The sequence below is a fragment of the Roseibium sp. genome, assembly GCF_039982295.1.
Classification (GTDB): domain Bacteria; phylum Pseudomonadota; class Alphaproteobacteria; order Rhizobiales; family Stappiaceae; genus Roseibium.
Genome location: NZ_JBDWYP010000011.1, coordinates 1 through 51,312, shown reverse-complemented (window position 1 = coordinate 51,312; position 51,312 = coordinate 1). Strand labels below are relative to the sequence as shown.

Here is a 51,312-nt window from a genome sequence, read left to right as displayed (position 1 = left end):
CAATGGCTGGATGGCAGCCAAGCGCCCCATTGCTTGAACGTGAAACCGGTCCCCACAGCCGCGCAATCATCGCGGATCTGCCGTGCCCATTGCGGATGCATGGGCCGCGCGCCAGGCCCGCTTTCGCCGCCGACGATCACCCAGTCGATACCGCCCAGACAGGACACAGCGCCCGGAATGCAGGTTAGATGCGGCGACATGGTGATCGCGGCGAAATCCACCGGCCCCAGCAGCGGCTCGGCTGAAACAAACCGTCGAGCCGCTGGTGTCTCCAGCAGATAGGGAATGCGCGTTTCCGCCGTCGCATGATCCTCGATCGAGACGCCAAGCCAGACATTTTGAGGCACGACATTGGGAGACACCGTCCACCGCTCAAACCGGGAGCGGATGACATCTTCCCAGCGCCTGCGCGCCAGTGGCTGTTTCGCAAGATAACGCCGCATGCGTTCCGGCCGCTTGGTCAGTATCTGAAACGTGTGCTGCGGACACAGGGCCATGACCGCAAACACCTGGTCGATCAGCGCATCCGGCAGCTTTTCATGAAACAGGTCGGACGTGGAATTGACGAAAATCCGCCGCGGCTTTTTCCAACGTAGCGGCGCATCCAGAACAGCATCAGGCGCCGCCTCGACCCTGCCGGTCCAGCGATGATCCGTTGCGCCATCGGCGGTTTTGACCATCCGCGCCAGACCCTCGCCCCATTGATCCGGTCCGGAAAACCGCGCCGCCATGACCTCCGCGTAACAATTGCGGCACCCTTCGGACACACGCGAACAGCCCCGGATAGGATTCCATGTGGCATCAGTCCATTCGATCTTGGATGAAGAAGCCATCACGCAGCCCTCCGCAGATACACCCGCTCGATACCATCCGGCATGTCGGCAGCTTTGGCGGCGATGAGTTCAATCAGGGTTTCGGCGGCGCTGACACCGGGGTGACTGCCCACCTCGGGCGCTTCTGAAAGCTCGGACAGAACCGCGCTCAGCCCATAGGCCAGATTGCGCAGGTCAAAAGCCTTGGCCTGCAGCCGCAGCATCGCTTCATAGGAATGTGGATGGTTTTCGGGCGCAGTGTGCCCGTTGCATGTCGAGGACATGGCTGGTTTCCTTCGGCTCGAATGAACCCGGAAACCACCTGCTAAAATGGTGACCGGGCAACAACGGGTTAGCAGACCGATCCGAAGGTATCGGCGCACCCGAAGGTGCCCCATTGCGCCCAGCCATAAGTGCGCGTGTCCCTGATATGGGTGCGCGCAATAAAAAACGCACCTATGCAGGAGCACGGCGCGTTGAGCGCCTTCGGACAGTGGAGCTGCTAAACCCCATCCAGACCCTTTTCGTCTGGACGCTGTCACCTTGCGCTGATTTGAAGAATTGGTCAAGGACTCGACTCCCGCGGGTGGAAGTGCGATATGCTCGTTAGGTTGAATTATGGGAGGTGGCGCCGAAGGGGGAGAGGCGCCTAACATCCCGCTGTTCACATCTCCATTTGGCACTGCGTCTAAGCATTGCGCATTTAAGTAATCCCCCCCCAAGAAGAACGCGTATATAATGGAAGACCCAAAAGGCTTTATTGAAGCCGTGGTAGGCGCCGCCAAGGACTTTGGGGTTGGGTTCTGGAGCGTAATTGTCGCGTGTGCTTTACTGATTTGCGCCTGGAAATTTAGCGAAAATCTTAAGGCAATTTCCACATGTTGGAATGAAACTAGACGAACTTCAGCGGAAATTGCGGACCGCCAACGTCGGACAGATCTTGATCTTGCCAAGAAAAGGCGCAAATTAGCAGCACGGGGACGACGGTCGGAATCGACCGCCCCCGTACAGAGGAAGGACAAGAAGCAATGACTACGATCGAATTCGTCGTTCTTGCATTGTGCTTGACGCTTTTGTTGCTTGGCGCATTTGCGCGTCGGAAAATTCGCCGCAATCGCGAGTACGACAAATACGCAAAGCATTTTTACAACAAGATCAGTCCGCTTATGGCTGACCCAGACACCCCGGATGAAGTGCTCGAGACCATTGCTTCGCTCAATAGATTGATCACAAGCAAATCGGCAGCCCGGAACGCTGTGCTTGCCATTGCGGACAGGATGAACGGCAAGGCCGTTATCTCTGACAAGGTTCAGACTAGATCTGCTCGGCTTCAGGAGTTCGCAGTCAAACGACCGGAGCTGGACAAAGCGCTTACCGAAGCGATGGTCGCGGCCCTTTTTGCGATAACCAGCAGAAGTTGGATCTGGGGCTGGATCGCCAAGCTGCAGTTTCGCCGAATGGTCGAAGATGATCACAGCGCTGCCAAACCTGTCGTTCGCCGGCTGGTCAAGCAGAACAGATCGAGGGCGGACAACGACGATAGCACCAAGCGACTTGTCGACAAGCGTTTGGCGACCTCGTAACTCTTCCCACAGAGAGTTCGACATTCCGCCGATGCAAGATACAAAACAGCGCTGCGAAAGTGGCGCTGTTTTCATTTGAAATCCCCTCATGTTCGACCTCACTGCGCCGCCCCCCGCTCTGAAATTCCAAGGGGCAAGATCCTGCCTGTGACCTGCGCATGCTTGCGAATGCCGTGGAGGACTGTGGTGTGGTCACGCCGCATGGTCCGCCCGATTTCCGGCAAGGACGCCCCGAGCCGCAACCGGATCTCGTAGTAGATCGCATTTCGCACACGCACGAGATCGGGGTCGCGGCAGTGCTCATGGAGCTGCGCGAGCGTCATCCGATGCGCAAGGGCGATCTCCTCGGCGATCTCCTGCCGATGATCGCCGCGCCCCTCGCGCCAGCCACGCAGCACGCGCCTTGCGAGCCAGTCCAACTCCATGCCGTGGCGCGACCGCGCGAGGTCCAGCGAGCTATCAGCGGGCGGGGCATCGGGAGAAACGATCACTGGCAACCCCAGACGCGCCACCTCCCCGGCCGCCACGTACCACCCACCGCTTGCGGGCCGCTCAGAGCTCGGGGCCGGTTGCCCCGTCGTCGTGGTCATTGACATGCCGCATATCCCATCGAGTTTTTCCCGCTAATGAGACGCACATACGGCCCCTGCCCCAACGGCCAGAACTTGGTCGCCTGGCGCGGGCTCTTCGCCCGGTCGAAGCGATACCAACCGCAATCGTCCTTGCTCGCCTGCGTCGTTCCGGGGATCCAGATCAGGCGCGGACACGGCACGAAATCCGTGCAATAGGCGCGCATTAGTTCGACCGCCTGCCCAGTGTGTTTCCACGCCGCATCGAACAACAGCCAGCAAACGCTAAGCGGCACCCAACGGGCGATCAGCGCGTGCAACAGATCCCGTGTCCAGGGCGGGTTTGTGATGATCGCGTCCGCGCCATTCAGATGCGCAGCGGTCAGTTCCCGGCCATCCAGCGGCACCACCGGGTCGATGACGCGGGTCGAGCGCGGGGCAACGTCATAGCGTCCGACGCAGTCCAGACCGGCACGCAGAAACGGACCGGGCAGGTCTCCATAGCCATAGCAGGGCTCGATGAAGCGCCGGATGCCCTCCGACAGCACGAACGGCAGCACAGGCGGACACGCGCGCGGGTCGATGGTGCGATAAAGATCCTTCGGAACCTTAATGAAGTTCGACCGCTTACCCATTCGCGCGCGCCCTCCCTTTTCGGGAACTCCGGCAACGCGCCTGTAATTCACGTGCTTTTTCAGATAGTTTCACGCCCTGTGTTCTGTGAAACACCCTGTATTCGCCGGTATCGCCACAGGATTGCTCGGTCGGATCAGGCATTTCAATCGCCTGCAAAAGCTCGAACGGGTTGAGATCAGCCCAAATGCACAGCAGCAACAGAGGTCCGGTTGAAATCTCAATACCCACCGTTGCCCGGCTGACTGACGCACGCGAAACACGGGTCTGCTGCTGGACTTCGGCCAGCGTGCAGCCACGCTCAGCAATGACCACCTTCAGCGCGAGCCCAAGGCGCTTAAAGTCGAGACATGCCCCGTTCAGCAGGTGCGCGTAATCCGGGTTCGCAGAGCCGGTCATGACGCACCTCCCTGCACTAGGGCATCAGCGCGCCCGAGCGGGCAAAGCTGCGTAGTCTTCTCTGCAACAGCAGCTCGCAGTGCGGCTTCGTATTCGCCCTCACGGACGCTCGCCGCCGCCATCGCCTCGTCTGCTAGTTGCGATCGAAAGGCACAAGCCTGAAAGGTGCCTTCCGTCACTCCGACAAACGTTAGAAGCCGCTGCACACAATCGCTTCCCGGGGAACGGTGGTCAAAGAGGGCTGATATCTGATCCGGACGGACCCCGGCGGCTCGCGCGATTTGCCGCGCCTCCCCCGCGCCATCCGGGCGGAGATAGCCACCAACGATTGCCTGGCCATAGACCAGCAGCTTGAGCAGATGCAGCTCTGGAGATCCGAGGCGTGTTATGGGCTCTTCACTCCGAACCGTTGCATCTGTGTCGAGCGGCGGCCCATCGGGGTATGCCGCCCACATGCAATCCAGCAAACCGTCATAAACGCGCGCAGCCTCATCCCTCGAGCACACCAAAACGGGATCTGGGCACGAGGCCGGTTCACACTCAACGCGCAAGCTACTCGTCGCGGTGGTCATCTTGACGCCTCCAACAACAGGGTTTCGATTTGCAAATGAATTCGGGAGTCAGCCAGAAGCGGCCCAACAAGAGCGCGCGCGCCCTGGCCGTCCCGCTCTGCCGCGGAGAGCGTCGCGAGCAGCTTTTCTTTGGCTTTGCCACGGGCAAAACAAGCCAGTGAGGCCGGGCTCTGCCGTGAGCCGCCTGCAATCCGCTCCAGCGCATCATCCAGTGCACCGTCGGTCGCGAAGACCTCGGCCAGGCTGGGGAGTTCGATTGGCGCTTCTGCCTTGCTTGATTTGGTGGGTGCGCTCATATTCCACCTACCTGCGATTGCGCGCGCAGACGCCGCGAAAAATCAGAATGAAGGGGATGGCGATGGAATGGATTTTGATCCTCGGGGGGGCTTATTTGCTCTGGCGCTTTGTGCGCCGGAAACGGAGAAATACAGCAAAGGTTGCCCAAAAGCTGACGGACAGAAACAGCCTCGCAGACCTGCCCGAGCCGCCAAGTCCGCACATTCAGCCTTCGCCGGGACGACAGACGGCCCCCATCGAAACAAAGGCGGAACTGGATGCGCTTATGCGTCCGCACAGAGAAGAACGAAAACAGCTCCGCAGAAAACTTAGGAAAGCCGAAAAGCTTGCCGAAAAGCTTAATCAATCCAATCGCATGACCAGAAACCAAGCGCAGCAGGTCATCGATACCATCGCCCAGACGACAGAAGCGTTGACGAACGCCGCGCAGATATTCGAGGAGGTTGGAGATCTCGCCACCCGAGCATTTTTGTCGGACAAGGCGGGAGATCGGCTTAGCGAAGAATGGGACGGCTTTTCCGATCTCGAGTGCGATCTGAGAGAAGCGCAAGACGGGCTGATATGCGCGGCCTTCGGCTCCCTTGAGGCTCAGGGGCGTATCGACGATGCTAGCCCGAACATTTCCTTGGACGAACAGGTTTATACCGCCCTGCGGGACATCGCCCCCCCCGCCAACGGGAAGTCTACAGTGTCCTCCGTGACGACCGACTCGAGAACAGCACAAGAGCAGAACGCGGTGGCTCGGAAACAGAAGGGGCGTGCTCCGAGGGACTGGAACGGCAAACGAGACATGCTCAAGCCGCACGCCATCATTCTTACAGCGCTGGCGCTTTCCGACAGTGAGGTCCATGAGCAGGAATTCGAGGTCATCACAGACCACTGCGAGGACCTGGCCCGCCGACGCGGGGCACCGATAGGTGAAGACCGGGACAAGCTTGCCCGCTACTTGCGAAGCCTCAGCCCCACTGTCGGGGACCTCACAAGCGCGATCGAACGACTCGCCAGTTACAGCGAACAGGAGCGCCGCATGGTCCTTGTTTCCTCGATACGCCTCATCAGAAGTGACGGCAAGGTGGACCCCGCCGAAACGGAATTCCTCGCCGACCTGAAAGGTCGCCTGCGTCTTGCCTGACCCAGCCATCACTCCGATCCCACGACTTGGCGGCAATGGCTGAGCATCACCGAATAGGCCTCGACCGCCTCATTCAGCTCGCGGATAATATCGCCGTCGCGGATCTCCTTTGGAGAGACCATGCCGTCATCAGCCAGAGCGCTGCATATCTTTGCGGCGGCCTCGCCCCCTTCCTTGACGGCGGTCGACAACTCCCCATGCCAATGCGCGGCGGAGCGCGGGGCCGTTGGGGTCGGAACAAAGGCACCGCCCGCCTGCCTGCAGATTTCCTGCAACAGCGGGGAGACCACGCCCTGATCCTTTGCGTCGACGATCAGGTCCAGTGCAACATCGAGCGCCACGAATGTCTGTTCATGGCGGGCATTTGAAACATTCCCGCAGTCGCTCAGGGTCTGCTGACCCACTCGTGTGAAGCTGGAAACAACGTCTTGACCACCAAGCTGCTTGACCGCCAACCGCGTGGCAGACTTCAGCTGCCGCCGGGCTTCATCCGACGTCGGCCTCGGGAGACTCATGACCCCACCCCGTAATTTTCAACTGATTTACGGGATGACGCTTCGTCGGGGGTTTGGGAAAGTTCCTTAACTGAACCGCCGCCAAGGAGATCAGATATTGAAACACAACCACCTGTAGCATCTACAATTCGGCACATCAGCCTCCGCCCAGGAAAGCGTTTTCCACTGCATATGCGCGAGATCGTTGACGCAGTAGTGCCAACCGAACTGGCGAATGTCACCTGCGGTATCCCATGCTTCGATAGGTATTTGTCGAGCTTAGTCATGGGCAATCATTGCCGCAATATTACCAAAGAGGCAATATGCAAAATGTAAAAAACTGGAGCTTAGATTGCCAAATAGGCGCTAGACCCTTGTTCTTGCGCAACAATAATAGGTGTATGAACAAAAGCCCGATAAAACTTGCCAAAGAGCTGACCGGCTTTACCGGCGAAAAGTTGGCGGAAGCGCTCGGCGTTTCACCGCCCCATCTTTCGCGGATGACAAGTAAGAAACGCCGAATTACCACCGATCACATCGAGAAACTTGCCGCAATTTCCGGCAAGACGACTGAGGAATTTTATCAACTGCTAGGCACCACGCCGGCAGAAATTGAAGATATGGCAGAGGCCCTCACTGGGCATCCTACGACAGCCCCATTGATGCTTGAGCCGGATATTTTTAAACGCGCATATGACCGCGCCCGCGCTATCGAAGAAACCATGCTTGGCGGACGCGGCTCCAACGCGGACTTCGCCGTTATTTTAGAAAAAGCATACGCTGATCTTACTGATCAGAAGGACGACTAGCCCCTATGCGTGCACCAAATTTCATCTCACTCTATAGGAATAAGACGCCATACAACCAGGACGACACACTACTTGATACACTCGCCTCCATAAGGCAGGAAAAGCTTGAGGGAATTGCCATGGTTATGTGCTTCCGTGTCGCCATGCACTATCAACCCGAAATGCTAAGCGGCGATCAAATATCATCGTTTGATAAGCTAATACGGCCCTTGATTATGGCCTCTCGGCTCCAGCGCCTCCGTATGATGGATGAAGGGCTGATTTGATGCCCGATCACGTCATTGAGCAGGACGCGGCCAAAATTCTGATTGGCGATGGAGACAGACCAGCTTTTGAGCTGCTGACGTTTTGGCACCGTAATTTTGGGATTATTGGAAGCTCAATTATTCCACACTTCGACAAACTGATTTTACTCGATGCATTTAACCCGAACACCTCATCTCCAAGAATTCTTTACCAAGGAGAAACCTCACTGGCTTCGCGAATTATGGGGAGTAAGTGGGCAATGAATACAGTGGACGCCGCCGACGCGTTCGACGCCGACTACAGGAAACTGGTTGGCACCCACTATTTAAAAGCAGAGACCACGCAAACACCGATTTTTGACCTGGTTGCAACACATGTATATGCAGGCAACGGGCTGAACCCTCGGCGGTACGAACGTCTCATTCTTCCGGTAAAGTCGCAATTGGGTGCGAAATTTCTGCTGTGCTACTCTTTTGAGACGGGCTCGGATCTTCGTGAATCAAGCTCTGGACCATCTGATGAATACCCAATCGATCAGCGCCAACAAAGTAGACATCTCTCAAATCCTGCTGTTTAGGCGGTATGCTCCAACTTATTCCACGCTCATACGTAATCGAATATCCCCACCGCGCCGCATATCCCTTCCGAACCTTGTCAGGCCTCATCCAGCCGTAGGTAAGCTCCGGCTTCCATTCGTCATAGGCTAGCAAAATGAGCAGCTTTTGGATTTGAGCCAATAGATCCGACCCTCTACTTGATGGCGCTATCCAGCCGTCTCCAATGTATGAAAATGGCCCTGTGACACCCTCCGCGTATTGGCAACTGTTTGGAGCGAACTCAGCAAATACGTTCGTCGTCTCGGATGGATACAAGCGGGACCAGTGTGCGGCAAGAAATTGCTTAAGGTCCCAGCCGGGCTTGTCGTCATACCGCGCTGCGACCATGCCAATAGGCTCATCTGAAGCATTATAAGCGGCGACCATCATGACATGCTCGGGCGGAATGTCATTCATTGACCGTGAAAAGTGTGGACCCAACACTCCTCTCCCGATTGCCTGCGAAACACGCTCCATGTCCCGCACGTCATTGTGAAGGCGCAACCGAAATACGTTCGGAACAGATAGCGCTTTCATTCTCACAATCTGGCTAGCCTCCAGCATTTCTAGCTTGTTGATCAATTGCCCATGCATCCTACGCCTCACATCAGTTCCACCACACCAGATAGGCCCATTTTTATTAGCTGAGCGACATTCAATTTTCGATCCTGAGTCCACAGCTCGGATATATTTCCAATATTGACTTGCCTATTTGGCAATTTTGAATAAATATTGCCGCAAGATAGAATGCTGGGTGGAACGATCATGATTAGAGATTTTATCAAACTGACGCGCGACATCACCCCTCCATTTTCGAGTTGCCTGGAAAGCGCGGCGGACAATACGCCGAAGGGGATTTCAAATGACCGGATCAACCGAGCTCGCTCAACCCTCGATCAGCGCGACGAGCCATCCTCCGCGAGAATTGCCGCGACAAGGCGGGTGATGGTTTCTTGTCCCGCAGGCAACGAAAGACGTTCGCAAACGCCAAAAGCCTCTTCTATCACCTGCGCCACCTTTAGGGGGGCGTTGGCACCATTTCGGGCAGTTACCTGTACGGCCGACATCGATCGCGACTCATGCACCATCCGGTTGACTTTGCCTGGCTCGTACCCGAGCCGCCTTGCCAGCTCGCTTTGGTTGACCCCGGCGTGCGCCATCGCACCCTCTAGCCAGCAGCTTACGAAAGCTCTGGCTTCCTTCATTGTTTCCGGTGCCTTGCCCCCCGCCTTATTGTTTTTCATTCCAAGCATCTCCGGTGCGCGCCACCCCTTTGCGCCGCGCAAGGCAAGCTTGCTAGTCTCTCACTACTCAACGCAAGAGAGAAACGCGCAAGAGGAAACCGGACATGTCCGCATCCCCCGAGAACGCCCGCCGCTCCTTGGCGCTTTTGAAGCGCGCCCTGGACGCGCTAGGCAAGCCACGTGTCTCCATGTTGGCCGACTCGGTCGAGAAATGCCTGAACAGTCTTGCAAGTCAGGTTTCATTTTACGAGGGCATCAAGAGCCCCTTGCGCAGGATGATCGTTCGGGGTCCGGACGGGTCCGATCGGGAAGTGTCTGCCATGGAGCTTGCGTCCCTGCCCCTGCCCGGCACGACGCACTTGGTCTACGGATCTCCAGAAGCCCTCGAAGCGCTTTCTGCGCTGCTGGCAAAGCGTGAGGGGGCAGATCCATGTTCGACGCCCTCACAACACCCGCAGGCTTCCACGAAACCTTAAGCCCTATCATCCCGTGGGTTCTAATCCTGTTCCCGGCCGGGACGCTGATGCTCTGCGTCTTCGTGATCGAGGCCCGCGCCACCGCGCGCCGGACTGAACACGCCGACTTTGGCGAACTCCCGAACCTCCCCCACCCATGCACGCAGCGTCAAATCCTCCCTGGCTCGGCAAAGATCAAGAATGTGGTCCTGGCCCTCCTGTGCATGGGCACCTTGGCTGCGGCCATCGGCATTGTCGTTGGTCGCGGCCTCTTTCTTTTGACGCAAGGCGCCTGATCGATGGCGCCCTTGACTTCCGATGCGCCGCGCGACCGATACGTGCGAGCGCGCTTGGAGATAGCCAGCCTGGTCGACGCCCTCGACAAGATCGCAGCCGATGCACACCAGGCCGGAAACCTGTCCGAATCCGCCGACTTCGAAAGTCTTGCAAGTGAAATCCGAAACGCGGCCCGGCAACGGCTGTTCAAGGAGGATTGAGATGGTACGGAACAAGTTTCGCGGATCGGTCACCGTTGATGTTGATGTCGATATTGACGAGGTGCTCGACCGGATAGAAACGGTTGATCTTTTGGAAGTCCTCGCCGCCCGAAAAGTCATTACGAAAGGCGAGGCAGAGGCGATCTCAGAACGCAAGACCGTTGGCCAGAATGAAGGGCCAGCCGCCCCCGTCTTGCGCGGCGACGCCCGATCTTATTTCACGATCGCTCATGACGAAGCGCGCCGCGGCCGAAACGAGGAATGCCGGATCTATCTGGCCCGCGCCCTCGGCCGCGACTTTGAAGCGGCGCTGCTGCAATGATTCAGCTGATCGAAACCCTGACAAAAACCGCCGCGGACCTGAAAGCCGCCTGCCTGCCCGATGACGCAGACACGGTCGCGGCCATCGCCCGGCGCATCCGCTTCACCGCGCATTATCCGGCCCCGCAGACCTTCACGGTCGAGGTCGCCAACGAAATGCACGGCTATCAGTCAGGCCCGGAAACCTTCCACGTGGTCGATTTCACCGAGGCGGGCGCCCATGAAACGGCGATCAATCTGTTTCGCGACCCGCTGGCAACCGCCACGACCACCGCCATCGAACCGGCCATCCATCCGGCGATTCAACCGACCACCTGAGACAGGCAAGCGCGATGCCCCGCAATATGTCCTTCGCCATGACCACAGACCAGATACGCAACCGCACGAAAACGGTCACGCGTCGTTTTGGCTGGTGGTTTCTAAAGCCCGGAGACACCGTCAACGCGGTCGAAAAGGCGATGGGCCTGAAGCCGGGCGAGAAGATCAAGAAGATCTCCCAGATCAGGATCATCAGCACCCGCACCGAACCCCTAAGCGCCATCACTTCCGACGACTGCGTTCGCGAAGGCTTTCCTGACTTCACCCCCGCACAGTTCATCGAGATGCTGACCACGCATTACAAATGCGACCCGGCCAAACCGGTCAATCGTATCGAGTTTGAATACATCTAACGCGCCGCCGCCGATCAAACGGCCAACGGCCGCCTACACCTGAGCCGAAAGGAAACCATCAAGTGCCGACAACAATCATGGGCGCCGAACCAAATGTACTCTGGTCGTTGAGCAACCGTTGATCGATTCCAGCGCGTCGGACGGCGCGCTGCGATGGATCAACAGTGCACAAGAAAGCGGCCCATCGGCCGGAAAGGACCCAATCATGTCGAATTCAGACAGTGTTGCCGGCGACCAGCTACGCACGTTTATCGAGCGCATTGAACGTCTCGAGGAAGAAAAAAAGGTCATCTCTGATGACATCAAAGACGTTTATGGCGAGGCAAAGGGCAACGGCTACGACGTCAAGATCCTGCGCAAAGTCGTGTCGCTGCGAAAGAAGCAACCCCATGAGCGGGAGGAAGAGGAAACCGTCCTCGATCTCTACCTTCACGCGCTTGGAATGGCTGGACCCGCTGACGGCGACTTGGAGGGCTAACTCATGCGCGGAGCCCCCCGACCAGACGTTCTCTGCAATATGGCGTCCGGGCGCTTGGTCAACATCACCCACCCGACGCCAGAGCAAATATTCTGGCCGGATTTGATTGAGTGCCTGGTCAAAATCCCGCGGTTCGGCGGTGCCACATTCGGTGTCATGTATACAGTCGCGCAGCATTGCTGTCTCATGCACGACCACGCCGACGACGACATCAAACCGGCAGCGCTGCTGAAGAACTTCCACAAGGCGATCCTTGGCGAAATGACATGGGCTGCAGAGGCAGCGCTTCTGGCCTATTCGACCAACCCGGACGCACTTTCAGATGCAGCAGCTTTTGCGCGGGATCAGATTAATGACGCGATCTTTCGCGCTGCTGGTTTGGGGGAGTTCATCGACAACCTCGAATCCTACGACCGAGCCCGCGACGCACTAGAACACTTGGCGCGGAAGCTACAGGCGACTGAAGCCCGTGACTTGATGCAACTCACCGTCGCTCCACCTGCATGGGCCAACGTCAAACCATTCCCCCGGCCCATCCGGCCCTGGGGCTCCGACAAGGCACGACAGGAACTAGAAACCCGCCTCTCTCAAATCGGCATCGACCCGAGGGCCTAACATGACACAGACCGCAGAAACACTAGTCTTTAACCCTTCGCCGCTGCGCTTGCTCAAGCTGGATGAAGTCAAGGCAAAGACCAGTCTTGGAAGCTCAACAATCTATCGTTATATTGATGATGGATTGTTCCCCCGCCCTAGAAAGGTCGGCGCAATGGCCGTGCGGTGGCTGGAAAGCGAAGTTGACGACTGGATCGTCAATCGACCGCCAACGGGTAGAAGCTCTTCTTGATTGTGAAAGCGGGTATAAATGCGGGTATAATGAATCCACCCAAAATAAATTCAACCATTATTTAAAGCACTTACCTCTACAGTGTGACCGTCACCCCCTCCGCCATATTTCATAAATGGTTGTGGTTTCGAGGTCCGGCTCACTTTGTGTTTAGTCGAGGGGCTGCACGCGTCAACGTGTAGCGCGCAACTTCGTTTGGCATTTCGCGCAACTTCGTTTGGCACCCAAATATTGCAAGATATCCGCTTCCGGCGCCACTCGAATTGCAGATTAATAGGGCAACCAGATCCACCGGAGAGATGTCGCTTTGGCGCTAATCTACTGAGCCCGCCAGATGATCGAGTGAGACTTCAGGACTGCGCTCTTTGTTCCCGAACCCAACACGTCATAAATAAAGCTGAGGGCGAGTGTGCTGTCAGAACTAGTGTCAACAGAGCCGGCATCCAACGTCCCGCTGAAAACCCCTGTGTAACCCTCTCCGTGGATCTGACTCGAAACACTGTTCCGGTTAGAGAACGCAATTTGATTTGAGAGCACTGCGGACCGCTGGGAGACCATGCTTGCACGATATGCAGGTGTAGCGTCATGCCTGAACGCAAACGTTTTGCCATCAGCATCACTAGCACTAAGCTGAAGCTCGGCACAGAACATGATTTGATCGTTTGGGCCAATCAACCCACCATCAAGTGTGTAAGAGAAGAAGTTCTGATAGCTTGTGGTGTCATCCACAACCGTGATGTCTGTATTTCCGCGGGCCAGAACCACGTCATGGAAAGGCTTCCAACGCGTCCCGTCTGAATACATTCGCACACGTTTCGGACCAAGATCCGTGATCGTGATTTCATAATTCGTGTAGTCGTCTGCGGCAGGCTTATTCGGGCCATCCCAGCCGAAATAGCCAAGGTGACGGCTGCGAGATCCGACAACCCGAAATGGCTGCTTAAAGTCCTCGCGCACAAAATGCAGAACCGCATTCTGATCCTCGCCAAACCCGAAATAATCGGCCTCAGTGCCGTTCTGAGCTGTGTAATAGTCCCCGGTTTCAATAATTACACCGCAGGAAGTGGAGGCGCTATCAATGCGAATGAAGAACTCGTGCGCATCCCCGATGCCATCGTCATCGCCCCAGCCGTCGAGAGTAAGCGTGGCAACGTCTGTTCCTGAGATCGTATAGCAATACCGGTCCATCGGCGTCAGCGTTTGAGCGCCATCTTGAAGCTCAGTACCGAAATCCTCACTAGAAGATCCGTCTTCCAGAGCCGTGTAATAACCATCGCGCTTGTTATCGACCCCAGCCCACGCGGCCCACACTGCGAACTTTCCGACGAGTTCAGCGGGGTTGTCAACAAGACGGCCAACGTTGTAGACGGAACCGTGGCGAAGGCGTCCTTCCTTTCCGACCGGCTTTGGGTCAGACCACGTTGTCAAATCATCCTGATCGGCGGTGCAATAGAGAATTGCCTCCTGTTCCCACTGATCGGCATAAACAATGATTTCGTCTGTGGTCGTGCCGTAGCAGATTTTTGGTGCTTCGCAGCGCTCAAACGGGAGGTTGGTGACATAGGTATACTCACCATCATAGCTTGGGGCGGTCCATAGCTCGATGGTCTTGTCGTATTCGCGCTTGACCACCTGAACATAGGTTCCGTCGTCCAGGCGTAGGAAGTCCGGATCGATCCTATTGTAGTCAGATGGGTCTTCTGCAAGTGCGCCAATGACCTCCGCACCCGTGTCGGAATAATTAACACGAACAGGGGCCGACCATGTATCGTTATCGATATCCGTGCATTCGGAGATGTACGGCCAGAAATATTTGATGCTTCGACCATCCGCATCGGTCTGGTTCGCCTGCGTTTGCAAAGACGCAGACATATAAAGCGCTCCATCATTGTCGTGAAAGAACTCGGGGGCAAAGATGGTGTCGCAAGACACAGCAGCGCCCGGTGCAGTGGTCCCCTTTACGGCAGAACTGCCGAACGTGATGTCAACTCGGTCGTAATTGAAAAAGTCAGTAGTCTTGAAGTACCGCGCATCATCGCTGGTGTAGAGGCTGCACGAAATGTAAGCCGTGTGACCGACATAAGCGAATGACGGCGAGGTTCCGCCGATGCCAACGCCATCCGACCAAATCTGGAAGCTCGTCTTCTTCTCGAAGTTCCTGCCGTCGTTGCTGGTAAGGAACTGGAAGTTCTGAAAGTCATTCTCGTTGCAGAAGATGCCAAGAAAAAGGTTGTCTGCCGGAACCGAGCCGATCGCCTTGTGTGGTGTGACAAGCTCATAGGTTTCACCATCGCTACCAACACTGAGGATATTACCAGCCAAGGCGACGCTCGTATCAGGCAGAGGATTAACCTGTTCAGCCAGACTCGCGATCGGCACCCGCACGACATCATTGATACCTTCGCTCGTCTTATTGCAAAGCACCTCGTCCACGCTCGTCGCAGAAGGCAGATTGATCGTTGCGACTTCAGCCATTTTAAAGCCCCTTTAAAGGATGGTTGCGCTGCCAAGCGAGAAACCGCTCGATGGCGTTCCTCCGGCGGTCAGTGTTTGGGCGAAGAAATACCAGGCGCCCGCCGGCACGGTTTCCGTCCGGCTGTAGTTGCTGTTTGCCACAGCGGCGAAAGTGATGATTTCGGTGGCCGATGACCCGTCAGAGCTGGCCGAGTAATACAGCTTGGTCTCGGCGATCGAGCCGTCATTCGGCGTCGACAGGTCAAAGCTCGCCTCGCCCGTTCCAGCCGTCACGGAACCGGTCGAGATCGGCAGCGGAGCTTCTTCAGGGTTTTCCTCGACATCCGCGGTGAAGCTGGCAGACCAGTCGCTGGCATAGCTCTCTGCGCTGGTCGCCTTGCGCTGCATCTCAACCGTGTCGCCATCCACATAGCCGGTGATGACAACAGCCCCGGATCCCGCATCCACTGTTTCGCTTGTCCAGGTCGAGCCCCCATCAATCCGGTGCCGCAGTGTAAATGTCTCGGCCGACGCGCCGCTGCCTGGCACCAGAAGCACCGTCAGACCATCAGCCGTGCTTCCATTGAAATGGGTGTCGATCGAGGACACTGTCGGAATACCCGGCACCGAAATGCTCGCTGCGGCATCGCCTCCGGCGCGGCCGTTCCACTTGGGCGGCACCTCCGCATCGGTCAGCGTGTCGATCTCCGGCGCCTGGGCCAGCATCGACAGAACATTGGTCATGTCCTCGCCGGCCTGAACCCCGGCAATGACCAGATCCAGGCTTTCCTCGCCGGACACGCCGAACTGAACCAGATCGCCTGACACCGGCACATCACCGCTGCCCGACAAGATCAGGCTGTCGGTTGTGCCTTCCACAGTCCTGACGCTCCGGATCACACTTTCGAAAGTCGCTTCATCGCCACTGCCGACCTGCTTCATGAAGCGGATCGCATAGGTTTCCGACGCCTCCATCTCGACCCAGCCATCCAGGGTGATGACCTGCCCGCGCACAGCGCTGACCCGCAGGGCCGCCATGGTGCTTTTCAGCACCTCATAGCTTCCCTTGACGAAATCGCCCCGCGTGGCCGTCCGCACGGCGCCGTCCTGAACCGCCGTGAAAGTATCCGGCCGATAGATCACCTCGTATTGACGCCGCCGCGCCTCGATCCAGATCTCGTCCGGGTCTGTCTTACCGGGCAGCGCCAGTTCCTCGGTGACATCGATGTCACCGGTATAGCCCGGCCAGCGCACCACCCGCTCGCGCTGCTGATAGTCGGCGGTCTCGTCCAGGAAACTCACACGGAAGGCATCCGGCGTTTCAATGTAATTGCGCGACCAGGCAAAGTCCCGGCTATTGCGCGAATTGACATGTGCGACCACAAGCTCCTGCGGCCGGTCGATGACCACGCTCCACTTGGTGCCGTCATAGCGTGGGCTCGCCCGCCCTGCCCCGGCGATCTCCGCCAGAGCGTCCCAGGTCGATGCCTCAAAGGACCGGTTCCGATCGTAGTTAAGGCCCTTTAAACGGCAGAAGTCATGCCACTCCTGCAGTGTCTCAAGATCCAGCGCGCTGTCCGGCTCCGGCCAGGTGTTTTCTGTTCCCTGGAGAATATGACGGAAGTGCGCGGCGGGGTTGCGTGTCGCGCGGGAGACCCATTCCTCTGCCTCATGATCCCAGTCGGGGATGATCCGCTCGGCGATCGCGTTGAATGTGTCCAGGCTGGAATTGAGCTGATAGGTCGCCTTGACCCGGATCGCGACCAGGCTGAGCGGCTGACCGAAGTTGAGCGGATACTCCGGCCGGAAGCTCTGAAGCGCCAGCCAGCTGATGCGGTCCGAGGTGTTCGCGTCCAGGTTCTCGTCTGTCGTGCGCGCAAGCTCGATCTCATATCGGCCACGGCTCGGCAGGGTCCAGCGGTATTGCCTGAAAAAGCCCTCGCGCTTCTTCGCCGAAAAAGTGAGCGTCGTTACATCATCCCAGTCCCCCTCGCCCTCAAGCCTCTGACGGACCCGCACAGTGACGCTGGCCGTTTTCGCATTGCCGCTGCCGTCATATTTGATCAAGCCGCCCGGAAACTGAAAAATCAGATTGGCCTCGGTGCTGTCAGCTGCCGTGAAACGCGCGACCGGGGTCAGGTCGCCGGTTCCGGTGACATTGCCCGCGTCATCACGATCCCTGTCCCGGCGTAGCTCCGCGCCAAGGCTGTCCTCGATCACCTGGGCCGGATAAAGCGTGACCGGATCATCGCTTTCCAGACCGTTGCGGATCTCCATCTCGATTTCATCGAAATTGTCGACCGTCGTGTCCTTGATCTTCATCTCCGACAGCTCGACCTCGCCGTAACCGAAGGTGAACAGCGCCCGGATATATTGGTCATCACCGACAATTTCCGTGTAGCTCGGCGCTGCAAAGACCGGAGCCACGCGCACCTTGCCGAGGATGGAAGGCACAACGCCATCGGGCGTCATCTGGTTCTGCCAGCCGGAAATCTGATAGAGCGGCGTTTCCGCCTGCAGCTCGGTTCCCGCCACCCGAGGCGTCGACGGCGGGATCAAACTGTTGACCAGCAAACTGCCCGCGACCGTCAACCCGGCCGCAGCAACCCCCGCGCCGATCTGACCCAGCAGAGCGGATCCGGTCAGTCCCGCAATGGCCGGCCCAACCCAGACCTGCCCGATCGCAAGAGCCGCCACGGACACCGCAATCAGAAGCACATTGCGCAGCGTGTCCTTGCCCGGCACCAGCCGGATCATCACCCGGACACCAGGCACCGGCCTGATCCGGCCCCACAGCGCAGGATCAGGCAGCAAGGTCTCGCCCTCATTGCTCACCAGCCACACCCGCGCCCGCTCTCGCGCGGTCACCGGCAGACCAGGCAAGGCAAGCGCAACAATCTCGCCGACAGTCAACCCGGCCGGCAGCTCCATGGCCTGCCGGCTCACGTCCGGACCAGGCGCCGGGATCACGGCAACCGATTGCATCATGGGGCTGGCCGTCATGACACGCCTCCGGCAAGATCCTGATGCCGCCAGAAGCCCGTCAGGCGACGTTCCCACTGGCAATCCAGATAGCTGACAAGGCAGGAGGGCTGGCCCTCGGTGACGTGGAGCATCACACCCGGCCGCACCACAAGGCCGATATGGCTTTCCAGACGCCCGCGCCGGAAGGTCACCACATCCAGCTCGCGCCCGGCGTCGACCTTCTGCCACTGCGGTTTCGCGCCGCTGATCAGCCCGGCGATTTCGGCCCGTTCCTCGGTCGATGCATAGCCGCCGGCGTAGGACGGCACATGGATGTCATGGGCGGACAGGGCGAGGCGCACCAGCCCCCAGCAATCAACGCCCTCATGCGTGCGGCCAAGGTCCGCATAGGGCAGCCCGATAAAATGAGCACTCCAATGGCCCTTGGTCTTGGTTCTTGCTGTCATGGATGCAACCCCGGAAAGCGTTCGCGGGTCATGCGGCCGGCCGGCCAAGGTTCCTCGGTCAGCGGATTGCGGGTGATCGAAAGCTGAATGCTCTCGCCCGATCCCTCTGCGCTCACCAGCTTGAAGTTGAGCCACTCCTGCTCGATCACGTCCGGGCTGGACGCCAGCACCACGGCGAGCGAAACATCGGCGCGCAGCAGCGTCGAGCGCAGCACCTCCGCCAGCTCATTGTCCACGCCCTCGATCGCCAGCCGCGCGGCCGGCGGCGCGGTCTCCTGATCGTCCGGCAGCAGCACGGACACCAGAACGAACTGAAACACCTCTTCATCGTCCGTAGGGTCTGCATCGAGCCAGCTGGAGCGGGTGCCATAGACCAGCGGCTCCAGGCTGATCCGCTCTGTCGGGTCCGTCGACAGGCGCACGATCTGGCTTGTCTCCGGATGGGTGAACTGCAACAGCACCACTTCCGTCTCATCGGAGCCAACAGCGTCATGGGCCAGCCGGGCGTTGAGGGAGATCCGCCTGCTCATCACTCGTCTCCCGTCATGGCAACACCGTGATGACAAAGGCCAGCTGCCAATGCGCGCCAATGGCGGCGTAGGACGGCAGCTGATCGGTCGAAAACAGACAGGGCACGATCACGCTCATGGTCAGCCGGTTGCCGCTCGCATCGGTCAGAACCGTGCCGTCGGCCATGGTCAGCAGATCGCCGTTGCGCGACCAGTCCGGCATCAGGAACGGCAGCGCCCCTTCCGAGGTCTCTTCCCGGTAAAACCGCTCGAAGCGAGCCCGCTCGTTGTGGGTCAGGAGCAGGGTCATCTGCATCTGGTCGACAGCCTTGGAGATCCCGCGCCGCATCCGTGGCGGTCCCTGGTCTCCCTGGGCGCGCCGCCGGCTTTCGCCGCGCAGCAGTTTCCAGCCTTGTCCATTTGGTTCCGGGAGATCTGTCGGCCAGCTTGGCAAGGTCATCGTCTTGTCAGCCTCCCTGCATTGCGCACGGCGGCCTGGGCCGGGCCGCGCTTGCCGATGGCGCTGCCGACCGCTTCCTCAAACCAGACCTCCTGGCGCTTTCCGCCGGGGCTGTCCTGTTCGCGTGTCCGGGTTTCAAAACCGTCCGGCGGCGTAATGGACTGGCTGAAGTTGAACTGACCGCCGCCGCCGCCCGCTCCAATGCTGCGCAGGCTTGAACTCGGCAAAACCATGGCGCCGTTTTTCGTCCCGATCACCGGCTCCGGACCGGCGTCCCCGACAATGCCGAACTGCCCTTCCGGGATCAGACCGCCCTTGGCGAACATGCCGGCAAAGACCGAGCCGAGCGCACCGAAGACACCGCCGCCAATGCCGCCCGATGAGCTGCCCATGCCGAACAGATTGGCAAGCGGCCCCTGCCCCAAAAGCGCGGCCTGAAGCACCATGTTCTGCATCGACTTCGCCAGATCAGCGAGACTGTCATCAAGGGACTTGCTGCCGTCGAGCAGCCCGTCCAGCGCTTCCACAGCCATGTCGCCGAAAGACTGGAAGGCATCCTGCAGGGCATAGAGCTGCTCCTGCTCGCGCATGGCCGTCGTCAGGAGGTCCTCGACCTTGGCCTTTTGCGCATCCGTTGCCCCGGCCAGCGTGCCCCGCAGGCGGATCATTTCCTGTTGCACCGGGTCCATGGTCCGGTTGACGGCGATCTCTTCCTCAAGCGACCGGATCAGATCCTGAACGGCCTCTTTCTGGCGCTGCAGCTCGCTTGTGCCACCACCACCGCTGCCACTGCCCCCGCCGCCCAGCAGTTTGGTGAGCGAGGGCGGCAGCGCTGCGGCCGCAGGCTCTGGATTGATCGTGCGCCCGGCATTGACGTTGGCGGCTGAAAACGCGGCATCAAAGCGGTTGCCACCGCTTGCAAGCCGGTCCCCTTTGGCGGCAGCGCCCCCGGCCGTGTCGAGTGCGCCCTGGAAGTCGGGCGCCATCTCATTGCCAAACATGTCATGGGTATTTGCCCACTCCACCCAGCCTTTCAGGGTTGACCAGGCTTCCCCCGCTTGCACCATCAGGTCGAGCACCGACTGGATAGCCGTGGCGATCATGCCGAAGGCCGACACAACGGCCTCGGCCATCTCCTGCGCCTCCTGGCGGAAGGACGGATCGGCCAGCTTGTCGGCAAAGTCCTGCAGCGCCGGAAGCATGTCCGCCGAGATCTGGACAACCAGGCCCTTGAAGATCGCCTGGATCCGGGTCAGCGTGTCGTTGAACTGCTCGGCGTCCTTGCCCATCTTGGTGCTGATCGTCAGCCCCAGACGGTCGGCCTCATCAGCCATCTCCTGCAGGCCGCGCCGGCCGTTGTTCAACAGCGGGATCAGCTGCGCGCCGGACCGGCCAAACACCTTGACCGCCAGAGCGGTTTTTTCTGCGCCGTTTTCCAGGGTCGCAAACACGTCGGCGAAGTCCATCAGGACCGTATCGGCAGACCGCAACCGGCCATCGGCATCGGTCACTGCGATGCCAAGCCCCTTGAAGATCGCTTCGAGATCCTTGTCCTTGCCGCTGGACGCCTGGGCCATGGCATTGGACAGGCGGTAAATGCTGCCCGTCAGCGTCTCGACAGAGACATCGGACAGGTCCCCGGCCCAGGCCAGCCGGGACAGGGCTTCCGTGGTGGTGCCGGCCCGCGCAGCCGCCTTGCTCATGGCATCTGCATTGTCGATCGTCTTCTTGACCAGGACACCGAGCGCGGCCGTGCCGGCCGCCGCCGCCAGGGCAAGCCCCTTGCCCATCTTGGCCGCCTTGGCGGAAGTGGCGTCAAAGCTCAGGCCAAGCTTGTTTGCCCGTCGCTCGGACCGGTCCACGCCCTGATTGAATTTTGTGTCGCGCGTGTCGAGGTCGAGCAGCGCCTCGCCCAGACGTTCACCGGCCATGATGGTTATCCTTCATGAGCAGGCCCCTCGCCGGCAGACGGGGGAACCGTCACGACCTCAATGCCGATGGCTTTCAGCGCCTCTGGCGTCGGCCGGGCAGCCCGCTTCCGGTTCCTGCCGTCACGCACGGCCTCCAGCCGGTTGACGGCAGCCTGAAGGTCGCGAGAACTTGCATGGCCGGAGGTGAGCACCCCGACATTGATGCCCCCCAGCGCTTCCTCGGCCTGCAGACGCGGCAACATGGTCATATGCGCCCTCACGAGGGCCGCCGGAGCGGTTCTGAGCCACCAGTCCGGGTCTCCGCCGAAGAACCGCTGGAGCCTTGGGAGGATGTCCCCCCAGTCTGTGTCTGGGCCGGCGTTGTCGCCGTCTTGCGCCCGCCGTTTGCGATGACTGTTTGCGCGATCGCTCCCGCCACGCGCATCTTGCGCTGCAGCAGGAGCCGCGTAAAAAGCTCGCAGATCGCCATCTTCTGGGAGCCGGACAGCGTGTCAAAAACCTCGGCCGGGCAATCCACCAGGCAGCGCCGCGACACCTCGCCCACCAGATCCTCGACCCGCTGCTGGTCATCGTCTTCGGCCGCCTTGGTGATTTCCTGCCCCCGGACCGTGAACCAGTGGCTGTCCAGGACGGACAATTCGTCTGCCTGATAGAGCTCATAGGCCGCGCCGTTGATCTTGATCAAAGGCCGGTCAATCAGGGTGTTCAGGTCCAAAATGGGCTTGGCCATGGATTACGTCCTCCGCCAGGGTCAAAAGGGTCAGGATGGGTCGAATGTGATGGCGATGCCGAGCCGCTCGCAGGCCTCTTGCAGGGTCTTCAGCTTCTGGCGTGCGATCTGCGCCGCCCGGCGGTGACGCTGCGCCTCGCGCTTGTGATGACGGGCTTCCTGGTCCAGGGCTTGCGCCCGCGCCGCCATCCCTTCATGCAGGACCGGACGCTCTGGTTCGATCCGCATTGCCTTACTCCAGTGCGACCTGGTGCTGTGCGACCAGCTGCCCGAAGCTTTCCTCCTTGGTCGCCGCATCGAAGTCGCGCAGCGCCGTGAACTCATAAGCCATTCGTGCCGGCTCACCCTTGCGGAACACCGGCTCGGGATTGGCGGACATGTAGCAGCGCGGCACCTGATACTGCATTTTCATGCCGCCGCCGTAGGGGCTGACATTGGCCCGCGCCAGCAGCGCCATGTTGGCCACAGCCTCGCCCTGATAAAACTGCAGGACCTTCTTGCCGGCCGTGCCGGAACCGGCCGCAGTGGCGGCAATCCCATTGCTGTTGACACCGAGCAGATAAGTCTCCGAAGAGACATCAAGCACCTGAAACTGGATGATCAGATCCTCGCCGGTGCGGAAGGCCTTGACCGGAGCCGTGTTGCCCAGGGTCCGGACCTTGTTGATCTCCTGGGTGTGCTGCACGGTCACACCTTCCTCGTCCATGCTTTCGTCGCCGGACACCCCGATCTTGACCCAGTTGCCAGCAACAGCGGCATCGACGGCGGGAAATTCCTCACCGAGCGGCGCATAGTAGACGGTGAAGGGGGCCGCTATGATTTCATAAGGATTGGTCGCTGCGGTCATCGGGAAAGCTCCTGCGGGGCACGGTCAAAAGTAAGGCAGGCGGGCGCGCTCATGCGGCCTCCTGCAAGGCATGGAAGATCTGGAAAGGCTGGAAAGCGAACGGCCACTTGGTGTCCGTGTCACGGCGGGAGAAGAAGCCGCCAGCAGGCTCTGCCCAGTGGATCAGGCAACCTGAAACAAGCTGCCGGTTGATGCCGCGCAGTGCCGCTCCGCAGACAGCCAGAAGACCGGACGCCTCGGAAGACGTTGCGCCGAAACAGACCAGATCAATCCGCTGGGTGTCATGCGCCATGCGGGAGCCAGCAGCGAGGGAAACCCCGCCCGATGCCCGAAGCACGCAGGCTGCGCGTGGCATGGAAGCGGCTTCAGCGCCCGGCAACTCGCCTCCGAAGACGCGCGCACCAGCAAGGGCAGATGCCTCCGCATCCGCCTTGAGCACTTCCGTCAGCGCACCGATCAAATCAGCCTGAGCCATCACCGCATCCCGAACCGAAAGACACCCGGAACAACGCCGGGATCATGGATCGAGATTAGGTTTTCGAGGCAGGCGGAAACATCCGCGCAGGCGCGCAGGTGAGGCAGAAATCAGTCAAGGGAAAGGTATTCAGGGGAAATCGCGGCCAGCATCCGGGCTGGCCAGACGATTGTCAAGGGGAGGAAATTTGCGCGGAGCCATCGGCTCCCTAGCGCGGCCCCGGATAGCCATCATGGGTGACGCCATCCAGCGCGCGCCCCATGGCCTTGATCTCTTTCTGGCTGCGGCCGGCCCATTGCTTAAAGAGGAACGGGACGCCGGCCTCTGCGCATTGATCGCGAAGCGAGCGGAACCAGTCCGGGTCCGGCGATCGGAACTCCGCACCGCTCTCGCCGCCGGCGATCACCCAAGAGGGCATGATCTCCGACGGGATCCGGCCAAGATCCTCGACCAGCGGCTCCGCGCTCCAGAAGGTGATTTTGGCGGGCAGCTTCGTGAGCGCTTCGCCACGGCGGAGCATCTCATCGCGGTTTTCAGTCGAGACGCCCATCCAGGCATTGGCGGGCCAGTCCTCCATTAGGTCCGGATAGAGCTTCGCCATATTTTGCGGCCGCTTGGTCAGGAGCAGAAAGTCGAGGTTATGGAAGGCCCGGATATCGTCAACAAGATCGCGCCGCCAAGCTGGGTCGATGGACCGGTGATTGTCCCCGACATCCGCAAGGCTGGCGCAGAAGACGCGCGACCGAATGCCGAGTTCGGAAGCTTCCCTGTCCCACTTGCGAAGCTGCGGCCGCGTCTTGGTGCGCGTCCTGGTCGCGTGCGCGCCCCAGCGGCTCTCCTGCCGCTGTAACCCGCGCCGATCCCAGGCCTCTGCATAGCAGTTGTCGCAAGCTGCGCTTAGCCGGGTGCAGCCGATCCACGGATTGTAAGTGTGCCGCGCCCATTCAATGCCGGTATTCTCAGCCACCCCATCACCTCTTTTTTGAACGACGTTTAAACGCGGTTTTGATCCGCCCCGCGAGCTTCGGATAGTGGGTATCCGCCGCCGGCCTGAGATAGGGCCGGGCTGGGATTGTCACCGACTGCACAAAGACCACCCCGCCATCGTCTTGCGGGATCGCCAGCGCCTTGGCCGACTTCGGCTTGATCACGCCGCCCAGCTCATGGATCAGGGCATAGGCAACATCTCGCGAGCCCCATGTCCCCTTGACGCCATCGGCCACCGGCGCGGCGTAATCGGCAATATCGATCGAGCCTTCCAGGGTGGCCGTCTGGTTCTCCCAGGGATGGTTGGCCTTGGCCTCCGCCGCGCAGGCTGCCATGGTCCGGTTGACCCCTTCGATCTGGGCCTCCCGCATATCCTTCTTGACGGCCTTGCCATACCATTTCAGCGACTTTGACTTGCCGGCCATCAGAAGATCACCCGATCCGTTTCAGCGCAGCTTCCTGGTGCGTGTGTTTGCGCTGCACCGGCCCCTCGACCTTCAGGCGGCCGGGGATGATCTCATCGCCCGCCCTGTTCTTCACCGCGCTGATTTCATCGTCCTCGGCAATATCTGCGCCGAGCGCGAACAGCGCCCGCATGTCCTCGATCATGGCCGTCTTGTCCCCATCCACGATCTCGCGGCTGGCCGTCGACCAGACAAAACACTTCAGCACACCCAGCGGCTGAAAATCGGCCGGCAGCGGATTGCCCCAGCTGTCCGTGCCGCTGGCCTGATCCCGCTCGACACTCGCCCGCATGGTCAACCGCCCGGAGATCATGACAGCGCCAGCGGCGCTTCCGCCCCGCCCTTCAGCCCAGCATTGAGATCGACCGCCTCCCCGGCCATGCATCCTTGCAGTCGATCCCCATCAGTGGATCGGCCTTTCTCGGACGCAGTCCTGGCTCCGACAGGCACAAGTGCAGGATAGCGCTCCTGCAGGTAGCGCTCGACCAGAGGATCGTCACCGAGCTCGGGCACTAGTGCCTGCACCTTGAGAAACACCGCAGAGGCCCAGCCTTCGCAGAAGACATCAGCGCGCTGGCGTTTGCGCCCTGGCTTGCACCGCTTCAACGCGGACCGGATATAGTCGGCACGGGCGGACTTCAAGCTGCGGTAAAGCACCGCAAAACTATAACTCGCAATTTCCGCAGCCGGCCCGCGCCCGACGAACACGCGATCACCCACGCCGTCCAGGATCACACTCACCCCCAGCGCCCGGCAGACCGTTGCGCTCAGGAGCACCTCCCATGCCGGCGGCTTCACGGTCCGGCTCGCGCGAGCGGTGGCCTCTGCGATCTCGGCGAGATCCACATCACTCCGCGAAATCCCATGCTCGTCCATCAGGGCACGCGCCTTGGCTATGGCTGCTGCTGCCTCATGCTCGTTTGCACTTCGCCCGAGCGCCAGGCACTTTCGGATTTTGTCCAAGAGGGCCTTATCCATCACGCCATCACCATGCCATTGCGATTGGCCAGGCCCGCGATGATCGCCGTGCGCTCGCTGGCCGGATCCGTTCCCAGGGTGAATTGATAGTCTCCCGCGCGTTCCGACTTCAGCCCGCCCCGATAGCTCAGATCCAGATGCATCAGCTTGATCGTAGCTTCTTCGCGCGCGGCCACCACACCCGCATTGCCGGCCGGCGTATAGGTCACCTGGACAAGCGGCGCCCAGTAGCGCTTAGGGTTGGTGCCGCCGGTAAGCCGCTGCAGCGTCCGGCCGCCATGAAGCACCCGAAAGTCATCCGCCGCCAGGGTCAGTTCGTCGTCATCGGAACCCGTGTTTCCAGGATGCAGCTCAACAACAGTGATCGTTTCATCGGCATCCAGGGCACGCGCCAGATGCAGGGTCTGCCGGAAAGCAGACGCCGGATCCGTAGGATCTCCCAGATCGACCGTGATTTCTCCCGTTGCGCCGAGCCTCGCCGTCAGGTCCGCCTCGATCGCATCGATCATGGCCTGCAGCTCGGCATCTCCGAGATCCGTTCCCGTGCGCTCCTTCACCCGGTCAATCAGCGCCATGGTCAGCCGCCCTTGTTCTCGGCCGGGCGGAGTTCCTTGTCCCCACCCGGCCGCTTTTCTTTCTCATCGGAAGGACGCTGTCCGCCCTTCCCGTTATCCCGATCCTCTGCCATGCCCGCGCTCAGTCACTCTCGGGAGCAGAACCCGACTGTGCTTGTGCAGCAGCAACCCAGGCGGCCCATTCCGTATCTGTCGCGCCAGACACCTTGACGGGCGGCGCATTCGGATCGACCTCGGCCAGCGCCTTGAAACTGTCGACCCCAGCCTGCACCAGCGCCTTGGCCGTCGCCTTGCCGATCCCCTTGATCGATGTCAGATCATCCGCCGCAGGTTGGCCGTTGCCAGCGACCTCATTTTCGGCCGCCTTGCTGCCCTTGGACGCCTTGCCGCCCTTTGAACCCTTGCGCGGCAGCTTGCCGTCGACCAGGCCAAAGCGGGCAGCCGCCTCATCGGGGATCTCGTCGCCCGGCACTGCATAGAGAAACGCGCAGGCACGGTCCCCCTCGCCGACCACCGCGCTCTTGTCCGCATTCAGGTAAAGCCGCTGTTTCGCAATCATGAGAGTTTCCTTTTAAATGCCGGTCCTGCCGGTCAGATCAAAGCGTCTCGTAAAGGTCGACAATCACGTCAGACCCGTCGAGCGCGCTGTCCAGCGTCACGGTGTTGCTCTCCATGGCAGACGCGCTGACCGCGACCGTCGGCGCAGTGCCCTCGCGCGCACCGTCCAGATAGGCATGAATGACCGTATTGCGGGACAGCTTCAGCGGCAGGCCGAGCTTGGCGCCGAGACCTACCCGCACCCGCTCGGTGTCGGCCGTGTCATAGACAGGCAGTGTCACCGAGGTGATTTCGGCAAATGCCTTGTCCCCGGCAACAACCGAAGTGCCGGACAGCGCAATCGTCTCGGTGATCGTCTCGCCGCCATGGTTGTAACCTTCGACCACCACATCGCCGGCAACGTTGCTGTCATTGCCCTTGACCGTGAGATTGCGCGCCACGTCGGGCTGACCGTCAAAGGCGGTCACCTCCGCGGTCTCCAGCTCGGCCATGGCCGTGTCGCCAAGCACATCATCACTGGCGCCGAGCGCGACCGCAGCAAGAGCGACCGAGTAAATACGCGGCTGTGATCCGGCTATCTTTGACATGGTGTATTCCTCATTCTTTTGAAAGTCTCAGAGGGACTGTTGCCAGGCGGCAGGACTGTGCACCTGCCGCCTCAAAACAGTCCGCCCGGCGCAAGGCCGGACGGGCTGCGACTGATCAAAGGCCAGTCACATCGCAGAAGGCGGCCGGGCGGAAGAGCGTCAGCGCCGCGCGCATGTCGCCGCGCACGGTGCGCTTGCCTTCGCCGAACTGGGTGCCGACATAGCCGATCTGGATATCGACGCCCTTGCGTTCGAAACCTGAGATCCAGGCGGGCTGGAACGAACCGGTCAGGCCGCTGCCGGCGCTGCGGGCATCGTTCTGCACAACCGGCAGACCCCACAGACGCTCCGGGCCAGCCTCGGACGGAGAACCCCAGATATAGACGCCATCAGACGTGCGCAGCAGGCGGACGCCTTGCCAGTCGGTCGGATGCATCACGTGATGGGTCGGGATCGCCCGGCCGGTCACGCGGATCTTGGTCATTGCCTTGAAGAAAGCATCTGGCACAGGGTCGGAGCCCTTCGCCTGCGTCTGGATACCGGACACATTCACGATACCGCGCAGGTTCGGCGAGGAACCATTGCCGACCAGACACTGACCATCGAGACGCTGGCGGATACCGAACGTCAGGCGGCCGTTGATATAGCCCTGCATCATGGCCACGTCTTCCAGCTGCTCGTCGGTCACCGGAAGACTGTCAGTGATCTTGACCACATCGGACGTTTTTTCCGTGAACGCGAAGGCGCTTTCGGCAAAGGCCGCACCCTCGGCCTTTTCAGCGGAGCTGTGTGTCCGGGTGGTTTCCTCCATGTACTTGATGGAGGACATGCCGGTCGGCGAGAATGGAATAATGTCGATCAGCTGGATCGGCCGGGTAGCCGCATCCACAAAACCGGGCAGGCGCGTGCTTTCGGGAGCGTAGCCGGCGGTGGTTGCCATCAGGGTCTTTTCCTGAAGCGTCATGCTGCGCATCGCCTTGGCCAGCATATCGGTCGGCATCACGTCATATTTGAAGTCAACGCCCTGGGGCATACCTGCCTGCAACCAGGCCGCATAAGCCTTTTCACCGACAACACGCTCGCCCAGGGACTTGCTTTCGCCTGGATCGCGAGGCCCGCCGGAAGGCATACTCGGACGCCAGGCAGCCTTTTCGCGGTTGGCATGAGCGCCAGCGGCCTTCTCGGCAGCCTCAAGCGTTTCCGCCTTCTCCGCCAGCTCATCCAGCTCGGCGTTCATCTGCTTGACCTTCTCGGCCACAGCGATAGAACCCGAAACGTCATCGCCAAGGCATTTGACGCGGTTGAAGTCATACTGCTTCTCACCGCTGTCGCCGGTCGTCAGCGCTTCGGAAAAGACAGCGCCGAGCTTGTCCTGCTTTGCCGCGAGTTCATCGCGGACCTGTTTGATGGTCGTCATCCCGTTTCTCCTGATAACACATGCAGGCCATCACGTCCGCGCGCGACCTTCGCAAAACATCTGCCCGCGTCGGCGCGGGCTGATCATCTTCAGTCAGATTAAGAAACGGGAGGGATGGGAAATACCCGCGCAGATGAGCGGGTGAAGGCGCAAGAGGGGCGCGGAAAAACGTTCATACTCTTCTAGGACGCATCCACCCGCTTTGGCAAGCGCTGCCTGCGACCGCCGCCGGATACATCAACTTTGGGCCGCAACGTGCCCTCAATCAATTTTTAAACAGGCATTTAAACAGATCGAGTGCCGGAAATGCCCGACGATGCATGCAGGGGGCGAAACGCGCTCCTGCCCCCCTTAAAATCAATCTCGCATTTTGGGCAGAAGATCCCCCATCAACCGAACTGCTTGCGAGCGCTACGGGTCATGAACTGCGCCGCCAGGCGGTTGGCTTCATCCAGCTCTTTCGCCTTGGCCTGAGCGTCAGCCTCCTGGTCATTGCCGCCCTCCGCATCCAGGTCCAGGATCCCGCCCAGCTTCTGATGAAGGCTTTTCAGTTGCGCCATCCGCGCCGGGCTCATGTCTCGCCCCTGGGCTTCGCGCAGCGCCTTGACGGATCCCGCACGCTCCACGATGTCACTGACCTCGGCGAGCACAGCATCGATCTGACCGGCGAAGCTGCCGCCTTGATCTGATTTCATCTGCAGCGTTCCCGTGCCGACGCCTGCGCCGCGCACCACGGGTGACACCTCATGGACATCCAGGCGCTTGAGCACACGGACCTCGGCGCCATCGCGCCGCTCCAGGGCGTAATCCAGCACCCCGAAGCCATAGGAATACTCCTGCACGCTCTTGCCGTGCTCCAGGTCGAATTTCAGGGCCTTGTGCCAGTCGCTGCCGGCCTGGGTGTCCAAGTTCAGATGCAGCTCCGCGTAAACCGCATTGCCATCCTCGTAAATCCGCGCCTTGCCGATCGGCATGGCCGTGCGCTGATGTGCGGGCAGGATCGGCACCCATTGCTCGCCGCCCTCTTTCCAGCTGAATGCGCCCGGCACATAGGTGTCGCCATCATTGTCGACTTCGGACAACAGCGCGATCCGGGCAAGTCCCTGGCCCACACCGTCCATTTTTTCAACCGTCAGCGTCTTGATCTCGCTGGAAACGCCGCCCTGCGCCTTTCCGGTGGCAGGCGCGTCCTGCTCAACCGGCTGGCACTTGAAACAGGGGCGCTTGACGCCATCCACGAGGACGGTGCCCGTGTCATTGCAGTGTTTGCAGGTCATCACTCATCTTCTCCGAAGTAGGGAGCAAAGCTCAAGGTGCCGTTTGGATGTTCATCAGCGGCGATCTGGCTGGCCTCCGCCGCGTCGACGATCGAACCGTTGCGGGCGATGTGGTCCGGATCCGAGCGCCCCTCGCCCAGTCGGCCGTCGAAAATGATGAACCGCTCGACGCCAGCCGCCTTGGCCCGTTCGACCGTCGAGACATTCTGTGCATATTTGGTTTCACTGCGCGCGATGATCCGGGCGCGCACATCGGGCGTTTGCCAGTGACCGCCTTCCACATAGCCCGCGATCCGGTTCGCCACCTGGGTGACGCCCTCGCCTTCCGCCCGTCCCTCGGCAATCGCGTCGAACATCGCCTTGCGTGTCTGGGCGCTCAGGTCGACCAGGCCGGAGCGCCGGCCGCCGGCTCCGGCCACCGCGCGAGCGACCGGATCAGGCAGGCTGCCCGGCAGACCGGCCAGCTCGGCAGCTTCCGACACCTTCTTGGCCGTATCGACATAATGCGCCTCATACAGCTTTTGAAACGTGGTCCGATGGGCGGCAATGCCCAGCTTGTCCAGGATCTGCGCGACCAGCAGTTCGTCGGACTTTTCCTCAAAGCCTGACGCCGACTTGGGGCCGACCACCGCTGTCAGGTCCTCTGCACTCATGGATGCGCCGGCGGCCTTTTTGGCAGCCTTGCCCAGATCCGCAAAGAACGCCTTCAAACGGCGCTCAAACGCCTTTTCCAGCGGCCCTTCCTGCTTCTGCAGGGCATTGACGAAAACAGCCCCGGCCCGCATGACCGCCCGGCTGGCGCGCGGATGATCATGAGAATGGCCATGATCGTCGCCATGCTTCTGGCCGTCCAGGGACTTCAGCGCCTTGCCATCCTCTTCTTGCTCTTCCTGCCGCCCCGCCTCCTGGGCCAGAGCCGCTCCCGCAGGCGTCCCGCCGGCCGGAACCTCCAGAGACATTGCCGGGCGCAGATAGATCTTGTGACTGTCATCCGCATCGAGCCCCATGGCCTCACGGCCTTCCGACATCATCACCCAACCGCCCTGGATCATCGTGTTCCAGCGCGAGGCCGCCTTGTCCATGTCATCCTGCAGGGCAAGCACTTCGGAGGTGTCGAAATGGCTTTTCAGCCCGGCTGGGTCGCCAAAGTCCGGCAACAGCGACCGGTCCAGCTCATCGGCCAGCAACCGGCACAGGGGCAGGACGCCATTGCGCCAGGCCAGCTTTGTCAGCTCCGCCATCGTCGCGCCGACCTTTGAGGTCTGCAGGCCTGCACCAAAGCCGACCACGGCTGCCGGAATGCCCAGGCACGCGCACACCCGTTCCTCGGCAATGTCGCGCGCCTCGGACATGTTCATCTGCTGCGGGTTGAAACCATAGGGCGACACATCGGTCGGCGCGCCCATCACCAGGGCGCCGCCGCGCCGATCCCCGGAAAAGCTCTGATTGAACCAGGCCTTGGTCGCCTGAACATCTTCCGGCGCAACGGTGCCGCCGTTCTTGGGGCTGATCACAACACCGGGCACGCCCATATTGCGAAGCAAAGACGCCACGAAATTCGACCCTTCCAGATCCATGAAGATCTCGCGGATCGTTCCCGCCAGCGGCGACAGCCCCTTGCGCAGGTTGCGCGGATCCAGACCGTGGCGGAAATGGATCACCTCGTCCAGCTCCAGATCCACCGGCGCCGCGCCACCGCCCGGCGAATAGGTGTAATGGGTCAAAAACTCCGATCCGTCCGTGGCGGCCTTTGGCTCCATGGTCCAGTGCGGCACATACCAAAGCTCAGCCGGCCGCCCGATCCGGGACCGCACCTTGATCCAGTAGGCGTTTCCGTCCAGCAGGTAGCTGAGCAATGTCGCGTTCCAGAGCGTGATATCACCATAATAGGGATTTGGCCTTGCGATCAGCTCAAGCATCTTGTGCCCCGGCATCTCGTCATGAGTGCCATCGGCGGTGCGCTTCCGAACGGTTAAAGTGGCCTCTGGCAGGGCGCGCTGGATCCACTGGATCGGGGCCGTGACGACAGAACTGTCCAGGCCGTCGCCGATTTCCTTGCGGTAATCGAAGCGCGTGCGCTTGAGCAGCCGCTCGACAAAGGACACGCCGCCCGTGTGACGCATCGCGGAAAAGGCCTTTGAAAAGCGTTTAAACATGGGCGGGGATCCAGTTCTTGTCGATGTCGGGCACAGACGGCCCGCCCTGATCAGTTGCGCCTGAGACAGGCCGCCAGTTCGATGCATCCGCGTCCTGGGCCGCATGCAGGGCAAGCGCCAGCGCCCAGAAACGGTCGGCATGGCCATCCGGCGTGCGTTCTGCGGTAAATCGGATATTCCCGGCAGCGGTCACCTGCTTCGTCACCTGCCGCAGATCCGCGCGGACCTTCGGGTCATCGGGGATGCGCAGCTTCCGGTCCTCCATGTTGCCACGGACAGGATAGGCCAGCGCTTCCTTGACCGGAGCGGAGAAATTGACGGCCTCGACCCGGTACTTGCCGTATTTGTCCTGGGCATCATCCGCCCAGCCGATCCCCAGCCCGGTGCTGTCGATCGCCGAACGGCGCGCACGCTCCAGCCAGGGCCAGATGATCTTTTCCTGGTCTGACTTCTTCATGTTCTGCAGGCAGATGATTTCGCGGGTGTAAAAAACATCGCCGAGCTTTTCCAGAACCCAGACAACCGTCAGATCTTTCTTGCGGCCGATATCGACGCCAACGAAAAGCTGACCGCCCTCCTGTTGCTGCCAATTGACCCCGGCGCGATATTCGCAAGAGGTGATCAGCTCATATTCAAGGAAGGCGGCATCATCATCGGCAGGCTGGCACTCATACTCCTGCAGGAAGCTTTCCTCATCGGCGCAGCCGTTCTTGGTCCAGTCGAAATAGTCGGCCTCGGTCATCTCCTGCCGCTCATCATCGGCAGGCAGCGCCTTTTGCAGTTTCCAGAGAAAGCCGTCATTCAGGGCGTCCTGGAGGGTTACCCGGTGCAGGCTCAGCTTCTTCGGGTTGCCGTTGTCATGATATTCGCGGATCAGGTCATTGAAGAAATTTTTGGACCCGCGATGGGTTGAGATCACCTCCATGGACCCGCCCCAGGTGATGCCCGGATAGGCGATCGACCAAAGCTTGCGCGGATCGGGATGCAGCGCGAACTCGTCCAGGACACGACCGCCGCGCTTGCCCGCCTGGGCATCCGGGTTGGAACTCATCGAATGGATGCGCCGGCCATTGGAGAATTTCAGCACATAGGCGCTGTGTTTGCCCTCCCCATCGACCGCCTGCTCGCCCAGATCGCGGGCTGCAAGATCGATCCCACCGGCCCACATCTTGCAATCCTCAAGGAACAGCCGCGCCTGAATATCATCACGGGAGGACACCCATTGATCGATGCGCGCGCCCTCAAGAGCGGTGCGGGAAACCGTTGCATAAGCAGTGGCCCAGGACATGCCGATCTGCCGGCCCTTTTCCATCAGCTTCAGGCGCGAGGTGTCATAGACCCACCGCGCCTGATAGGGCAGAAAGACAGCATCCGGATCTTTCGGGATGACAAGAGCGCGGCCCATTCAGGCACCTCCAACGATGCGTCTGTTGATTTCCTTCATCGTCTCTTCCGAAATACCGGCCTTTTCCGCGACCTGCTGCACCGCATCTGCCACCTCGGCCAGCTTGCGCGCCTGTTCTTCTTCCAGGGACCGCCTGAGATCGATTGCTTCTTTCTGCGCGCTGACGGCGGCCCGGTTGGCCCGCGCCAGGGTCGCGATTTCCTTCGCGGTCAGATTGCCTTCGGACAGCACCCGGTCCACGGCCATTTTCAGGCGCTCGGCCACCGCAACCGTCATCTTGTCGGCCCCGTCCGGCCCCATGGTTTCGACCAGGGCACGCGACAGGCGCAAGCGTTCATCGTATTCACGCCACTCGCGCGCCTTGCGCACCGAGTAACGGGAGAAGGCGCCCTTGGAAATCGGGCCGATGCCGTGATCGGCAAGCCGCGCATTGAAGTCCTTCAGGATAGCAACCTGCGGACGGTTTCCGTCTCTCAGTTCCTCATGCAGCCAGACCAGATCGCCATCGGCTTCCTCTGGCAGCATCTCCAGGGTGGACAGACGGCCACGCCCCCGAGCCCCCTGCGCATTGCCATGATCTGGGGTTTCTCCCGCCATGTCGCTCACACCTTGTCATCGGGCGCGGCAACGCCCGCCAACCGTGAGCGGCGCTCCATGTGATCGCGGCCGGCGCGCGTGATGCCGGCGATCATCTTGCCTTCATCCTCGGTGATGGTGACAGCCCCCAGCTCTTCCAGCCTGATCAGCTGGGTCCGCACCCATTCGATCGAACGCTTGATCAGGTAGATGTCGAGCGCCTTCTGCAGCAATTCCTCGCGCAGGTGACCGTTCACCTCGGCCGTCAGCACCTGCAGGATCACCATCCGGCCGCGCTCATCGACATATGCCTTGTATTGTTCGGAACTCATGATCACCGATCCTTTGTCAGATAGCGCTCGATCCGCTGCACCGCCTGATGAACGCCCTTGTATTCCGCCTCGATCTTGGCCAGCATTCCGTTGGACCGTTCAAGCTTCAGGGACAGCTCGTTGAAGTCATCCTTGGTCGGCAGGTGGCCGACCTCGTTCTCGACTTGCTGGATCCGCCGGTCATGCTCGCCAAGCTTGCGCTCATGGGCTGCGATGGCCTCCCCGTTCATGCGGCTGCGCGTCGTCATCCAGGTGTAGATGATCCCGCCCAGGGCAAGCACGCTGCCGACCACGCCGAGCCACTCTTTAACCTCTTGCATACTGCCGCCCCCGTCGTTCGGCCTTCTCCTGGCACCCGGCGCAGCGTTGCGCCGATGGCATGGCCTGCCGGCGCTTTGCGGGGATGGGCTCGCCGCAGGCTATGCAGTCGTCTGCCCCCTCGCCGCCCAGCTGGTGCGCAATCCGGGCAAGACCGCGATCACGCTCTTGCAAGACCCGGCCCTCGGCAAGCTCCACGTCAAAATTGCTCGCGCCAGACATCAACCGCGCCTCATGCCTTTGACCGCCTCGGCGATCTGCGCCCCGAAGGCCTTGAGCGTGTGGCCACCCATGTAAAGACCGAGGAACCAGGAGGTCAGGGTCAGCATGACCTCGATATTCATCTCCGCGCCAAGCCGGGTCTGCGCGATCACATCGACAACCGGCACCACCATCAGGCGCACGAACCACATGAGGCCGAGAAGATACATCCATCCCCAGCGCCAGCCGGACTGCCAGGCATTTTCCGCCTGCTCCGCCTGCAACAGGGCAAACTGCCCGTCGAGCCCCTGCGACCAAAGCGCCAGGATCTGGGGCATGTCGCCCTCGACGGTCCGGATCGCATCCTCAACATCTACGACAGGCAGATCAGACAGATCCTCTGGCCGGACGCCTGCCTGGATCGCAATCTCATCGATCACCCGACCCGCCAGCTCGCCGCCGGCCTTGCCCAGGTGATTGGAAAGGGCGTCCTTGACCAGGCCAGCCCCGACCTTGGCGGCAATAGGTCCAAGAATGCCGACGATGGCGGACATCATGACTTGTCTCCTGAAAATCGGGTTTTGAGGGAATAGACGGCTAGCGCAATTTCATCCCGGTTGCGCCAGGCCACAAAGCCGGCAACAGCCAGGACAAGAGCCGCACCGCCCCAGATCGCCAGCCCGCTCCAGTCATCAGCACCAGTCACGGCCCCGGCGCCTGTTCCAACAACAACAACAGCCCCGCCAGCGGCGGCAGTTCCGCCGCCACCGTTGTCAGGAGCCGCTTGCATGGGTGCGCCATATTCCGCCCGCCGGCGGCGGACCTCATAAAGAGCCGCCTGGACCGACCCCACAGACACGCTGGCATTCTGGCCGCCGTAATAGCCTTTGCCCTTGGGCGTCGGCAGGGAGGCCCATTCCTTTGACAGGGCCAGAAGCAGCGCGTTCAGGGACATCTTGCCGGCCAGCCAGCGATCAATGCCGCGCCCGCCCAGGAGGAAACAGGCCATCCGGTCCTGCATCGCCTCATCGAACAGCTCGCGCCCGGTCAGCCTGAGAGCCTTGCGGATCTTGCGCAGCGTCGTGCGCACGATCTGGTAACGGCCGAGCGCCGAAGAGTTCCACTTGTTTTTGGGATGGGTCAGCATGGCGGTCTGAAGCTCGTCAATCTGATCGAGCGTCATGGCGACCAGCTCACGGTCACCGCCGGTATAGGCCCCATAGGAAAGGGCTTCGTTGTAACCGCGCCCCTTGTCGGTCCCCTCGGAGGTGCCGAGAAGCTCTAACGCCGGGCGGTAAATATAGAAGGGATCTGTCATGACGGGACCATCTCAAGCCGGAAGGCGCGCTGTGCGTGCGCGCCGGTTGAGGATCAACCTGTCATGAATGTCGGAAAGCTATCACCCGCGCAGGCGCGCAGGTGATGGGGGGGTCTTCAGGCTGGAGGGTCCTGGAAAAGATCGGGCTGGCTTCCGCTGTCTTTTGCGGGGAGCCAGCGGCGCACAGTGGCCACATCGGCGCGGACCGTGCGAGCGATTTCCGCATTGCTAAAGCCCTGCGATCGCATTACCTCGGCGCACCATTGGCGCGCTAGAGGTATCTTGTAATAGCCATAGCCAAGGCTCTTGGCAAGCCTGTCGACGTTTTCCGCGCCTATGGTGCGCGCCGTCATCGAGCGCGGGCTGGAGTGTTGCGGCAGATAGATCTCCGAACCGCCCACGGAAAGGAACAGCTTGACCGCCTCTTTTTCTCCCAGGGCCTCAACGAAAGGCCGCAGATTTGCCGGGATATCCATCACTCACCTCCTGCGCCGGTAAACGCGGCGTGAAGACCCGCCCCGCGTGACGGTTGCAATGGCCACCAGCGGCGTGCCCTCATCCGTGGCCTCGTTCTGCTGCAGGTGCAGCTTGACCGATCCGGCAATGCTGGAGATTGCTCCAAGCTCGGCCGCTGTCAGGGCCTGCCCTGCCAGATGGGAACGGATCGTGTCCACGGACAGACCGTGGATGCGCTCCAGCCAACGCAGGACGGCATGATCACTGACATCGATGTCGGCCGGTCGGCGCTGCATTGGCGCGCGGCAAGACTGATTTTTCCTCATGAGGAACGCCCCTTCTCCCTGAGCAACTGGCCCAGCTTGTTCTGGACAGCGATCCACTGGCCCGGCTCCAGATGGTCCGGCCATTCGTGGCCTGTCTCCTGGGTCAGAAACACCGTCAGATTGGCCGCAGGCATCCGGTCCTGCGTCACCAGTTCGGACCAGATATGCGCGCACACCTGAAACCTCGGATCATTGTAAAGGCGGGGATTGGCCTTGTCGGTCCGGAACAGCTCATCATTTCCGGTCGACCGGCGGATCCAGACTTTCAGACCGTCGATCGCCTTTTCCGCGTCATCGCCATGCACCAGGAACCGGCTGTGATCCAGACCGGTCTGGCGCCTCAGGAAGCTGATCATGGCCTTGTTGGACTTTTGATGCACCACACCGAGGTTGTAGGCGGCGATCCAGAGGGCCTGCAGCTTCTTCTCAAATTTGCCCGAGGCTTTCCGGGCCGGTTTAACCCCGCCTGAAAGACCGTTTAAAACCGTGATAAAGGCCCGGCGCTCGCCGTCACTCAGGTCCTTCGCCGAGCGTTTGCCAGTCTCGCGGGCCATAAGATCGCGGTAACTGTCCTCATCAAGGCCGGCGTCTTTTTTCAGGATATGGATGCGTGCGAGGGCGTTGCTCATGTCCGGCGTTCCTCAATAATGATTTCCAGTTCTTCAAGGGCCGCATGGGCGAGGCCGACAAAGATGCCTTTTTTGCGGTCCCAGTCGCGGCGCAGGTCATCATCCAGAGCCTGTCCGGCCTGCACCTGGCGGGCGACAGGGTCGGGAAACTTTGACCGCCACATCGCAAAGGCCAGACGTTCGGTGTTTGTCATCAACTCACTCCACATAAGGCAGGCGGCGCTGGCAGGGCCGCACGTCGCCCAAAGGTTCAATGGCCTGTTTCTTTTGGCAGGCGGCTTGCGCTTCCAGCCGCAGCAGCTCGGTGGTGACCGTCTTCAGCCGCCGGGTCAGCTCCGGCAGCCGGTGCAGCCGGAACCTGTGTTTCTCCACGTCAGCCTGGAGCCGCTCGCGTTCCGCCTGCAGCTCATCAAGCGTGAAACGGTCGCGGTTCCGGGCCATGGGTCAGTTCTTCTTCGCAGGCGGAGCGAAACGGCTGCCGGGGAACGCCCAGGCGCACCACTTCTCAAGGGCATCCAGTCCGACAGGCTGAGATGACGCCTCCGGCACACCAGGCACCAGCAACGTGTTCAAACGCTTGCCATGACGCGCCTTGACGCTCACCGCATCCCGCAGGCCCTGATCGCTCAGATGTCCGAAGGGACCGCCATCATTGTCGAGGAACGCAATGGCTCCACTCGGCACCGCATCCCAGCTCCTGCAGAAGTTGATGCGTCCGGAGGCATGGCAATAGGCAATCATCATCGCCCCTACTCCGCCCGCGCCAGATCGATGGTGATCGCGCGCCAGGCCCCGTCCGGCGTGTCCCGCTCATAGAACCGGATGTAGGTCTTGGACCCGGTCACCCGCATGGCGTCCCGGATTGCATCCATCGCCTTTTTCCAGCGCGGATCCTCGATATTCAGGCGCAGCAGCATGAAGATCTCGGACCGGTTGATCTGCCCCGCCTTGTCCGTATTGAAGGCCCGCGTCACGACGGCGCGGATCTCCGGGCCGCTGTCAGCGGCCCACTCGTTCAGGCATTCGTCAATCAGGGTCTTGGCAACCTGAAGCTCTGGCCCGAAGTCGACAAAATCAGCCACCTGGACGGACACCTTCAGGCAGCCGTCAAAGCTTTGATAGGTGCGGTTGCCTCGCTTTCCGCCCCGGCTGGCGCCATATTCCTGCTCCAGGAGGGCATCGAACTCGCCCAGATCCGTGAACGTGTGCCCCTTGAACCGGGCGATTTGGCTGGAAAGCTGCCGGGCATAATGAGTGACCTTGCGCACTGTCTCGTCTTCAAGCTTGTGCTTTGGGTTCACCACTTCCAGCGGCGTGAGGCTGCCCTTGGCGTCCACCATGTAGGAGACGCCGTTGATCTCCTGCACGCCCTTGTTGATCACGGCCTCGTCGGCCTTTGCATAACTCATGTCTTTTGTCCTCTGTTGGTCCCGGCACTGCCTTGAGACAGGAAGGTCTGGCGCTCCGCTTCTGTTTTCCGCTCCCATGCGCTTTCGCCAGGCAGGGGGTCGCCAAAAATGGCGGCGGTCAGATTGGTCTGATAAAGCCGGTCAGCCTGGACGCCCGGCAGCCCCACCATGCCGCTCGGCCTTGCAGCATCGGCCTGCCGGACTGAGGGCTTTGCCTCACGCTTTTCTGTTTCGGCAATGGCGAAGCGGATGGCCCGTTCCAGGTTACGGGCGTGGCTGGCAACACCCGCCGCACCGGCATCGACCAACACCCTGCGGGTGTACCTTTGGGAAATCCCGCAGCTGACAGCGATATCCTCGACCCCATGCCCCAGTGCGGCCATGCCCAGGATCCGCGCATCGGCTGGATTGCAAAGACGGCTCATGCCACATCTCCCCCATCGTCTGAACGGGCGCGATCCAGCCCGAGAAAAACCACTTTCTCCGGCGCGGTGGCGGGCACCGGCCGCTTTACCTTCGGGAACAGCGTCACCTTGTCGTCGCCGAGATCGACAAGCACCGTTCCCACTGATTTCTTGTCCTCAAGGCTTGCGGCGCGGCCGGCGCAGACTTCCAGCCGATCCGCCAGAAGTGTGAGCAATTTGCGCGTCTCGTTGGTCATGTCGTGATCGGACAGGGCTTCCAGAGACGCGAACGCGGCAAGGTTGGTCAGGTCATGGCTCAACATCATGGCTCAGCCCCTCCCCTTCAGGCCCGAGTTCGGGCAGCCGCTGCGGCAGGCGCGATAGACGCGGGTTCGTGTGCTGTTGGTGATCACATGCGGCAGTGCCTGGGTTTCCAGACAGACATCCCGGCCGATCTCGCCCAGCACCGGGCACATCACAACAAGGCCCATGAGCGCGCCGCGCACCTTGTCCTCGACCTTCGCCAGATCGCCCGGATATTTCGAGCCGATGACCTGGCTCACAACCGTTTTCGAATAGCCGATTTTCGAGGCCGTTTCGGTCAGCCCCCGCGCATCGACCATACGCGCCAGTTCGCTCACCCAGTCGGGCACCTGTCCCCAGGCGACGGCGGACTTTTCCTCCATGGTCATGGCTTTTTGAACCGCGCTCATGCTGCCACCTCCGCGACCGGTGTGCCGATGATTTCGGCGCGGTTCTGATCCCAGACCATCTTGGTTCTCAGGATCATCGGAGGCTTTGGCCCCGTGTTCAGCTTGGGACGCAGACGCCAGACACGGCTGACCCGGCCAGACCCTTTCCGGATGATCTGAAGATAACCGGCCTTTTCGAGATGCCGGCAATACGCCAGGGCGCTCTGCCGCTCGATGGAAACCTCGTCCGTGCTGGCGGCGATGGCCAGTTCCGTTGCATCAAAGCGCGCCATGGCGCGGATCGCATTCCACAGCTGGACCTGGCCAAGCCCCTGTTTCCCGGCACGTCCATCCCGATTGAGGATGGGTGTTGCGGATGGCCGCTTGATCAGCTCATAGGTCCGCTGATCGGTGGTCGATCCGACATTCGTGGTGATCCGGCGGGTGCTGGTAACCTTAACAAATCCGGCCTTTACCAGACGGCGCAGAAAGTCCGTGATGCAGTCATCTTTCGGATCGTTGCAGCGCCCCGCGATCTCGGCAAAGGTGAAGGCTGCGCCGTCCTTGCCAAGGTCCCGGATAACGCTCCAGTAATGGTCGTGTCCGCGATAGACCGGCCGTCCGGCGGTCACCTTCAGTTCAAGCTGGATGGACATCAGGCAGCCCTCCGGCCGATGCGGCGAGGCTCGCCCGTGTAGAAAAAGCCGGCACTGAAATGATCGACGCCCAGGTCATCAGCGCCAGAGACGCGCGCCTCCTGCAGGATCAGATTGAGATTGACGCAAATGCGCCGCGCCCGGCCTTCCGACTTTTCAACGATCAGATGGATCAGCTCCGGAGAAACATGCAGATCCGGGCAATAAAGCTGCGCGAGCTTCTGGGCGTCTTCAACGCTGCAGGGCTGCGCCTGCACCCAGGACAGAACCCGGTTGTGCACCCGCTCCACCTTCATCAGCTTTTCGGGCAGCATTTCCTCGCCGATCAGCAACACCGGCACCTGGGCATGTTCATAGATCTCGCGCACCAGCTCGATCATGCCCTTGTCGACCAGCTTGTCCGCCTCATCAATGATCAGGGGGCGACTGAAGTCATCGGCCAGAGCCTCGATCGACCATTCGGTCAGATCGGCAATGGAGCCACGGCGCGCCGCGACACCGGCCTCGGCGAGCAGCTTTTCCAGGAACTTCTTCTTGGTCCAGCTGTCACCGACTTCAAGGCGCAGCGCCCTGGTTTTGTTCTGGGCGAAAATCGCCGCGATGGTCTTGCCGAAACCGCTCTTTCCGTGAAAGACCCCGATCCCCGGCAGATTGGCGCCACGATCCTGCAAGGTCTGGATCAGGGTAAAGAACCGGGCGACATTGCTCAGGGCCGCATAGCCCTGCCCGGCGCTTGAGTTGACATGTTGCGAAACGTTCGACATTCTTTGGTCATCCCTACTGTTGTGCCCCTTCAAGGCGCTTCATTTGAGGCGTCCTTTGTCCCCACATCGGACGCCTTTTCTCTTTGCCGTCAGCGCGGCGCAGAGATCTCCTGGAAAGGCGTTTCGCCTCTCATCATTCTGAAACCGCGATATTCCGCAGATGCCTGATAGCGGCTGAGACGGACCGCATCCTGGTCGCTCAAGGCCTGCCCGTCAGCGATCCGCGCTTCCATCCGCACGGCCCAATCGAACCGCTGTTCCGGCGTATCCTTGGAGCCCAGGGGCAGAACCTTCGGGCCAATGTCGGGCAGGCCATCCCTTGGGCTTGCCGCGATCGGCGCGCCTTTTCCGGCCTTGCCGTCCTGTCCATCGGCCTCCAGCTGCGCCATCGCCGCCTGCTCGGCCGGGCTCAGGGGCGCTGCCGTCTGGCTCTGGCCCACATGGCGGGAGGCGGCCAGTGCCCCCGTGGTGTGTGAGGTGCCGGCCTTCGGGAACGCCAGAATGTCGGCATTGTCCCGATGAGCCTCCCGCTGCGCCTCGGCGATGGTGCGCGAATTGATCTGCCGTTTGGCCTTGGCGATATCGCCCCGGAAAGCTTCCTCGACGGCCTTCTGACCGGCCCGCACCTTTGCAATCACCTCGGCAGGATCTAACCCGGCCAGATCCGGGCAGACCGCCTGTCCAAGGTATGTCTCGCCATCCTCGGCAAAGACCCAAAGACGCCCCAGGTCGGACGGGTCGTGGCGGCAGAACACGTCCTGACCCGGCAGGGCGCAGTCGGGCAGATAAAAGCTGTGATCGACCCGGATGCCTTGCTTGGTCACCCGGCGCAGGCCCTCACCGCCAGCCACCGGCGCCAGCAGAACGTCGAGCGCATGCTCATCCTCGATCCAGCGAACCTCGCCGCGCCAGGCATTGGCGACCTGAAAGGGCGTCTTGCGCTTCAAGCCTTCATGGGCCGTATGGGCGTATTGTTCCCGTGCCCAGCGGTCTGCCTCGGCCTGAAGCTCGGCAGCGCTCACCTCGACATGAAACAGCTTGGCGTCATCCGTGCCGAGCCGCGCCGAAAAGGCCTTGCGGTTTTCGATCACCTTTCTGTCTGCCACCGAGTGCCCGATAAAGCCCGGAAGCGTGGCGCAGCAATCGCGCTGAAATGTCCCGATAGCCCGCTCGACCGTGCCCTTTTGTTCCGGACTATAGGGCGTTGAAAACTCCTGCTCGATGTTGAGCGCTTCCAGCAGGCGCACCGTCGACTTGGCAGCAAAGTCAGAGCCGTTGTCTGTCTTGATGACTTCCGGAACGCCCCACTGGGTGAGCGCCTTGCGGATCAGCAGGGAGACACCTGCCGCCCGCGCCGTGTCTGTCACCAGAATGACCACCCGGCGGGAATAGAGATCAATCGCCAGATAGATGTTGCGGCGTCCATCCGTGGTCATGACATCCGATGGCGATGCATCGATTTCCCAGACCTGGTTGAGCCGGTCCACCCTATTGGCCCCTGTCGCCACGAACCGCGCCTTGGACTTGTAGGCGTCCGGATCCGTAATCTTGAGCAGCGCTCCGCCAAGGTCCGATTTCCAGCCTTTAAGGGCGTTTTGAAAGGTCCTTAAAGGCGGCATGTCGACCCGCTTCTGGCCCTCCGATGTCTCCACCAGCACCGTCTTGCCGAACTTGGCCAGCGCCGCATTGCGGATATGCTTGGCCGAAAGGAACTGGTTTGACGCATAGGCGGCGAGGCAATAGCTGCGCAGCTCGCCATTTTCTGCCCGGTCAAGAATGCCGGTGCCCTTCCTGGCCTTGCCAGGATCATGGGCCAGCCGGTTTTTCTGCGCGCGCGCCAGCTGCCGCCACCGTGCCAGGGTGCGCCGGGACAGCTTGCCGGCAGCTGCCTTGACCCAGTCAGGCACGGCCACATCCCCGCCCTGATAAAGCCGGGCGAACAGATCATCAGACGCCCCGGCCTGCATGCCGGTCGTGTCCCGGAACCGGTCCGCCACCTTGACCACGATCAGCCGTGCATCACGCGCCTCCCGCTCTTTCGGGCTCAGGGCAAGATCCGTTTCCGTGCGAAGGTCCTCGCGCTCGAACCGCACAAAACTCGCAGCATAGGAAAGCTTTTGCGCCATGGGGAAAAGGTCGATGTGATACTCAAGACCGCCGCCGCCTTCACGGCCCTGCCGCGTGCGTGACATGCCGGACGCAGGCCAGCCCTCCCGTTCGGCAAGCTTCTGGATGCCGCGCTTTGTCGCTGGGAACCCCGGCAACGCAAGATCGGCAATCTCCTGGGCGGTCAGCCAGAGCCTCATCACTTCGCTCCCTTGATCCGTGCTTCCAGCAACTTCTTGTAGTCAGCCACCCCGGCCATATGGTCGTTGAGCAGCGCCAGCTGGATGACGGTTTCGTATTTGCTCGGCACCACAGCCAGATCGAACTCGGCGCCGAGAAAGCCCATCAGCTGCCTCTGCCCCGTCGCATGAATGAGGGCCGCGAAGCGCTCCACGGTGATGTTGTGGGTTTGCTTGGCCTCGCTTGCATAGGCATCCAGGACAGAGGCGGACACCGGCGTTCCGAGCCTTGCGCTCATGTCGGCGGCCACCGTCTCGCGGTCCTTGCCGCAATCCTTCAGCGCCCGCCCGATGGCCCGGCTGATCCGGGAGGCCAGATCGCCCCCGCGCGCAACCCGGTCACCAAATCCGAGCGCCACCTCTGGCGGCGTGTAGTCGGTGAAAAGGTCCGGCGTCATCGGGTCGCGCTTAGCCATCGATCCAGCCCTCGCGCTTGGCCATCTCCATGATCTCGTCCTTGTAGGTCGAAAACAGGATCTGCCGCGTGGTCTTGGACAGCCGCGTCAACCCGCCCTGGGTGGCGCGCAGGATCTTGTCCGCATCATTCAGGACCGGAAGCCCGCGCGCCTTGCGCTCCGCATCCCCCAGCGCCATCGGCTGGTCCGGATAGGCAAACACCAGATCCAGAACCTTGCCCTGCAGCTCAGCCTCCATGCCCGCAAGCGCCTTCAGGTCCGCCTGCTTTTCGGCCATCGCCGTGCCCTTGATCCGCTCGCGCGTGGCCGGGCTCAGACCTTCGAAGATCTGCACGGCCAGCTCGACCGACCGGCGCGAAAGGCCGGTGCTTTCTGACGCACTTTGGCAAAACGCAAAGATTGCGACTTGCCTCTTTTCGCCGCCCGTGTGTTGATTTCCCCGCTTGCCACCATGCTTGGCGTCCGGAAACTTCGCCTCATGGATCCGCTTCAGTTCGAACAGCGCTTCGCAGCGCTCCAGGGCGTTGAAGTCCTTGCGGGCAAGGTTCTCCAGAACCTCATGCAGACGCAGGTCATCCGCCGTCTGGCCAGCCTCCGGCACCAGCACCCGCGCCTCGATCGTTTTCATCTTGGCAAGCTGGGCGCCCCGCAACCGGTGCCCGCCGGCAACCAGGGTAAAGCCATCACCCTCGGCAACCACATCGATAGGCGCTTTCTGACCGACTTCCTTCATCGACGCGCCAATGAACGCGGCCCAGTCCTCATCAACCTGGCGCAACCGTCCATCCGGCACGGAAATCTTTGAAACAGGGAGAAACTCTGACAAGGGAAACCTCTTTAAACGGGGTTCAAAAGACCGGGCGGCGGTTCAACCGCCCGGCAAGGTTGAGGGAGGAAAGGCAGCGCCTCAATCACACCACTGTTGCAGGTGTCGCATTTCCCCTACGGTGTCAGTGCGACCCGAACCGAGGAGGAAACTGGAATGAGTGACAGATACGAAGACGAACGAGACATGATCCTCGCGCAGCTCAACGCGCAGAAATTCCTGTTGGAGGTTCTGCTCGCCAATTTTCTCAGCGCCGCACCGTCAGAAGAAGTTCGGCAGAACCTCATCGCTCGCCTCCGGAATGCCGTTCGAACGAACAACGGAGGGCAAGCCATATCGGCCGAACAAGCTGACGACTTGCTTCAAACAACCGGGCAAATGATCCAGGCATACGATCGGCTAATTGATCGTGCCGAGCAGTTTCGGCGGGACGCAAGCTAAGTGGAAGGATCAGCTCCGGCCCTAAGTCACCCGTAATCGGATCCCATATCCAGTGCTTATCTGGCTTCGGCATCTGCATCGCTCCTAGTTGAAAAACAGCGCGGTCATCACCGCATCAACGCCAAGGGCGGCAAGGCAGACGCTGGAGACAATCAGCCCCCATCCGGCAACCTTGAAGATCCAGCCATCCAGCGGACCTTTTGGCTGCGGCACATAGGGCCGCTGCGGCCAGGTCGGACCAGCATCCTGATCAGGGAGGATCATTCTGCGCCCTCCCCAGGGTCATCAGGCATGCGCCGGGCGCGATCGGCCACCTGATCCGGCCAGTCGCCGAACTCCCGATCGGCCTGCCTTGAGGCACCTGCCCTGGAATAAGTGATCAGGCCGAACAGCAGCACCAGGAAACCGATAAGAAAGACAGCACCAGCGGCTGGATGGACTTCGATCATGACGCCCCCCATTCCGCCAGGGCCGCATCGAGCGGCACGGCCGTCCAGACAGCATCGCTGATCGGATCGAGGTTGTAATAGGCCACGATCCTGGCAATGTCGTCGCCCTGCGAGCGGTCATAGACCTTCGCATCCCCGGCGAAGAGACTGGTGCGCACAACAGGTGCCCGTGCCCCGTCATCCAGCTCGACAATATGCCTGATGCCCGTGTGGAAATACCGGCGCCCCGCCCTACTGACCTTGGTCAACACATAACGATCCGGCTGCGCGGCAACAGGCGCACTGGCCATCTTGTTAGCCAGCGACAGATGAACGGTCCCCATCAAGCTGCCCTCTTGTCAGATGACTTGCCGTCACCGTCAGCGCAGCCCTCTGCTTTCTGACTTTTCAGCAGGGCTTCATTGCTGCTACTAAGGATACGGGAGCGCCGGATCGGATAGCGGTCAGGAAAAAGCTCTTTGAGAGGAACGCCCAGATAATCGGACAGCGCCTTTTCCGCCTTCCGGACATTACGGGTCCAGACTTGGCAGAACCGAGCAGGCGTCATGCCGTTAAGCTCAGCCAGTGCGCTCAGCGTCATGCCACGACGGTGCAGTTCTTCTTTGATGGAATATCGGTCCCATGTCTTCTTGGTCATGGTGATCCTCGAATTGGGAAAACGGTCTGCTGCAACAGGCCGTTTTCTTGGGCAAATGGGTTAAATTTCGACTGCTTCCATGCAGTTGATAAAAGGAGTACATCACGTTTGTGATTAAATCAATTACAAACGTGATGTTCAGTGTGTATTTGTGGCAAAGCCAGAAAAAGAGCCGGAGACTGAACTAGGTAAAAGATTGAAATTACTTAGGAAAAAGTCCGTCTACGGCGATCAAAAAAGTTTTGCAGCTGCGCTTGGCTTCAGCCAAGCAGCCTTGTCGAACTATGAAAACGGACTGCGAGAGCCTACTGCGGCGGCACTAGCCGCCTATTCGCGTGTGACCGGCGTAAGTTTGGACTGGCTTCTGACTGGGATGGGGAACACGCTTTATGGAGGTGATATCGAAGTAGCTGATACCAGCTTGGCCCACGTTCGTAAGGTTATTTACAACGTCGCTTTTTCCGTCGCGGGCAAGGACCTGCGACGGGTCAAACCAAAACCGTTTGCCGAGGAATTCCTTGGTTTGTTTGATTACCTCATGACGCTCGATGAGCGGGATGAAAAGTCCGCTGAGAAGGTAATTGACTTTGGCGCTGAGCGGCTGACAAGAGCATCCGATCAAGGCGAGCTCTAAGCGTCTCATAGGCTGGACTGGTGTATCCTATTTCCGGTATCAGCTCGCCGGCAATCAGCCTATCTCTGTGGACCACGGACTGCCAACCAAGCGCGGTGTAGAAGCGGCGGTGCGGATTTTCTCTAAAAGCCCAGATACACGCAGGCCATTGGCCCAGGCAAACCATCTTGTCGGCGAGTGCTTTCATCATGGCAGGCCCGCTCATACCTCCACGGTAGTCGCTCAGGACGTAACCTGCGTGCATTTCGCCCGCTGCACTTATGCCCGGATCCAAATTTGGTTTGGAGAGCGCGAAGCCGACAACCTCATTGTCGTCACACAGGACAACGAGGGTCTCACCTTTCGGTGGGTCGCGAAACCAGCTTTCCCATTGCGCGTTCCGGTAGTTCATTGACCTTGCATTGTGTACCACAACGGGCATGAAGGAGTAGACTTCCTGCCAGCACAAGCTATGTATCTCAGAAATTGCATTTAGATCTGAATATATACCATTGCGGATGAATAAAGACATGAGTTAGCATCCTGATCTCTTGTGAAAAAACACAATTATCAGAAGCTATTCGACCATGATTGACCAGCATTTTCAGGACGCGATTTCCAGAACGACTCGGCATAGTGGTGAATGGTCAAGACGCAAGTACCTTGTGGCTGCAGCACTTTTATTATCACTGGTCGTAGGTTCGACGATCGGCTTACGCATCGGCTCTCAGTTACAACCCCAAATAAGTGACGATGCCCTTGGCCGGTTGACTGCAATGGCCGCTTGCAGTTCGGGACGTTCACCTGCCGTCGAGTGGGAACGCGCCCAGGAAAAGATTTCATTCTTGGACCGGTTCGCGGGCAGCTCTCAGATCGTGGCGATGAGATACCTGCTATCGGTCATCGACAGCGGTAAGTGCGCTGGTACGCAGGCCTTTTGCTCCCAGAACGATGAAAGAATATAATCCGGATCTGCGCCAACCTACCACCGAGTCAGTCCCGTTGAACAACGACGAGGAATTGCCTTCCATGATGCGGTTGATGAGCGGCAGACTGAGTACGTTCGTCGGGATCTCGGCTGCGGGCGGGAACGACGCAATAACTGTACCGTTTTCCCGCATGATCGCAGAGACACAATCAGCACAACGCCCCTCTTCATGGATCAGGAAATGAGGTGCCACGATGGCAGCGATAACATAGTCGCCCACCTGCTTAGAAACCGGCAGGAAGGGAATTCCGGAAGTTCTTCCGATCTCGGCCGATCCAATGTAAAGGCCTAAGTTGTCACGAGCACGCTTGACATATTCTCGGTCGCTCAAGTCCACGTCAGGTGTTGGATACTGGTAGCTGTCGATCGCCAGCTTACCATCTGGACTTATCGCAATGATCGCGCGAACACCCGGCAGCCGTTCCGCAATCTCGCGGAATTCCTCATGCACGACACGCGTGTTGCTGATCATCTTGAAAGCGTATCCGGCGGTATCCAGCGCGTGATCGACGCCGAGGAATATACGCTCGGCCGAGAGCAGGTTAAGGGCAATGCCCGTCCGAACATCTCTCAGAACATCCTCAGCTTCAGCAGCCCCTGCGGTCACGAAAAAGGCGACCGCCCCCAGCACCCCAATTAAGTTCATGAATTCACCTGCAAAACCCCGTCGGAATACCAGACTACGGGGCAAAATACCCCAAGGGTAGCAATTACAGCGTGCCGAACGGTTGCATTTATGTATTAACTATAACGTTAAAATTGCACAGGCTGGGGAGGCCACATGAAGTCGGTATTTATTAGAAGCGCCCTGATGACGGGGATGATCGCAAGCTTGGTGACGGGATGCGCCAGTGTCACACGCGGAACCACCGAAACAGTTCATATTTATGCGTCGCCGGAAGGGGCGCAGATCGCCACCAGCATCGGCATGAGCTGCAACACTTCGCCCTGTTCGCTTGAGGTGAACAGAAAGCAGGAGTTTTCGGTTATCGTATCCAAAGAGGGCTATCACACCCAGACCGTTATGGTGACCACGGCCTTGGCACCAGGGGGCGCAGCCGGCATCGCTGGCAACATCCTGGTCGGCGGCGTCATCGGTGCCGGTGTTGATGTTGCAACCGGGGCCACACTTGATCACAGTCCGAACCCTGTCTTGGTCGAGCTGGTTCCTAAAGACCCGAAAAAGCCCAAGGGCGACCTGTCGGCCATCCGTGCGGAAATCGCAGCAAAGGAAAAGAAACAAGCCGATGCCGTCATGCGCCAAACCGGCGGAGTTTAAAGTTCATTTGAACGCTCTTTAATCCGCGCGCACAGACCGCTTTAGCTAAAAGCGCCAGTTCCCACCTCAAGCCCGCGCTGCCGGTCTCCTGCGAGCGAGAAACAGCAGAAATCCGCCAAAAACACCAAGGGAGGAACTGGCCGCAAAAAATGCGGAGCAGTTCCTCCCTCGAAGTTGCGCGCTCATTGATTTTTAAAGGGAATTCCAACTCGCCCAAATCGGCCAACCCGCAATCGGCTCACTTTGTGCCAAGTGAAGTTGCGCGCCGGTTTCCACCTTGCCCCACGGCTCCCCGCCAACAATCGGCGAGTTTCCGCCAAAAACCTCTACTCCCCGCATCTCCCCGGTTCTCCCCGCCTGTGCCATCCGTTCTTGCGCGTTACACAACGTTCGGAAAGTCAGCAACACTTACATCAGCAAAGCGCTCGAAACGCGGCTGATGGCTCAGCTACATCCTGCGAACCAAACATCAGAATTGTCGAGCGGGGCGCACCCGCCAGAAACCAGACGACGAATTCTTCGTACTCTCTCAGAAAGCGCTTCATCGGTTGAGCCGATCCTATAGCGGCTTGGCGCAATCAATACCGCGAGAAGCGAAAGATATTGCTCTTCGTCTATCGCCTGCGGTCTCGCGCCAAAAGCTGCTTCGCTCATACGGTGAAATCCAGTGACCCATCCATCCGGACCACGCCCCATCTCGACCGTATCAAGCCATAGGGCCATGATTTGTTGCTTGCTAAGCTCGCGTTCCAAACCAAACGCGTAACCGATTTGCCGGATTTTTCGGATCCCAGGCGTGAACTCATCGAAGCCGACACGCTTCGCCAACGACTGTGAAATCGTCGTGATACCCGCTCCCGGTGTTGTTATATCAACTCCGCCATGTGTTTCGAACTGAGGGTCTTGTACAAGGAGCAGTTGCCTGTATCGGCTCTCGCCAAGCGACTTTGCGCCAAGATTGTCGGCAATAAGTGCGTCAGCCCTGGCTCGTAAATCATCCGCCTTGGAAATCGCATCGAAGTATCCGTATGCACCATAGCTGACGACCGCGATTGTGAATAAGACAAGCGCGGCTGCAGAGACCTTCAAGACTTTTTTCACGGCTTTCGGACCCTTGTTTCCAATCACAATCTCCAAGACATCAATTGAAAATATGGCGAAAGAGAGCTCCGGGTTTGACGATTTCGTCTCGAATTGAGATCGGTCTAAGAGCCTGACCGATAAATAATTTGAGTGATATCAGTTACTTGTGGTTCTGTCGATTTTGCGAAGAAAGACGGAGTTGCACATGTGGACCGATATCACCCGGCAGCAGCATGCCCGATCAGGGCTGCGCCTGCC

The 51,312-nt window shown here is 60.2% G+C and carries 74 protein-coding genes (1 of these 74 only partly in view); 16 read left to right on the top strand and 58 right to left on the bottom strand.

Features of this window, described 5'->3' with window-relative positions; genetic code table 11:
- A protein-coding gene (locus ABJZ52_RS02030; protein ID WP_348187244.1) for a phage Gp37/Gp68 family protein crosses the window boundary here: on the bottom strand, window positions 1–833 show its 5' portion. Its footprint begins 199 nt before the window's first position; the window shows 833 of its 1,032 coding nt (coding positions 1–833); it begins with the start codon at window positions 831–833; its stop codon lies beyond the left edge, outside the window.
- On the bottom strand, window positions 833–1,096 hold the full coding sequence (locus tag ABJZ52_RS02025) for a hypothetical protein (protein ID WP_348187242.1): 264 nt from the start codon (window positions 1,094–1,096) through the stop codon (window positions 833–835). The genes ABJZ52_RS02030 and ABJZ52_RS02025 overlap by 1 nt, the downstream gene beginning before the upstream one ends.
- Before the next feature lie 744 nt (window positions 1,097–1,840).
- Here ABJZ52_RS02025 and ABJZ52_RS02020 point away from each other — a divergent pair.
- Window positions 1,841–2,395, top strand: coding sequence for a hypothetical protein (locus tag ABJZ52_RS02020; RefSeq protein ID WP_348187240.1), 555 nt, complete (start codon window positions 1,841–1,843; stop codon window positions 2,393–2,395).
- A gap of 98 nt (window positions 2,396–2,493) precedes the next feature.
- On the opposite strand, the gene ABJZ52_RS02015 is transcribed toward ABJZ52_RS02020, so the two are convergent.
- The 5 genes from ABJZ52_RS02015 to ABJZ52_RS01995 form a co-directional block, all read right to left on the bottom strand.
- Window positions 2,494–2,820, bottom strand: coding sequence for a helix-turn-helix domain-containing protein (locus ABJZ52_RS02015; RefSeq protein WP_348187238.1), 327 nt, complete (start codon window positions 2,818–2,820; stop codon window positions 2,494–2,496).
- A 161-nt stretch (window positions 2,821–2,981) separates the two neighbouring features.
- Window positions 2,982–3,599, bottom strand: coding sequence for a hypothetical protein (locus ABJZ52_RS02010; protein WP_348187236.1), 618 nt, complete (start codon window positions 3,597–3,599; stop codon window positions 2,982–2,984).
- A complete protein-coding gene (locus ABJZ52_RS02005; protein WP_348187234.1) occupies window positions 3,592–3,996 on the bottom strand; it encodes a hypothetical protein in 405 nt (134 codons plus the stop codon). Before ABJZ52_RS02005 ends, ABJZ52_RS02010 begins: the two co-directional genes overlap by 8 nt.
- Window positions 3,993–4,568, bottom strand: a complete 576-nt coding sequence (locus ABJZ52_RS02000) for a hypothetical protein (protein ID WP_348187232.1) — start codon at window positions 4,566–4,568, stop codon at window positions 3,993–3,995. The genes ABJZ52_RS02005 and ABJZ52_RS02000 overlap by 4 nt, the downstream gene beginning before the upstream one ends.
- Complete coding sequence (locus ABJZ52_RS01995) at window positions 4,565–4,864, bottom strand: hypothetical protein (RefSeq protein ID WP_348187230.1); 300 nt, start codon at window positions 4,862–4,864, stop codon at window positions 4,565–4,567. Before ABJZ52_RS01995 ends, ABJZ52_RS02000 begins: the two co-directional genes overlap by 4 nt.
- 62 nt (window positions 4,865–4,926) lie before the next feature.
- Here ABJZ52_RS01995 and ABJZ52_RS01990 point away from each other — a divergent pair, with 62 nt between their 5' ends.
- Window positions 4,927–5,997, top strand: a complete 1,071-nt coding sequence (locus tag ABJZ52_RS01990; RefSeq protein ID WP_348187228.1) for a hypothetical protein — start codon at window positions 4,927–4,929, stop codon at window positions 5,995–5,997.
- An 8-nt stretch (window positions 5,998–6,005) separates the two neighbouring features.
- Here the strand turns inward: ABJZ52_RS01990 and ABJZ52_RS01985 are convergent, their stop codons facing one another.
- Window positions 6,006–6,512 carry a hypothetical protein gene (locus tag ABJZ52_RS01985; protein WP_348187226.1) on the bottom strand — a complete coding sequence of 169 codons (507 nt, stop codon included), beginning with the start codon at window positions 6,510–6,512 and terminating at the stop codon, window positions 6,006–6,008.
- Window positions 6,513–6,892: 380 nt separating this feature from the next.
- Here ABJZ52_RS01985 and ABJZ52_RS01980 point away from each other — a divergent pair, with 380 nt between their 5' ends.
- Together ABJZ52_RS01980 and ABJZ52_RS01975 are read left to right on the top strand one after the other, a co-directional pair.
- The gene (locus tag ABJZ52_RS01980) at window positions 6,893–7,300 is read left to right on the top strand and encodes a helix-turn-helix transcriptional regulator (RefSeq protein WP_348187224.1); all 408 of its coding nucleotides are present in this window, start codon (window positions 6,893–6,895) and stop codon (window positions 7,298–7,300) included.
- A gap of 265 nt (window positions 7,301–7,565) precedes the next feature.
- Entirely contained in the window at window positions 7,566–8,123 is a 558-nt protein-coding gene (locus ABJZ52_RS01975) for a hypothetical protein (RefSeq protein ID WP_348187222.1), read from the top strand.
- Between the two features lie 915 nt (window positions 8,124–9,038).
- Here ABJZ52_RS01975 and ABJZ52_RS01970 read toward each other — a convergent pair.
- On the bottom strand, window positions 9,039–9,386 hold the full coding sequence (locus ABJZ52_RS01970) for a hypothetical protein (protein ID WP_348187220.1): 348 nt from the start codon (window positions 9,384–9,386) through the stop codon (window positions 9,039–9,041).
- 104 nt (window positions 9,387–9,490) lie between these two features.
- Between ABJZ52_RS01970 and ABJZ52_RS01965 the strand changes: the two genes are divergently transcribed.
- From ABJZ52_RS01965 to ABJZ52_RS01925, 9 genes are all read left to right on the top strand, one after another.
- Window positions 9,491–9,862, top strand: coding sequence for a hypothetical protein (locus ABJZ52_RS01965; protein WP_348187218.1), 372 nt, complete (start codon window positions 9,491–9,493; stop codon window positions 9,860–9,862).
- A complete protein-coding gene (locus ABJZ52_RS01960) occupies window positions 9,817–10,137 on the top strand; it encodes a hypothetical protein (protein ID WP_348187216.1) in 321 nt (106 codons plus the stop codon). Before ABJZ52_RS01965 ends, ABJZ52_RS01960 begins: the two co-directional genes overlap by 46 nt.
- Window positions 10,138–10,140: 3 nt before the next feature.
- Window positions 10,141–10,338, top strand: a complete 198-nt coding sequence (locus ABJZ52_RS01955) for a hypothetical protein (protein WP_348187214.1) — start codon at window positions 10,141–10,143, stop codon at window positions 10,336–10,338.
- 1 nt (window position 10,339) lies between these two features.
- Window positions 10,340–10,660 (top strand): hypothetical protein, encoded by a 321-nt coding sequence (locus ABJZ52_RS01950; RefSeq protein WP_348187212.1) that lies wholly within the window; start codon window positions 10,340–10,342, stop codon window positions 10,658–10,660.
- The gene (locus tag ABJZ52_RS01945) at window positions 10,657–10,977 is read left to right on the top strand and encodes a hypothetical protein (protein ID WP_348187210.1); all 321 of its coding nucleotides are present in this window, start codon (window positions 10,657–10,659) and stop codon (window positions 10,975–10,977) included. The genes ABJZ52_RS01950 and ABJZ52_RS01945 overlap by 4 nt, the downstream gene beginning before the upstream one ends.
- Window positions 10,978–10,991: 14 nt before the next feature.
- The gene (locus tag ABJZ52_RS01940; protein WP_348187208.1) at window positions 10,992–11,330 is read left to right on the top strand and encodes a hypothetical protein; all 339 of its coding nucleotides are present in this window, start codon (window positions 10,992–10,994) and stop codon (window positions 11,328–11,330) included.
- A 205-nt stretch (window positions 11,331–11,535) separates the two neighbouring features.
- Window positions 11,536–11,808, top strand: a complete 273-nt coding sequence (locus ABJZ52_RS01935; RefSeq protein WP_348187206.1) for a DUF2312 domain-containing protein — start codon at window positions 11,536–11,538, stop codon at window positions 11,806–11,808.
- A gap of 3 nt (window positions 11,809–11,811) precedes the next feature.
- Window positions 11,812–12,423 carry a hypothetical protein gene (locus tag ABJZ52_RS01930; RefSeq protein WP_348187204.1) on the top strand — a complete coding sequence of 204 codons (612 nt, stop codon included), beginning with the start codon at window positions 11,812–11,814 and terminating at the stop codon, window positions 12,421–12,423.
- A gap of 1 nt (window position 12,424) precedes the next feature.
- Window positions 12,425–12,655 (top strand): AlpA family transcriptional regulator, encoded by a 231-nt coding sequence (locus tag ABJZ52_RS01925; protein ID WP_348187202.1) that lies wholly within the window; start codon window positions 12,425–12,427, stop codon window positions 12,653–12,655.
- A 318-nt stretch (window positions 12,656–12,973) separates the two neighbouring features.
- On the opposite strand, the gene ABJZ52_RS01920 is transcribed toward ABJZ52_RS01925, so the two are convergent.
- From ABJZ52_RS01920 to ABJZ52_RS01710, 43 genes are all read right to left on the bottom strand, one after another.
- Window positions 12,974–15,130 (bottom strand): hypothetical protein, encoded by a 2,157-nt coding sequence (locus tag ABJZ52_RS01920; protein WP_348187200.1) that lies wholly within the window; start codon window positions 15,128–15,130, stop codon window positions 12,974–12,976.
- A gap of 12 nt (window positions 15,131–15,142) precedes the next feature.
- A complete protein-coding gene (locus tag ABJZ52_RS01915; RefSeq protein WP_348187198.1) occupies window positions 15,143–18,112 on the bottom strand; it encodes a phage tail protein in 2,970 nt (989 codons plus the stop codon).
- Entirely contained in the window at window positions 18,109–18,540 is a 432-nt protein-coding gene (locus ABJZ52_RS01910) for an NlpC/P60 family protein (protein ID WP_348187196.1), read from the bottom strand. The genes ABJZ52_RS01915 and ABJZ52_RS01910 overlap by 4 nt, the downstream gene beginning before the upstream one ends.
- Entirely contained in the window at window positions 18,537–19,070 is a 534-nt protein-coding gene (locus ABJZ52_RS01905; RefSeq protein ID WP_348187194.1) for a hypothetical protein, read from the bottom strand. The genes ABJZ52_RS01910 and ABJZ52_RS01905 overlap by 4 nt, the downstream gene beginning before the upstream one ends.
- A gap of 13 nt (window positions 19,071–19,083) precedes the next feature.
- Complete coding sequence (locus ABJZ52_RS01900; protein WP_348187192.1) at window positions 19,084–19,509, bottom strand: hypothetical protein; 426 nt, start codon at window positions 19,507–19,509, stop codon at window positions 19,084–19,086.
- Entirely contained in the window at window positions 19,506–21,440 is a 1,935-nt protein-coding gene (locus ABJZ52_RS01895) for a hypothetical protein (protein ID WP_348199956.1), read from the bottom strand. The genes ABJZ52_RS01900 and ABJZ52_RS01895 overlap by 4 nt, the downstream gene beginning before the upstream one ends.
- A gap of 5 nt (window positions 21,441–21,445) precedes the next feature.
- Window positions 21,446–21,688: a hypothetical protein gene (locus ABJZ52_RS01890; RefSeq protein ID WP_348199955.1), complete on the bottom strand. Its 243-nt coding sequence runs from the start codon at window positions 21,686–21,688 to the stop codon at window positions 21,446–21,448.
- Between the two features lie 8 nt (window positions 21,689–21,696).
- Entirely contained in the window at window positions 21,697–22,170 is a 474-nt protein-coding gene (locus tag ABJZ52_RS01885; RefSeq protein WP_348199954.1) for a hypothetical protein, read from the bottom strand.
- A 30-nt stretch (window positions 22,171–22,200) separates the two neighbouring features.
- Complete coding sequence (locus ABJZ52_RS01880) at window positions 22,201–22,398, bottom strand: hypothetical protein (protein WP_348199953.1); 198 nt, start codon at window positions 22,396–22,398, stop codon at window positions 22,201–22,203.
- A gap of 4 nt (window positions 22,399–22,402) precedes the next feature.
- Complete coding sequence (locus tag ABJZ52_RS01875) at window positions 22,403–23,017, bottom strand: hypothetical protein (RefSeq protein ID WP_348199952.1); 615 nt, start codon at window positions 23,015–23,017, stop codon at window positions 22,403–22,405.
- 49 nt (window positions 23,018–23,066) lie between these two features.
- Complete coding sequence (locus ABJZ52_RS01870) at window positions 23,067–23,492, bottom strand: DUF3168 domain-containing protein (RefSeq protein WP_348199951.1); 426 nt, start codon at window positions 23,490–23,492, stop codon at window positions 23,067–23,069.
- Between the two features lie 208 nt (window positions 23,493–23,700).
- Window positions 23,701–24,459 carry a DUF5131 family protein gene (locus ABJZ52_RS01865; RefSeq protein WP_348199950.1) on the bottom strand — a complete coding sequence of 253 codons (759 nt, stop codon included), beginning with the start codon at window positions 24,457–24,459 and terminating at the stop codon, window positions 23,701–23,703.
- A gap of 4 nt (window positions 24,460–24,463) precedes the next feature.
- Complete coding sequence (locus ABJZ52_RS01860) at window positions 24,464–24,904, bottom strand: phage morphogenesis protein (protein ID WP_348199949.1); 441 nt, start codon at window positions 24,902–24,904, stop codon at window positions 24,464–24,466.
- 7 nt (window positions 24,905–24,911) lie between these two features.
- Window positions 24,912–25,235, bottom strand: coding sequence for a hypothetical protein (locus ABJZ52_RS01855; protein ID WP_348199948.1), 324 nt, complete (start codon window positions 25,233–25,235; stop codon window positions 24,912–24,914).
- A gap of 17 nt (window positions 25,236–25,252) precedes the next feature.
- Window positions 25,253–25,921: a DUF2786 domain-containing protein gene (locus ABJZ52_RS01850; RefSeq protein WP_348208073.1), complete on the bottom strand. Its 669-nt coding sequence runs from the start codon at window positions 25,919–25,921 to the stop codon at window positions 25,253–25,255.
- A complete protein-coding gene (locus ABJZ52_RS01845) occupies window positions 25,921–26,496 on the bottom strand; it encodes a hypothetical protein (RefSeq protein ID WP_348200121.1) in 576 nt (191 codons plus the stop codon). Before ABJZ52_RS01845 ends, ABJZ52_RS01850 begins: the two co-directional genes overlap by 1 nt.
- A gap of 121 nt (window positions 26,497–26,617) precedes the next feature.
- The gene (locus ABJZ52_RS01840; RefSeq protein ID WP_348200122.1) at window positions 26,618–27,055 is read right to left on the bottom strand and encodes a helix-hairpin-helix domain-containing protein; all 438 of its coding nucleotides are present in this window, start codon (window positions 27,053–27,055) and stop codon (window positions 26,618–26,620) included.
- Window positions 27,056–27,092: 37 nt separating this feature from the next.
- Entirely contained in the window at window positions 27,093–27,641 is a 549-nt protein-coding gene (locus ABJZ52_RS01835; protein ID WP_348200123.1) for a hypothetical protein, read from the bottom strand.
- 115 nt (window positions 27,642–27,756) lie between these two features.
- Entirely contained in the window at window positions 27,757–29,058 is a 1,302-nt protein-coding gene (locus ABJZ52_RS01830; protein WP_348200124.1) for a phage major capsid protein, read from the bottom strand.
- A 389-nt stretch (window positions 29,059–29,447) separates the two neighbouring features.
- A complete protein-coding gene (locus ABJZ52_RS01825; RefSeq protein ID WP_348200125.1) occupies window positions 29,448–30,335 on the bottom strand; it encodes an HK97 family phage prohead protease in 888 nt (295 codons plus the stop codon).
- Complete coding sequence (locus ABJZ52_RS01820; protein WP_348200126.1) at window positions 30,335–32,491, bottom strand: phage portal protein; 2,157 nt, start codon at window positions 32,489–32,491, stop codon at window positions 30,335–30,337. The genes ABJZ52_RS01825 and ABJZ52_RS01820 overlap by 1 nt, the downstream gene beginning before the upstream one ends.
- Window positions 32,484–33,896 (bottom strand): terminase family protein, encoded by a 1,413-nt coding sequence (locus tag ABJZ52_RS01815; protein ID WP_348200127.1) that lies wholly within the window; start codon window positions 33,894–33,896, stop codon window positions 32,484–32,486. Before ABJZ52_RS01815 ends, ABJZ52_RS01820 begins: the two co-directional genes overlap by 8 nt.
- Window positions 33,897–34,493: a DUF3486 family protein gene (locus ABJZ52_RS01810; protein WP_348208074.1), complete on the bottom strand. Its 597-nt coding sequence runs from the start codon at window positions 34,491–34,493 to the stop codon at window positions 33,897–33,899. It abuts the gene before it with no gap.
- Window positions 34,494–34,498: 5 nt separating this feature from the next.
- On the bottom strand, window positions 34,499–34,804 hold the full coding sequence (locus ABJZ52_RS01805) for a hypothetical protein (protein ID WP_348199880.1): 306 nt from the start codon (window positions 34,802–34,804) through the stop codon (window positions 34,499–34,501).
- Between the two features lie 2 nt (window positions 34,805–34,806).
- Window positions 34,807–35,124, bottom strand: a complete 318-nt coding sequence (locus ABJZ52_RS01800; RefSeq protein WP_348199879.1) for a DUF2730 family protein — start codon at window positions 35,122–35,124, stop codon at window positions 34,807–34,809.
- Window positions 35,111–35,344, bottom strand: coding sequence for a TraR/DksA C4-type zinc finger protein (locus ABJZ52_RS01795; protein WP_348199878.1), 234 nt, complete (start codon window positions 35,342–35,344; stop codon window positions 35,111–35,113). The genes ABJZ52_RS01800 and ABJZ52_RS01795 overlap by 14 nt, the downstream gene beginning before the upstream one ends.
- Window positions 35,344–35,880 (bottom strand): hypothetical protein, encoded by a 537-nt coding sequence (locus ABJZ52_RS01790; protein WP_348199877.1) that lies wholly within the window; start codon window positions 35,878–35,880, stop codon window positions 35,344–35,346. The genes ABJZ52_RS01795 and ABJZ52_RS01790 overlap by 1 nt, the downstream gene beginning before the upstream one ends.
- The gene (locus ABJZ52_RS01785; RefSeq protein WP_348199876.1) at window positions 35,877–36,641 is read right to left on the bottom strand and encodes a hypothetical protein; all 765 of its coding nucleotides are present in this window, start codon (window positions 36,639–36,641) and stop codon (window positions 35,877–35,879) included. The genes ABJZ52_RS01790 and ABJZ52_RS01785 overlap by 4 nt, the downstream gene beginning before the upstream one ends.
- 116 nt (window positions 36,642–36,757) lie before the next feature.
- On the bottom strand, window positions 36,758–37,117 hold the full coding sequence (locus tag ABJZ52_RS01780) for a helix-turn-helix domain containing protein (protein ID WP_348199875.1): 360 nt from the start codon (window positions 37,115–37,117) through the stop codon (window positions 36,758–36,760).
- 3 nt (window positions 37,118–37,120) lie between these two features.
- Window positions 37,121–37,423, bottom strand: a complete 303-nt coding sequence (locus ABJZ52_RS01775; RefSeq protein ID WP_348199874.1) for a hypothetical protein — start codon at window positions 37,421–37,423, stop codon at window positions 37,121–37,123.
- On the bottom strand, window positions 37,420–38,052 hold the full coding sequence (locus tag ABJZ52_RS01770) for a regulatory protein GemA (RefSeq protein ID WP_348199873.1): 633 nt from the start codon (window positions 38,050–38,052) through the stop codon (window positions 37,420–37,422). The genes ABJZ52_RS01775 and ABJZ52_RS01770 overlap by 4 nt, the downstream gene beginning before the upstream one ends.
- Window positions 38,049–38,246: a hypothetical protein gene (locus ABJZ52_RS01765; RefSeq protein WP_348199872.1), complete on the bottom strand. Its 198-nt coding sequence runs from the start codon at window positions 38,244–38,246 to the stop codon at window positions 38,049–38,051. The genes ABJZ52_RS01770 and ABJZ52_RS01765 overlap by 4 nt, the downstream gene beginning before the upstream one ends.
- A gap of 4 nt (window positions 38,247–38,250) precedes the next feature.
- A complete protein-coding gene (locus ABJZ52_RS01760; protein WP_348199871.1) occupies window positions 38,251–38,493 on the bottom strand; it encodes a hypothetical protein in 243 nt (80 codons plus the stop codon).
- 3 nt (window positions 38,494–38,496) lie between these two features.
- Window positions 38,497–38,796: a hypothetical protein gene (locus ABJZ52_RS01755; protein ID WP_348199870.1), complete on the bottom strand. Its 300-nt coding sequence runs from the start codon at window positions 38,794–38,796 to the stop codon at window positions 38,497–38,499.
- Window positions 38,797–38,801: 5 nt separating this feature from the next.
- Window positions 38,802–39,461 carry a DUF3164 family protein gene (locus ABJZ52_RS01750; RefSeq protein ID WP_348199869.1) on the bottom strand — a complete coding sequence of 220 codons (660 nt, stop codon included), beginning with the start codon at window positions 39,459–39,461 and terminating at the stop codon, window positions 38,802–38,804.
- Window positions 39,458–39,886 (bottom strand): hypothetical protein, encoded by a 429-nt coding sequence (locus ABJZ52_RS01745; RefSeq protein WP_348199868.1) that lies wholly within the window; start codon window positions 39,884–39,886, stop codon window positions 39,458–39,460. Before ABJZ52_RS01745 ends, ABJZ52_RS01750 begins: the two co-directional genes overlap by 4 nt.
- Window positions 39,883–40,191 carry a hypothetical protein gene (locus ABJZ52_RS01740; RefSeq protein WP_348199867.1) on the bottom strand — a complete coding sequence of 103 codons (309 nt, stop codon included), beginning with the start codon at window positions 40,189–40,191 and terminating at the stop codon, window positions 39,883–39,885. The genes ABJZ52_RS01745 and ABJZ52_RS01740 overlap by 4 nt, the downstream gene beginning before the upstream one ends.
- A gap of 3 nt (window positions 40,192–40,194) precedes the next feature.
- On the bottom strand, window positions 40,195–40,578 hold the full coding sequence (locus tag ABJZ52_RS01735) for a transcriptional regulator (RefSeq protein WP_348199866.1): 384 nt from the start codon (window positions 40,576–40,578) through the stop codon (window positions 40,195–40,197).
- On the bottom strand, window positions 40,575–41,213 hold the full coding sequence (locus tag ABJZ52_RS01730; RefSeq protein ID WP_348199865.1) for a hypothetical protein: 639 nt from the start codon (window positions 41,211–41,213) through the stop codon (window positions 40,575–40,577). Before ABJZ52_RS01730 ends, ABJZ52_RS01735 begins: the two co-directional genes overlap by 4 nt.
- Window positions 41,213–41,977 carry an AAA family ATPase gene (locus ABJZ52_RS01725; protein ID WP_348199864.1) on the bottom strand — a complete coding sequence of 255 codons (765 nt, stop codon included), beginning with the start codon at window positions 41,975–41,977 and terminating at the stop codon, window positions 41,213–41,215. The genes ABJZ52_RS01730 and ABJZ52_RS01725 overlap by 1 nt, the downstream gene beginning before the upstream one ends.
- A gap of 89 nt (window positions 41,978–42,066) precedes the next feature.
- A complete protein-coding gene (locus ABJZ52_RS01720; protein ID WP_348199863.1) occupies window positions 42,067–44,283 on the bottom strand; it encodes a DDE-type integrase/transposase/recombinase in 2,217 nt (738 codons plus the stop codon).
- A complete protein-coding gene (locus ABJZ52_RS01715; RefSeq protein ID WP_348199862.1) occupies window positions 44,283–44,738 on the bottom strand; it encodes a phage regulatory CII family protein in 456 nt (151 codons plus the stop codon). Before ABJZ52_RS01715 ends, ABJZ52_RS01720 begins: the two co-directional genes overlap by 1 nt.
- Window positions 44,731–45,564, bottom strand: a complete 834-nt coding sequence (locus ABJZ52_RS01710) for a ParB N-terminal domain-containing protein (protein WP_348199861.1) — start codon at window positions 45,562–45,564, stop codon at window positions 44,731–44,733. The genes ABJZ52_RS01715 and ABJZ52_RS01710 overlap by 8 nt, the downstream gene beginning before the upstream one ends.
- Before the next feature lie 156 nt (window positions 45,565–45,720).
- Between ABJZ52_RS01710 and ABJZ52_RS01705 the strand changes: the two genes are divergently transcribed.
- Window positions 45,721–46,005: a hypothetical protein gene (locus ABJZ52_RS01705; protein ID WP_348199860.1), complete on the top strand. Its 285-nt coding sequence runs from the start codon at window positions 45,721–45,723 to the stop codon at window positions 46,003–46,005.
- An 84-nt stretch (window positions 46,006–46,089) separates the two neighbouring features.
- Here the strand turns inward: ABJZ52_RS01705 and ABJZ52_RS01700 are convergent, their stop codons facing one another.
- Genes ABJZ52_RS01700 through ABJZ52_RS01685 form a run of 4 tightly spaced genes read right to left on the bottom strand, consistent with a single transcriptional unit; the run spans window position 46,090 to window position 47,091 of the window.
- Window positions 46,090–46,269: a hypothetical protein gene (locus tag ABJZ52_RS01700; protein WP_348199859.1), complete on the bottom strand. Its 180-nt coding sequence runs from the start codon at window positions 46,267–46,269 to the stop codon at window positions 46,090–46,092.
- Entirely contained in the window at window positions 46,266–46,454 is a 189-nt protein-coding gene (locus ABJZ52_RS01695) for a hypothetical protein (protein ID WP_348199858.1), read from the bottom strand. Before ABJZ52_RS01695 ends, ABJZ52_RS01700 begins: the two co-directional genes overlap by 4 nt.
- Window positions 46,451–46,777 carry a hypothetical protein gene (locus ABJZ52_RS01690; RefSeq protein WP_348199857.1) on the bottom strand — a complete coding sequence of 109 codons (327 nt, stop codon included), beginning with the start codon at window positions 46,775–46,777 and terminating at the stop codon, window positions 46,451–46,453. The genes ABJZ52_RS01695 and ABJZ52_RS01690 overlap by 4 nt, the downstream gene beginning before the upstream one ends.
- Complete coding sequence (locus ABJZ52_RS01685; RefSeq protein WP_348199856.1) at window positions 46,777–47,091, bottom strand: helix-turn-helix domain-containing protein; 315 nt, start codon at window positions 47,089–47,091, stop codon at window positions 46,777–46,779. Before ABJZ52_RS01685 ends, ABJZ52_RS01690 begins: the two co-directional genes overlap by 1 nt.
- A gap of 151 nt (window positions 47,092–47,242) precedes the next feature.
- Between ABJZ52_RS01685 and ABJZ52_RS01680 the strand changes: the two genes are divergently transcribed.
- The gene (locus ABJZ52_RS01680; protein ID WP_348199855.1) at window positions 47,243–47,725 is read left to right on the top strand and encodes a helix-turn-helix transcriptional regulator; all 483 of its coding nucleotides are present in this window, start codon (window positions 47,243–47,245) and stop codon (window positions 47,723–47,725) included.
- Between the two features lie 872 nt (window positions 47,726–48,597).
- Here ABJZ52_RS01680 and ABJZ52_RS01675 read toward each other — a convergent pair.
- Window positions 48,598–49,338, bottom strand: a complete 741-nt coding sequence (locus ABJZ52_RS01675; protein ID WP_348199854.1) for a hypothetical protein — start codon at window positions 49,336–49,338, stop codon at window positions 48,598–48,600.
- A gap of 135 nt (window positions 49,339–49,473) precedes the next feature.
- On the opposite strand from ABJZ52_RS01675, the gene ABJZ52_RS01670 reads away from it, so the two are divergent.
- Complete coding sequence (locus tag ABJZ52_RS01670) at window positions 49,474–49,971, top strand: translation initiation factor 2 (RefSeq protein ID WP_348199853.1); 498 nt, start codon at window positions 49,474–49,476, stop codon at window positions 49,969–49,971.
- Window positions 49,972–50,415: 444 nt separating this feature from the next.
- Here the strand turns inward: ABJZ52_RS01670 and ABJZ52_RS01665 are convergent, their stop codons facing one another.
- The gene (locus ABJZ52_RS01665; RefSeq protein ID WP_348199852.1) at window positions 50,416–51,072 is read right to left on the bottom strand and encodes a transglycosylase domain-containing protein; all 657 of its coding nucleotides are present in this window, start codon (window positions 51,070–51,072) and stop codon (window positions 50,416–50,418) included.
- Window positions 51,073–51,312 lie beyond the last annotated feature (240 nt).

Coding starts and splice junctions, on each gene's coding strand:
- ABJZ52_RS02025 (WP_348187242.1), bottom strand. CDS start 1,096: ATGTCCTCGACATGCAACGGGCACACTGCGCCCGAAAACCATCCACAT.
- ABJZ52_RS02020 (WP_348187240.1), top strand. CDS start 1,841: ATGACTACGATCGAATTCGTCGTTCTTGCATTGTGCTTGACGCTTTTG.
- ABJZ52_RS02015 (WP_348187238.1), bottom strand. CDS start 2,820: ATGGAGTTGGACTGGCTCGCAAGGCGCGTGCTGCGTGGCTGGCGCGAG.
- ABJZ52_RS02010 (WP_348187236.1), bottom strand. CDS start 3,599: ATGGGTAAGCGGTCGAACTTCATTAAGGTTCCGAAGGATCTTTATCGC.
- ABJZ52_RS02005 (WP_348187234.1), bottom strand. CDS start 3,996: ATGACCGGCTCTGCGAACCCGGATTACGCGCACCTGCTGAACGGGGCA.
- ABJZ52_RS02000 (WP_348187232.1), bottom strand. CDS start 4,568: ATGACCACCGCGACGAGTAGCTTGCGCGTTGAGTGTGAACCGGCCTCG.
- ABJZ52_RS01995 (WP_348187230.1), bottom strand. CDS start 4,864: ATGAGCGCACCCACCAAATCAAGCAAGGCAGAAGCGCCAATCGAACTC.
- ABJZ52_RS01990 (WP_348187228.1), top strand. CDS start 4,927: ATGGAATGGATTTTGATCCTCGGGGGGGCTTATTTGCTCTGGCGCTTT.
- ABJZ52_RS01985 (WP_348187226.1), bottom strand. CDS start 6,512: ATGAGTCTCCCGAGGCCGACGTCGGATGAAGCCCGGCGGCAGCTGAAG.
- ABJZ52_RS01980 (WP_348187224.1), top strand. CDS start 6,893: ATGAACAAAAGCCCGATAAAACTTGCCAAAGAGCTGACCGGCTTTACC.
- ABJZ52_RS01975 (WP_348187222.1), top strand. CDS start 7,566: ATGCCCGATCACGTCATTGAGCAGGACGCGGCCAAAATTCTGATTGGC.
- ABJZ52_RS01970 (WP_348187220.1), bottom strand. CDS start 9,386: ATGAAAAACAATAAGGCGGGGGGCAAGGCACCGGAAACAATGAAGGAA.
- ABJZ52_RS01965 (WP_348187218.1), top strand. CDS start 9,491: ATGTCCGCATCCCCCGAGAACGCCCGCCGCTCCTTGGCGCTTTTGAAG.
- ABJZ52_RS01960 (WP_348187216.1), top strand. CDS start 9,817: ATGTTCGACGCCCTCACAACACCCGCAGGCTTCCACGAAACCTTAAGC.
- ABJZ52_RS01955 (WP_348187214.1), top strand. CDS start 10,141: ATGGCGCCCTTGACTTCCGATGCGCCGCGCGACCGATACGTGCGAGCG.
- ABJZ52_RS01950 (WP_348187212.1), top strand. CDS start 10,340: ATGGTACGGAACAAGTTTCGCGGATCGGTCACCGTTGATGTTGATGTC.
- ABJZ52_RS01945 (WP_348187210.1), top strand. CDS start 10,657: ATGATTCAGCTGATCGAAACCCTGACAAAAACCGCCGCGGACCTGAAA.
- ABJZ52_RS01940 (WP_348187208.1), top strand. CDS start 10,992: ATGCCCCGCAATATGTCCTTCGCCATGACCACAGACCAGATACGCAAC.
- ABJZ52_RS01935 (WP_348187206.1), top strand. CDS start 11,536: ATGTCGAATTCAGACAGTGTTGCCGGCGACCAGCTACGCACGTTTATC.
- ABJZ52_RS01930 (WP_348187204.1), top strand. CDS start 11,812: ATGCGCGGAGCCCCCCGACCAGACGTTCTCTGCAATATGGCGTCCGGG.
- ABJZ52_RS01925 (WP_348187202.1), top strand. CDS start 12,425: ATGACACAGACCGCAGAAACACTAGTCTTTAACCCTTCGCCGCTGCGC.
- ABJZ52_RS01920 (WP_348187200.1), bottom strand. CDS start 15,130: ATGGCTGAAGTCGCAACGATCAATCTGCCTTCTGCGACGAGCGTGGAC.
- ABJZ52_RS01915 (WP_348187198.1), bottom strand. CDS start 18,112: ATGACGGCCAGCCCCATGATGCAATCGGTTGCCGTGATCCCGGCGCCT.
- ABJZ52_RS01910 (WP_348187196.1), bottom strand. CDS start 18,540: ATGACAGCAAGAACCAAGACCAAGGGCCATTGGAGTGCTCATTTTATC.
- ABJZ52_RS01905 (WP_348187194.1), bottom strand. CDS start 19,070: ATGAGCAGGCGGATCTCCCTCAACGCCCGGCTGGCCCATGACGCTGTT.
- ABJZ52_RS01900 (WP_348187192.1), bottom strand. CDS start 19,509: ATGACCTTGCCAAGCTGGCCGACAGATCTCCCGGAACCAAATGGACAA.
- ABJZ52_RS01895 (WP_348199956.1), bottom strand. CDS start 21,440: ATGGCCGGTGAACGTCTGGGCGAGGCGCTGCTCGACCTCGACACGCGC.
- ABJZ52_RS01890 (WP_348199955.1), bottom strand. CDS start 21,688: ATGACCATGTTGCCGCGTCTGCAGGCCGAGGAAGCGCTGGGGGGCATC.
- ABJZ52_RS01885 (WP_348199954.1), bottom strand. CDS start 22,170: ATGGCCAAGCCCATTTTGGACCTGAACACCCTGATTGACCGGCCTTTG.
- ABJZ52_RS01880 (WP_348199953.1), bottom strand. CDS start 22,398: ATGCGGATCGAACCAGAGCGTCCGGTCCTGCATGAAGGGATGGCGGCG.
- ABJZ52_RS01875 (WP_348199952.1), bottom strand. CDS start 23,017: ATGACCGCAGCGACCAATCCTTATGAAATCATAGCGGCCCCCTTCACC.
- ABJZ52_RS01870 (WP_348199951.1), bottom strand. CDS start 23,492: ATGGCTCAGGCTGATTTGATCGGTGCGCTGACGGAAGTGCTCAAGGCG.
- ABJZ52_RS01860 (WP_348199949.1), bottom strand. CDS start 24,904: ATGGCCGGCAAGTCAAAGTCGCTGAAATGGTATGGCAAGGCCGTCAAG.
- ABJZ52_RS01855 (WP_348199948.1), bottom strand. CDS start 25,235: ATGCGGGCGAGTGTCGAGCGGGATCAGGCCAGCGGCACGGACAGCTGG.
- ABJZ52_RS01850 (WP_348208073.1), bottom strand. CDS start 25,921: ATGGATAAGGCCCTCTTGGACAAAATCCGAAAGTGCCTGGCGCTCGGG.
- ABJZ52_RS01845 (WP_348200121.1), bottom strand. CDS start 26,496: ATGGCGCTGATTGACCGGGTGAAGGAGCGCACGGGAACGGATCTCGGA.
- ABJZ52_RS01840 (WP_348200122.1), bottom strand. CDS start 27,055: ATGATTGCGAAACAGCGGCTTTACCTGAATGCGGACAAGAGCGCGGTG.
- ABJZ52_RS01835 (WP_348200123.1), bottom strand. CDS start 27,641: ATGTCAAAGATAGCCGGATCACAGCCGCGTATTTACTCGGTCGCTCTT.
- ABJZ52_RS01830 (WP_348200124.1), bottom strand. CDS start 29,058: ATGACGACCATCAAACAGGTCCGCGATGAACTCGCGGCAAAGCAGGAC.
- ABJZ52_RS01825 (WP_348200125.1), bottom strand. CDS start 30,335: ATGACCTGCAAACACTGCAATGACACGGGCACCGTCCTCGTGGATGGC.
- ABJZ52_RS01820 (WP_348200126.1), bottom strand. CDS start 32,491: ATGTTTAAACGCTTTTCAAAGGCCTTTTCCGCGATGCGTCACACGGGC.
- ABJZ52_RS01815 (WP_348200127.1), bottom strand. CDS start 33,896: ATGGGCCGCGCTCTTGTCATCCCGAAAGATCCGGATGCTGTCTTTCTG.
- ABJZ52_RS01810 (WP_348208074.1), bottom strand. CDS start 34,493: ATGGCGGGAGAAACCCCAGATCATGGCAATGCGCAGGGGGCTCGGGGG.
- ABJZ52_RS01805 (WP_348199880.1), bottom strand. CDS start 34,804: ATGAGTTCCGAACAATACAAGGCATATGTCGATGAGCGCGGCCGGATG.
- ABJZ52_RS01800 (WP_348199879.1), bottom strand. CDS start 35,124: ATGCAAGAGGTTAAAGAGTGGCTCGGCGTGGTCGGCAGCGTGCTTGCC.
- ABJZ52_RS01795 (WP_348199878.1), bottom strand. CDS start 35,344: ATGTCTGGCGCGAGCAATTTTGACGTGGAGCTTGCCGAGGGCCGGGTC.
- ABJZ52_RS01790 (WP_348199877.1), bottom strand. CDS start 35,880: ATGATGTCCGCCATCGTCGGCATTCTTGGACCTATTGCCGCCAAGGTC.
- ABJZ52_RS01785 (WP_348199876.1), bottom strand. CDS start 36,641: ATGACAGATCCCTTCTATATTTACCGCCCGGCGTTAGAGCTTCTCGGC.
- ABJZ52_RS01780 (WP_348199875.1), bottom strand. CDS start 37,117: ATGGATATCCCGGCAAATCTGCGGCCTTTCGTTGAGGCCCTGGGAGAA.
- ABJZ52_RS01775 (WP_348199874.1), bottom strand. CDS start 37,423: ATGAGGAAAAATCAGTCTTGCCGCGCGCCAATGCAGCGCCGACCGGCC.
- ABJZ52_RS01770 (WP_348199873.1), bottom strand. CDS start 38,052: ATGAGCAACGCCCTCGCACGCATCCATATCCTGAAAAAAGACGCCGGC.
- ABJZ52_RS01765 (WP_348199872.1), bottom strand. CDS start 38,246: ATGACAAACACCGAACGTCTGGCCTTTGCGATGTGGCGGTCAAAGTTT.
- ABJZ52_RS01760 (WP_348199871.1), bottom strand. CDS start 38,493: ATGGCCCGGAACCGCGACCGTTTCACGCTTGATGAGCTGCAGGCGGAA.
- ABJZ52_RS01755 (WP_348199870.1), bottom strand. CDS start 38,796: ATGATGATTGCCTATTGCCATGCCTCCGGACGCATCAACTTCTGCAGG.
- ABJZ52_RS01750 (WP_348199869.1), bottom strand. CDS start 39,461: ATGAGTTATGCAAAGGCCGACGAGGCCGTGATCAACAAGGGCGTGCAG.
- ABJZ52_RS01745 (WP_348199868.1), bottom strand. CDS start 39,886: ATGAGCCGTCTTTGCAATCCAGCCGATGCGCGGATCCTGGGCATGGCC.
- ABJZ52_RS01740 (WP_348199867.1), bottom strand. CDS start 40,191: ATGATGTTGAGCCATGACCTGACCAACCTTGCCGCGTTCGCGTCTCTG.
- ABJZ52_RS01735 (WP_348199866.1), bottom strand. CDS start 40,578: ATGAGCGCGGTTCAAAAAGCCATGACCATGGAGGAAAAGTCCGCCGTC.
- ABJZ52_RS01730 (WP_348199865.1), bottom strand. CDS start 41,213: ATGTCCATCCAGCTTGAACTGAAGGTGACCGCCGGACGGCCGGTCTAT.
- ABJZ52_RS01725 (WP_348199864.1), bottom strand. CDS start 41,977: ATGTCGAACGTTTCGCAACATGTCAACTCAAGCGCCGGGCAGGGCTAT.
- ABJZ52_RS01720 (WP_348199863.1), bottom strand. CDS start 44,283: ATGAGGCTCTGGCTGACCGCCCAGGAGATTGCCGATCTTGCGTTGCCG.
- ABJZ52_RS01715 (WP_348199862.1), bottom strand. CDS start 44,738: ATGGCTAAGCGCGACCCGATGACGCCGGACCTTTTCACCGACTACACG.
- ABJZ52_RS01705 (WP_348199860.1), top strand. CDS start 45,721: ATGAGTGACAGATACGAAGACGAACGAGACATGATCCTCGCGCAGCTC.
- ABJZ52_RS01700 (WP_348199859.1), bottom strand. CDS start 46,269: ATGATCCTCCCTGATCAGGATGCTGGTCCGACCTGGCCGCAGCGGCCC.
- ABJZ52_RS01695 (WP_348199858.1), bottom strand. CDS start 46,454: ATGATCGAAGTCCATCCAGCCGCTGGTGCTGTCTTTCTTATCGGTTTC.
- ABJZ52_RS01690 (WP_348199857.1), bottom strand. CDS start 46,777: ATGGGGACCGTTCATCTGTCGCTGGCTAACAAGATGGCCAGTGCGCCT.
- ABJZ52_RS01685 (WP_348199856.1), bottom strand. CDS start 47,091: ATGACCAAGAAGACATGGGACCGATATTCCATCAAAGAAGAACTGCAC.
- ABJZ52_RS01675 (WP_348199854.1), bottom strand. CDS start 49,338: ATGAACTTAATTGGGGTGCTGGGGGCGGTCGCCTTTTTCGTGACCGCA.
- ABJZ52_RS01670 (WP_348199853.1), top strand. CDS start 49,474: ATGAAGTCGGTATTTATTAGAAGCGCCCTGATGACGGGGATGATCGCA.